At 60.1% G+C, this 55,454-nt stretch carries 54 protein-coding genes and 11 pseudogenes; 34 read left to right on the top strand and 31 right to left on the bottom strand.

The genetic code is table 11. The annotated features are described in order from the left end of the window. Positions 1 to 298 precede the first annotated feature (298 nt). Both MTR72_RS34925 and MTR72_RS34920 read left to right on the top strand, forming a co-directional pair. The gene (locus tag MTR72_RS34925) at positions 299 to 478 is read left to right on the top strand and encodes a hypothetical protein (protein ID WP_035687439.1); all 180 of its coding nucleotides are present in this window, start codon (positions 299 to 301) and stop codon (positions 476 to 478) included. Between the two features lie 168 nt (positions 479 to 646). Further along, positions 647 to 892: a hypothetical protein gene (locus MTR72_RS34920; protein WP_280966461.1), complete on the top strand. Its 246-nt coding sequence runs from the start codon at positions 647 to 649 to the stop codon at positions 890 to 892. 2,127 nt (positions 893 to 3,019) lie between these two features. On the opposite strand, the gene MTR72_RS34915 is transcribed toward MTR72_RS34920, so the two are convergent. The 5 genes from MTR72_RS34915 to MTR72_RS34895 all read right to left on the bottom strand — a co-directional run bounded on the left by MTR72_RS34915 (position 3,020) and on the right by MTR72_RS34895 (position 6,462). After that, positions 3,020 to 3,613: a hypothetical protein gene (locus MTR72_RS34915; protein WP_280966462.1), complete on the bottom strand. Its 594-nt coding sequence runs from the start codon at positions 3,611 to 3,613 to the stop codon at positions 3,020 to 3,022. 489 nt (positions 3,614 to 4,102) lie between these two features. Beyond that, positions 4,103 to 4,450, bottom strand: a complete 348-nt coding sequence (locus MTR72_RS34910) for a P27 family phage terminase small subunit (RefSeq protein ID WP_280966463.1) — start codon at positions 4,448 to 4,450, stop codon at positions 4,103 to 4,105. A 460-nt stretch (positions 4,451 to 4,910) separates the two neighbouring features. Beyond that, entirely contained in the window at positions 4,911 to 5,375 is a 465-nt protein-coding gene (locus tag MTR72_RS34905) for a hypothetical protein (RefSeq protein WP_280966464.1), read from the bottom strand. A gap of 217 nt (positions 5,376 to 5,592) precedes the next feature. Next, positions 5,593 to 5,976: a hypothetical protein gene (locus MTR72_RS34900; protein ID WP_280966465.1), complete on the bottom strand. Its 384-nt coding sequence runs from the start codon at positions 5,974 to 5,976 to the stop codon at positions 5,593 to 5,595. A gap of 231 nt (positions 5,977 to 6,207) precedes the next feature. Then, entirely contained in the window at positions 6,208 to 6,462 is a 255-nt protein-coding gene (locus tag MTR72_RS34895; RefSeq protein ID WP_280966466.1) for a hypothetical protein, read from the bottom strand. Between the two features lie 1,782 nt (positions 6,463 to 8,244). Here MTR72_RS34895 and MTR72_RS34890 point away from each other — a divergent pair. Continuing rightward, positions 8,245 to 8,502: a hypothetical protein gene (locus tag MTR72_RS34890; RefSeq protein ID WP_280966468.1), complete on the top strand. Its 258-nt coding sequence runs from the start codon at positions 8,245 to 8,247 to the stop codon at positions 8,500 to 8,502. A 22-nt stretch (positions 8,503 to 8,524) separates the two neighbouring features. On the opposite strand, the gene MTR72_RS34885 is transcribed toward MTR72_RS34890, so the two are convergent. Then, positions 8,525 to 8,731, bottom strand: a complete 207-nt coding sequence (locus tag MTR72_RS34885; protein WP_280966469.1) for a cold-shock protein — start codon at positions 8,729 to 8,731, stop codon at positions 8,525 to 8,527. A 378-nt stretch (positions 8,732 to 9,109) separates the two neighbouring features. Continuing rightward, positions 9,110 to 9,439: a thermonuclease family protein gene (locus MTR72_RS40605; protein ID WP_445819669.1), complete on the bottom strand. Its 330-nt coding sequence runs from the start codon at positions 9,437 to 9,439 to the stop codon at positions 9,110 to 9,112. 1,118 nt (positions 9,440 to 10,557) lie between these two features. Here MTR72_RS40605 and MTR72_RS34880 point away from each other — a divergent pair. Next, positions 10,558 to 10,818: a hypothetical protein gene (locus tag MTR72_RS34880; RefSeq protein WP_341511986.1), complete on the top strand. Its 261-nt coding sequence runs from the start codon at positions 10,558 to 10,560 to the stop codon at positions 10,816 to 10,818. 1,418 nt (positions 10,819 to 12,236) lie between these two features. Here the strand turns inward: MTR72_RS34880 and MTR72_RS34875 are convergent. Continuing rightward, a complete protein-coding gene (locus tag MTR72_RS34875; protein WP_280966470.1) occupies positions 12,237 to 12,377 on the bottom strand; it encodes a hypothetical protein in 141 nt (46 codons plus the stop codon). Positions 12,378 to 12,581: 204 nt separating this feature from the next. Between MTR72_RS34875 and MTR72_RS34870 the strand changes: the two genes are divergently transcribed. The 5 genes from MTR72_RS34870 to MTR72_RS34850 all read left to right on the top strand — a co-directional run bounded on the left by MTR72_RS34870 (position 12,582) and on the right by MTR72_RS34850 (position 15,964). Beyond that, complete coding sequence (locus tag MTR72_RS34870; RefSeq protein WP_280966471.1) at positions 12,582 to 13,019, top strand: recombinase family protein; 438 nt, start codon at positions 12,582 to 12,584, stop codon at positions 13,017 to 13,019. Further along, positions 12,976 to 13,173, top strand: a complete 198-nt coding sequence (locus MTR72_RS34865) for a hypothetical protein (RefSeq protein WP_445819668.1) — start codon at positions 12,976 to 12,978, stop codon at positions 13,171 to 13,173. Before MTR72_RS34870 ends, MTR72_RS34865 begins: the two co-directional genes overlap by 44 nt. Before the next feature lie 941 nt (positions 13,174 to 14,114). Beyond that, positions 14,115 to 14,327: a hypothetical protein gene (locus MTR72_RS34860; protein ID WP_280966473.1), complete on the top strand. Its 213-nt coding sequence runs from the start codon at positions 14,115 to 14,117 to the stop codon at positions 14,325 to 14,327. Between the two features lie 300 nt (positions 14,328 to 14,627). Beyond that, positions 14,628 to 15,083, top strand: a complete 456-nt coding sequence (locus tag MTR72_RS34855) for a hypothetical protein (RefSeq protein WP_280966474.1) — start codon at positions 14,628 to 14,630, stop codon at positions 15,081 to 15,083. Between the two features lie 707 nt (positions 15,084 to 15,790). Then, positions 15,791 to 15,964, top strand: a complete 174-nt coding sequence (locus MTR72_RS34850; protein ID WP_280966475.1) for a hypothetical protein — start codon at positions 15,791 to 15,793, stop codon at positions 15,962 to 15,964. A gap of 679 nt (positions 15,965 to 16,643) precedes the next feature. Here MTR72_RS34850 and MTR72_RS34845 read toward each other — a convergent pair. From MTR72_RS34845 to MTR72_RS34830, 4 genes and pseudogenes are all read right to left on the bottom strand, one after another. Beyond that, a complete protein-coding gene (locus tag MTR72_RS34845; RefSeq protein WP_341511984.1) occupies positions 16,644 to 16,796 on the bottom strand; it encodes a hypothetical protein in 153 nt (50 codons plus the stop codon). Positions 16,797 to 17,281: 485 nt separating this feature from the next. Then, positions 17,282 to 18,153: pseudogene (locus MTR72_RS34840) on the bottom strand (glycosyltransferase family 4 protein); the annotation flags it as partial. Positions 18,154 to 18,294: 141 nt separating this feature from the next. After that, the gene (locus MTR72_RS34835) at positions 18,295 to 18,504 is read right to left on the bottom strand and encodes a hypothetical protein (RefSeq protein WP_280966477.1); all 210 of its coding nucleotides are present in this window, start codon (positions 18,502 to 18,504) and stop codon (positions 18,295 to 18,297) included. Positions 18,505 to 19,009: 505 nt separating this feature from the next. After that, positions 19,010 to 19,228, bottom strand: a complete 219-nt coding sequence (locus tag MTR72_RS34830) for a hypothetical protein (protein ID WP_280966478.1) — start codon at positions 19,226 to 19,228, stop codon at positions 19,010 to 19,012. A 364-nt stretch (positions 19,229 to 19,592) separates the two neighbouring features. Between MTR72_RS34830 and MTR72_RS34825 the strand changes: the two genes are divergently transcribed. The 5 genes and pseudogenes from MTR72_RS34825 (at position 19,593) to MTR72_RS34805 (ending at position 22,652) form a co-directional block, all read left to right on the top strand. Beyond that, entirely contained in the window at positions 19,593 to 20,051 is a 459-nt protein-coding gene (locus MTR72_RS34825; protein ID WP_280966479.1) for an Hsp20 family protein, read from the top strand. Between the two features lie 78 nt (positions 20,052 to 20,129). Continuing rightward, positions 20,130 to 20,621, top strand: coding sequence for an Hsp20/alpha crystallin family protein (locus MTR72_RS34820; RefSeq protein ID WP_280966480.1), 492 nt, complete (start codon positions 20,130 to 20,132; stop codon positions 20,619 to 20,621). Positions 20,622 to 20,773: 152 nt separating this feature from the next. Further along, positions 20,774 to 21,022: pseudogene (locus tag MTR72_RS34815) on the top strand (GyrI-like domain-containing protein); the annotation flags it as partial. Between the two features lie 740 nt (positions 21,023 to 21,762). Next, positions 21,763 to 22,512 (top strand): annotated as a pseudogene (locus MTR72_RS34810) (Mu transposase domain-containing protein); the annotation flags it as partial. Further along, positions 22,512 to 22,652 (top strand): hypothetical protein, encoded by a 141-nt coding sequence (locus tag MTR72_RS34805; protein ID WP_280966481.1) that lies wholly within the window; start codon positions 22,512 to 22,514, stop codon positions 22,650 to 22,652. The pseudogene MTR72_RS34810 and the gene MTR72_RS34805, both read left to right, overlap by 1 nt. 592 nt (positions 22,653 to 23,244) lie before the next feature. Here MTR72_RS34805 and MTR72_RS34800 read toward each other — a convergent pair. After that, on the bottom strand, positions 23,245 to 23,679 hold the full coding sequence (locus MTR72_RS34800) for a hypothetical protein (RefSeq protein WP_280966482.1): 435 nt from the start codon (positions 23,677 to 23,679) through the stop codon (positions 23,245 to 23,247). 419 nt (positions 23,680 to 24,098) lie between these two features. On the opposite strand from MTR72_RS34800, the gene MTR72_RS34795 reads away from it, so the two are divergent. Continuing rightward, positions 24,099 to 24,479, top strand: coding sequence for a PRC-barrel domain-containing protein (locus tag MTR72_RS34795; protein WP_280966483.1), 381 nt, complete (start codon positions 24,099 to 24,101; stop codon positions 24,477 to 24,479). A gap of 272 nt (positions 24,480 to 24,751) precedes the next feature. On the opposite strand, the gene MTR72_RS34790 is transcribed toward MTR72_RS34795, so the two are convergent. Continuing rightward, positions 24,752 to 25,039: a hypothetical protein gene (locus MTR72_RS34790; RefSeq protein ID WP_280966484.1), complete on the bottom strand. Its 288-nt coding sequence runs from the start codon at positions 25,037 to 25,039 to the stop codon at positions 24,752 to 24,754. A 218-nt stretch (positions 25,040 to 25,257) separates the two neighbouring features. Between MTR72_RS34790 and MTR72_RS34785 the strand changes: the two genes are divergently transcribed. The 3 genes from MTR72_RS34785 (at position 25,258) to MTR72_RS34775 (ending at position 27,209) form a co-directional block, all read left to right on the top strand. Continuing rightward, complete coding sequence (locus MTR72_RS34785) at positions 25,258 to 25,524, top strand: hypothetical protein (RefSeq protein ID WP_280966485.1); 267 nt, start codon at positions 25,258 to 25,260, stop codon at positions 25,522 to 25,524. Positions 25,525 to 26,375: 851 nt separating this feature from the next. Then, positions 26,376 to 26,528, top strand: a complete 153-nt coding sequence (locus MTR72_RS34780) for a hypothetical protein (RefSeq protein WP_280966486.1) — start codon at positions 26,376 to 26,378, stop codon at positions 26,526 to 26,528. Between the two features lie 423 nt (positions 26,529 to 26,951). Next, positions 26,952 to 27,209, top strand: a complete 258-nt coding sequence (locus MTR72_RS34775) for a hypothetical protein (protein WP_280966487.1) — start codon at positions 26,952 to 26,954, stop codon at positions 27,207 to 27,209. A 714-nt stretch (positions 27,210 to 27,923) separates the two neighbouring features. On the opposite strand, the gene MTR72_RS34770 is transcribed toward MTR72_RS34775, so the two are convergent. Beyond that, positions 27,924 to 28,178: a hypothetical protein gene (locus tag MTR72_RS34770; RefSeq protein ID WP_280971403.1), complete on the bottom strand. Its 255-nt coding sequence runs from the start codon at positions 28,176 to 28,178 to the stop codon at positions 27,924 to 27,926. A gap of 638 nt (positions 28,179 to 28,816) precedes the next feature. Between MTR72_RS34770 and MTR72_RS34760 the strand changes: the two genes are divergently transcribed. Continuing rightward, positions 28,817 to 29,086: a hypothetical protein gene (locus MTR72_RS34760; RefSeq protein WP_280966489.1), complete on the top strand. Its 270-nt coding sequence runs from the start codon at positions 28,817 to 28,819 to the stop codon at positions 29,084 to 29,086. On the opposite strand, the gene MTR72_RS34755 is transcribed toward MTR72_RS34760, so the two are convergent. The 4 genes and pseudogenes from MTR72_RS34755 to MTR72_RS34735 all read right to left on the bottom strand — a co-directional run. Then, complete coding sequence (locus MTR72_RS34755; protein WP_280985386.1) at positions 29,083 to 29,253, bottom strand: hypothetical protein; 171 nt, start codon at positions 29,251 to 29,253, stop codon at positions 29,083 to 29,085. The genes MTR72_RS34760 and MTR72_RS34755 overlap by 4 nt on opposite strands. A gap of 99 nt (positions 29,254 to 29,352) precedes the next feature. After that, positions 29,353 to 30,120, bottom strand: coding sequence for an SDR family NAD(P)-dependent oxidoreductase (locus tag MTR72_RS34750; protein WP_280966490.1), 768 nt, complete (start codon positions 30,118 to 30,120; stop codon positions 29,353 to 29,355). A 182-nt stretch (positions 30,121 to 30,302) separates the two neighbouring features. Beyond that, on the bottom strand, positions 30,303 to 30,503 hold the full coding sequence (locus MTR72_RS34740; RefSeq protein WP_280966491.1) for a DUF2905 domain-containing protein: 201 nt from the start codon (positions 30,501 to 30,503) through the stop codon (positions 30,303 to 30,305). A 43-nt stretch (positions 30,504 to 30,546) separates the two neighbouring features. Next, positions 30,547 to 30,813, bottom strand: a pseudogene (locus tag MTR72_RS34735) (Ku protein); the annotation flags it as partial. A gap of 149 nt (positions 30,814 to 30,962) precedes the next feature. Between MTR72_RS34735 and MTR72_RS34730 the strand changes: the two are divergent. The 8 genes and pseudogenes from MTR72_RS34730 to MTR72_RS34695 all read left to right on the top strand — a co-directional run. Continuing rightward, positions 30,963 to 31,173 (top strand): annotated as a pseudogene (locus MTR72_RS34730) (ATP-binding protein); the annotation flags it as partial. Positions 31,174 to 31,985: 812 nt separating this feature from the next. Next, entirely contained in the window at positions 31,986 to 32,141 is a 156-nt protein-coding gene (locus MTR72_RS34725) for a hypothetical protein (RefSeq protein ID WP_280966492.1), read from the top strand. Then, the gene (locus MTR72_RS34720) at positions 32,122 to 32,511 is read left to right on the top strand and encodes a recombinase family protein (RefSeq protein ID WP_341511983.1); all 390 of its coding nucleotides are present in this window, start codon (positions 32,122 to 32,124) and stop codon (positions 32,509 to 32,511) included. Before MTR72_RS34725 ends, MTR72_RS34720 begins: the two co-directional genes overlap by 20 nt. A 228-nt stretch (positions 32,512 to 32,739) precedes the next feature. Beyond that, positions 32,740 to 33,114: an HNH endonuclease gene (locus MTR72_RS34715; protein ID WP_280966493.1), complete on the top strand. Its 375-nt coding sequence runs from the start codon at positions 32,740 to 32,742 to the stop codon at positions 33,112 to 33,114. Positions 33,115 to 33,986: 872 nt separating this feature from the next. Continuing rightward, positions 33,987 to 34,346 carry a recombinase family protein gene (locus MTR72_RS34710; RefSeq protein ID WP_341511997.1) on the top strand — a complete coding sequence of 120 codons (360 nt, stop codon included), beginning with the start codon at positions 33,987 to 33,989 and terminating at the stop codon, positions 34,344 to 34,346. Positions 34,347 to 34,651: 305 nt separating this feature from the next. Next, the gene (locus tag MTR72_RS34705) at positions 34,652 to 34,894 is read left to right on the top strand and encodes a hypothetical protein (protein ID WP_280966494.1); all 243 of its coding nucleotides are present in this window, start codon (positions 34,652 to 34,654) and stop codon (positions 34,892 to 34,894) included. Between the two features lie 282 nt (positions 34,895 to 35,176). Continuing rightward, positions 35,177 to 35,323 carry a hypothetical protein gene (locus MTR72_RS34700; RefSeq protein ID WP_280966495.1) on the top strand — a complete coding sequence of 49 codons (147 nt, stop codon included), beginning with the start codon at positions 35,177 to 35,179 and terminating at the stop codon, positions 35,321 to 35,323. Positions 35,324 to 35,908: 585 nt separating this feature from the next. Next, complete coding sequence (locus tag MTR72_RS34695; protein WP_280966496.1) at positions 35,909 to 36,547, top strand: recombinase family protein; 639 nt, start codon at positions 35,909 to 35,911, stop codon at positions 36,545 to 36,547. A 106-nt stretch (positions 36,548 to 36,653) separates the two neighbouring features. Here the strand turns inward: MTR72_RS34695 and MTR72_RS34690 are convergent, their stop codons facing one another. From MTR72_RS34690 to MTR72_RS34675, 4 genes are all read right to left on the bottom strand, one after another. Beyond that, the gene (locus tag MTR72_RS34690; protein WP_280966497.1) at positions 36,654 to 37,337 is read right to left on the bottom strand and encodes a helix-turn-helix domain-containing protein; all 684 of its coding nucleotides are present in this window, start codon (positions 37,335 to 37,337) and stop codon (positions 36,654 to 36,656) included. Positions 37,338 to 37,582: 245 nt separating this feature from the next. Then, positions 37,583 to 38,017, bottom strand: coding sequence for a response regulator (locus MTR72_RS34685; protein WP_341511982.1), 435 nt, complete (start codon positions 38,015 to 38,017; stop codon positions 37,583 to 37,585). Positions 38,018 to 38,307: 290 nt separating this feature from the next. Next, positions 38,308 to 40,113, bottom strand: a complete 1,806-nt coding sequence (locus MTR72_RS34680; RefSeq protein ID WP_445819667.1) for an arylsulfatase — start codon at positions 40,111 to 40,113, stop codon at positions 38,308 to 38,310. Continuing rightward, on the bottom strand, positions 40,083 to 41,006 hold the full coding sequence (locus MTR72_RS34675) for a formylglycine-generating enzyme family protein (protein WP_341511995.1): 924 nt from the start codon (positions 41,004 to 41,006) through the stop codon (positions 40,083 to 40,085). Before MTR72_RS34675 ends, MTR72_RS34680 begins: the two co-directional genes overlap by 31 nt. A 545-nt stretch (positions 41,007 to 41,551) precedes the next feature. Between MTR72_RS34675 and MTR72_RS34670 the strand changes: the two genes are divergently transcribed. Beyond that, positions 41,552 to 42,331 (top strand): MBL fold metallo-hydrolase, encoded by a 780-nt coding sequence (locus tag MTR72_RS34670; RefSeq protein ID WP_280971114.1) that lies wholly within the window; start codon positions 41,552 to 41,554, stop codon positions 42,329 to 42,331. A gap of 276 nt (positions 42,332 to 42,607) precedes the next feature. Here the strand turns inward: MTR72_RS34670 and MTR72_RS34665 are convergent, their stop codons facing one another. Further along, positions 42,608 to 43,750, bottom strand: a complete 1,143-nt coding sequence (locus MTR72_RS34665; RefSeq protein ID WP_341511981.1) for an MBL fold metallo-hydrolase — start codon at positions 43,748 to 43,750, stop codon at positions 42,608 to 42,610. Between the two features lie 480 nt (positions 43,751 to 44,230). Then, a complete protein-coding gene (locus MTR72_RS34660) occupies positions 44,231 to 45,466 on the bottom strand; it encodes a YeeE/YedE family protein (protein WP_280971115.1) in 1,236 nt (411 codons plus the stop codon). Positions 45,467 to 46,296: 830 nt separating this feature from the next. Here MTR72_RS34660 and MTR72_RS34655 point away from each other — a divergent pair. The 6 genes and pseudogenes from MTR72_RS34655 to MTR72_RS34630 all read left to right on the top strand — a co-directional run bounded on the left by MTR72_RS34655 (position 46,297) and on the right by MTR72_RS34630 (position 52,124). After that, positions 46,297 to 46,699: pseudogene (locus MTR72_RS34655) on the top strand (hypothetical protein). 61 nt (positions 46,700 to 46,760) lie between these two features. Then, positions 46,761 to 47,111 (top strand): hypothetical protein, encoded by a 351-nt coding sequence (locus tag MTR72_RS34650; RefSeq protein ID WP_280966501.1) that lies wholly within the window; start codon positions 46,761 to 46,763, stop codon positions 47,109 to 47,111. Positions 47,112 to 47,175: 64 nt separating this feature from the next. Continuing rightward, positions 47,176 to 47,838, top strand: a complete 663-nt coding sequence (locus MTR72_RS34645) for an SOS response-associated peptidase (protein WP_280966502.1) — start codon at positions 47,176 to 47,178, stop codon at positions 47,836 to 47,838. 2,298 nt (positions 47,839 to 50,136) lie between these two features. Further along, the gene (locus MTR72_RS34640) at positions 50,137 to 50,313 is read left to right on the top strand and encodes a hypothetical protein (RefSeq protein WP_280966504.1); all 177 of its coding nucleotides are present in this window, start codon (positions 50,137 to 50,139) and stop codon (positions 50,311 to 50,313) included. A 39-nt stretch (positions 50,314 to 50,352) separates the two neighbouring features. Further along, positions 50,353 to 50,598: pseudogene (locus MTR72_RS34635) on the top strand (DNA ligase); the annotation flags it as partial. 1,355 nt (positions 50,599 to 51,953) lie between these two features. Further along, positions 51,954 to 52,124 (top strand): hypothetical protein, encoded by a 171-nt coding sequence (locus tag MTR72_RS34630; protein ID WP_280966505.1) that lies wholly within the window; start codon positions 51,954 to 51,956, stop codon positions 52,122 to 52,124. 71 nt (positions 52,125 to 52,195) lie between these two features. Here the strand turns inward: MTR72_RS34630 and MTR72_RS34625 are convergent, their stop codons facing one another. The 6 genes and pseudogenes from MTR72_RS34625 to MTR72_RS34600 form a co-directional block, all read right to left on the bottom strand. Continuing rightward, on the bottom strand, positions 52,196 to 52,357 hold the full coding sequence (locus MTR72_RS34625) for a DUF2934 domain-containing protein (RefSeq protein ID WP_271581586.1): 162 nt from the start codon (positions 52,355 to 52,357) through the stop codon (positions 52,196 to 52,198). Between the two features lie 397 nt (positions 52,358 to 52,754). Continuing rightward, entirely contained in the window at positions 52,755 to 53,198 is a 444-nt protein-coding gene (locus MTR72_RS34620; protein ID WP_280966506.1) for a hypothetical protein, read from the bottom strand. 481 nt (positions 53,199 to 53,679) lie between these two features. After that, positions 53,680 to 54,465 (bottom strand): annotated as a pseudogene (locus MTR72_RS34615) (SDR family oxidoreductase). An 87-nt stretch (positions 54,466 to 54,552) separates the two neighbouring features. Next, positions 54,553 to 54,933: pseudogene (locus MTR72_RS34610) on the bottom strand (hypothetical protein); the annotation flags it as partial. Between the two features lie 13 nt (positions 54,934 to 54,946). After that, a pseudogene (locus MTR72_RS34605) lies at positions 54,947 to 55,167 on the bottom strand (hypothetical protein). A gap of 101 nt (positions 55,168 to 55,268) precedes the next feature. Then, positions 55,269 to 55,454, bottom strand: a pseudogene (locus MTR72_RS34600) (ROK family protein); the annotation flags it as partial.

Genomic DNA, 55,454 nt, shown 5'->3' with positions numbered 1-55,454 from the left:
GGAGCGGGAGACTCCGCGTTCATTGGCTGCCTTCTGTAGATACTCAACTTCCAAAGGAATGACGATGTTCTTGATGGCCACAATGTGTCCCTAATGCTCCTTGTTTGCTCTCGTTTCTTGACCAGCAAAATTGGTGAGAATTGGAAAGCACTATGACAACTCTGCAGGATGCTCCATTGAAAACGGTATCAACACCAGCAAAGAATACCTCGGATCATCGTGGCGCCCTTCGAGCGAGGCGAGAACGCATTCGCATCATCACTTTAACCCCGCGCGTGATCACGTTGGAGAACATCAAGTGGCAAAGAAGACGAAGAGCAAGCGCAAAGAGTACACCAAAGACGACGTCAAGCTGCTCAAGGCACATTCCAAAGCCCGCACACCAGTGGCAAAGCTTTCGAAGCTGATGAAGCGATCCGAGGGCTCGTTGAGGCAGAAGGCGCGCAGCCTTGGAATCGGTTTAGGACACCAGCGCTAAGCTGGGATCTTCGACCCGTAGTGTCCTAATTTCCCTCTGCGAGTGTCCAACAAAACGGCCCCGCCGCCGCAGGGCGGTCGTCCCCCTCACCCGGCTTCTCGACCTGCTCCGATCGGCGCGATCGGAACCTGCAGCGAGCGAAAAAATTGAATCCTCAAGGAGGTTCCGATGACACAGAAAAATCGGACGCCGCGTCCGTCGAGCGCAATGGACGCCGTTACTAGTTCCGGCGCCGGACACGTTCCCGCTCACCCGCACGACTCCGGAAGTCAGGCAAACGAAACCGTGGACGGACTCGACGCCAGCACCGAGTCGCTGCGGCGCGCCACCGAAGATACGCATTCCGGGAGTGGCTCCAGCGATATCGAAAAAACGCCAGTATTTGACCGGGCCGGCGCTGCGCAGAAAATCTGAGCGAGACTGCCTCCATGCACTGGCGCAAAAGTGCCGAGCAGAACGAACGGCAAAAGAGATCTTTCTATCTCGTGGTCCTGGCGTTTACCGCCTTAATCGCCGTTTCGACTGTCTTGTTGGTTCTGCATTTTCCCGCGTGACCGTGTAGCTGCGCGGAAGACGTGCGGCTATCCGACGGTCGAGCCGCGCTTCGTCTGTCAGGCTTGCGGCAGGCGGAGCCGCCGATGTTCGGCGCCGGCATCAAGTATTTGGCGCCGGCATAAAGCTGGCGATCGAGCGCGGTTGGCTCGATCTGCAAAAGGGTGGGAATATGTGAAGATGCACAGACTGCGCGGCAAACTAGGAAAGTACATATAGGAACGATGGCGGCGCCCCTGCGTCAGGCCAGACGGTATTTCGCGGCACCACTCGGCGCTCCAGCTCTTTGCGCCGCAATTTGAACTGCCGGAGAGCTGAAGCCGCCTCGGACCGTTGGGACTGGACCGGAGGTTGGTATGCGTCGCTCGCCATCGATCGCGCCGCAAGATGCGGCCGGATTCCTTGTTCGGCAAGGAAGCACGGGCTGGATGGTTTACGACCGAGAACGCACGGGCCCAGCAGTGATTGGGATCGACTTGGCGGCCAATCTGACAAAGGAGCAAGCCGAAACAAGTGCAACGCGTGTTGACGTCACCGGGCGCAGGCCGAGCTAATTCCCAAAAGGCGTAAGGATGATCCGCGGCACGGGCGTCGGCATCCGATATTTCCCCGTTGCAGCAACGAGAGAAGCCGTTCTGTCTTGCTGACGCTGCCCCTGGTTCTTGCGCATTAGGGCCTCAACATGGGCCGCCCTTAGCCAGGGGCACACTACCAACGCCCAACATTATGCCGTCTAACGGCGCCTGCGCTCAGCCCGTGCATCGTAATAGATGATCGCCGCGAATGTGGCGCCTACAGCCAAGACGCCGATGCAGCCCGTAATCAACAAACCCACCACCATAGCTGGATCAGTATTTCTACGGCGTCAGGTGTGGGCAATTCACGAATGATTAGCGCGCGCAACAAGACAGCTTTCACGCTGCGCAGTCGCAGCGAAGAAACGGCCCCAGCACAACCCTAAATGCCGGGGCCGTTGGAGGTTTGCTTGGCGGTAATGGGAATCGCCAGAGCGTCCTAAGTCTAGGACGGTTTGACAATCTGGTTCTGTCCACTTTCAGACAGAGCCGGAAGGCGGCGGGACCATCGCAACCGTTCCGATCAGGGAACGTCAAAAGACCGTCCCTAATTCTGCTCACATGCAGCGGCCCCGCCTCGCGGGGGACGCGCGGTAGGGCCGCCTGCTTCCCGGACAGGATGGGGCTGGCTGAGTCCGGTCGGCCTGCTAACCCTATCCCCGTCAACCGGGAAAAGGTTATTAAATTCTGAATGTCCTAATTCGGATTCTCGGGTGTGCTAATCAGGACCATTAACGAAAAGGCCCCAGCGGAGCTTGCAAACGCTAGGGCCTCATTCCGTGCCGTCGCGGTTAACTTAGGATCGCCCCAGCAAACTTGTTTGCCTCGCTGATGTTAACCGTGGCGCTACCGCAACAGTGAGCATGTTCCGTTCTGGAACATCCTTTCGCGACTCAAACTGCACGGCAAGTTCTGGAATCATCCCAATCAACCGGGGCTGGAAGTGTTCATTTCGTAAACACTCAATTTTCCCGGGAAAATAAGGGCCGCAGGATTTGTGGTAGTGGTCCTGCGGCCCCTTTTCAACGTCGTTAAAGTTCGCCGCTATACGTGCTTGCTCTGGCGGCGCGGTGATCCATCCGCCAGATCGCCCGATGCGAGCGCCTCCGTAGGCGACCGGTGCGCTGTCCGATCCCTCGTAATTCCAGACGATCAATCCGAACGGCGCCGGATCATCCAGTAGCGGCTCGCTTGGTTCACCATGCCCACCGGTGCGGAATGGTGATGCCGGAATCGTCCGCTTCGAGCCGCGCGCGGATGGCCGCTAGGGCTTGGCCTTATATTGGTGCTCATTCGTTTCCGTCCTACGAGCCTATGACGCCGACAGAACTCAAGCGATGCGACTGCAGTCGCATCGCTATATCCGGTGGCGATTCCGATCTCTGAAAACGACCCATTGCAGCGAGAACCGTCGCTAAAGCTCTGCGGTAACCGGAAAGAGAGTACTGGAATACTCACCATCATTGACCAAGGCGAGGGCGGCCCCGTTCGAACCCATGCCGCTCACGTTGGATACGGAAGTCTCGTCTGATGAAGCATCCTTGCAATAGTTTGTCGCGCCCGACAGGGAAGCAAAAGGAAGCGTAGAGGCATCGTTAAAATGCGCCGCGATGATGAGGTTCTTGGTATGATCGGGTGCAAAGCTGACGGCATCCGTGATCAGGGTGAGCGAGCCGCTTGCGAGCGAAAAGGAATTGGATCCGACGACCGTAAGTCGGACCTGCCCTCCGTCGAAGTCGTAAGGATCGCCCGACGCGGCCTGGTGGCCGATGAAACAACTATCGATGGACCAGCCATTGTTGAGCGCTGGCGCCGATTTCAGCGTCACTCGGACTTGCGTTCCCGAGGTCGACAACAGCGAGCTGTTCAGCACCTGCTGCAGATTGCTCCCATTCCATCCGCCGGAGGCACTCGAAATCGCCTGCGAAAATGTCGTGGTCCAGGTGGCGCCGCCACCAGTCGCCGAATTACCAAGTGCGCCTATACAGCCTGCGATGCCAGCTAGCATTGCTGTCGCTTCTTATTATCGCCCATGATATACCCAGCCAAGGTCGCGAGCCGAGTTTGCACCAGCGCCGCGTCGCGCGCGGCAGTCGGATCTAATTCTCCGGCCTGCCGGACCAGGAGTCGGCCGCGGCCGAAAGCACCCAGATAGGTCCCCGCCCTGCCGGAGCATGATTACCGCGCTCATAGTGCTTGACACTCAGACCGATCAGCCGGCGCCAATGGTGTCCCGTTCATCGCACCTGCCCTCGCTGCTGCATCGCCGCCAGGATATCCATGCGAATCTCCAGCGCCGCCGGGCGCGATATGGCCCAGCACGTTTCGGGACTGTATGGGGCCGGCCCAGCGAGATCGTCGCGTAGGGGCGAAGCGTGCCAGGGAGGCAGCCCCAAAGAGCGTCGGAGCGCGTACTCGTCGCCTGCATCAAACGCCGCGAACACCTCTGGCGTAAGCGCGAACGCGCGACGCTTCGAAACTCGGCGTTTTACCGGCATCAAAGACCCCGCCTGTTCGACCGCAGGGCTGGCGGTGCAGACCTCAGGCTGGATGCCGGCTCCGTGTCGAGATCGAGTTCACGAACCAGCCGCGCGAAACCAATACGGCTGTCCCGTTCGATCGCGACCGTCGGGTGCGGGCGCACCCCACCTTCACGGCCTTCAACGACTAGACCGTCGCGCAAAAGCAGCTCACGAGCCTCCTGGAGACGGTCCCAGGCCTCGCAAGCCGCCTGTAAAAGCCTCAGATGGTGCGGTTCGAGCGCATAGTCACGGACCACCGACCGCCACCAAATGCGGGTTTGTTCGGTCAAATGTGCCGGCGCTTTAGGTGTTTTCGCCCTCATTTGGCGCTTTCATTCCTTAGTTGGCGAGTTTTTGATCGGGGGCAGCACGATTGCGCGTTTTTGGCCCTGGCCGGTCCCGGCGTCCCGGCCCTTAACCTTTTCGAGGCCCCCTCCCGGGCAGGGCGCCCGCGACATGTAGGAGCGGATGTGCCCGAGCTTTGACATGGCGGCGAGCTCATGTGGTAAAAGGTTACGCACCTCATCGGGCGACAATCCCGAACGAGCCACCAACTCTGCGAAGACAGCGAACGGACCTATCATCGCCTCACCTAGCCCTGTGACGAATGGCAAGGTCGCGGAGCATTCGACCTTTGATGCCGACCTTGTCGCGCCGCGCGTTGCGATCTCTCAGAACGCGCGCGATCGTATGCGCCGGTGGCACGCCCTTGAATTCCAGCTTCCCTCCGCCGCGCAGTCGGATGACGCAGGTATCTATCGTTCGTGTAAGCATAGCTTGCCCTTACCGGAGTGCTTGGGGAAGTTCGGTCACGTCCATGTCCGGCCTCGACCATTTGCCGGAGGTAAAGCGCCAATCGAGACTGTTGTCCCGCGGGTTGCCTAAGGCGAGTAGCTGAGCCGGTCCGAGGTAGGACCAAGCGATATCCTCAGCATTGAGAGCATCGACAAGCTCGGCGTATGCCAACATTGCCGCGTGCAACTCGAGTAGCTTTAGGCACGTCTCGCGGGCGCGACGGCTGTGTTCCTCGCGGACTTGATTGCAGACGATCACTGACGCGGCGGTGCGCTCATGGCCGAGGCGATCTTCCAGCACCTTCACAGCATCCTTTAACGCGCGCGCATGCTGTTGAAGCTCGCGCAGTCTCTCCGGAGTCGCCTCCGGCGAATTCGGGACCTGATCTCCAACCAATTCGGCAACCTTCGCGCGGCGAAGCTCCCGCGGAGCGCCACGTACCTGGACCTCCACCCCGCGCAATCTCGGCGTCGGTTACGGCCGCGTCGTTGAGCAACCGTTGCCGACGCGCGACCATTTCGGCGTACTTAGGCGAGGCCTCGGCGAGAGTTGGAACGGAGAACTTTTTTGGCTTCGCGGACTTCAAGGCGGCTATCGACATCTGGCGTTCACCCATCGAATTTGATGAGAAGCAATCTAGATGATGCGTCCCGTGACAAAAATTATTATGTCACACCTTTTTCCGGACGGGCCTGATGCCCTGCTTAAGGCGATAGCGGACAATGCGCCGATAGTGTCGGTTCAACTCCCTATCGTTGCTCGAGACACGCAGTACCACGCTCAAGATGACGTCGCGTTCAGACTTCACGTTGCCTTCGGCAAGCCTAATGTCGACTTCACGCGATAGCGATCGGTCGAGCGCTTCGTATTTTGCCTTCCGGCCGGGAGATTGCTGAAAGAAGGCCCGGCACGCGCGCTGATAGGCAGCCCGGACTGCCGGATCCGTGCACTGATCAGCCAAGCGTGCCAACCGGTCAGCTTCGGCAGAGATGTCGACCGCACAGAGCGCATGCGACGGCTCAATTGCAGCGGTCGTTTCGGAGTGGCCATTCATTTGCGCAGCACCCCGCCGGTAAAGCTGGCGAGGACCTGCGCGGCCGCGTCAGCAGCTTCCTCGGGCATGGTCGGCGACAGCCAACGCAAGTCGCCCCCGAGCGAATGCCAGGACACACTGAAGCGGTCCCCGTCCTCGCCTGTTCGATCGCGAATCCTCGTGATGCTGCGATGCCGCCGAGCTGTTGCGGTTGGTGACGATTGCGCGATGGTTTCATGTCGCACCTCGTGGTCATGCTGCGGCTTCCTTGGTGATGCCGTACTCGGCCAAAAGATGATCAGGTACGATGCAGCCTTGTTTCCCTGGCTCCGGACCAAACTGGGTCACATACCGCGTCCATCGGCAGAGCTTCTTGTAGACAGCCAGCACGTCGCGAAATTCGGCTTCTGACGGCTTGGACAGTTGGATTTCAGCTAGGGCGCGGTCAGCTGTGGCGTTGATTCTCGCCTTTTTCGATGGCCCGATCGGTCCGCCGGCGAGCGTCATCGCTGATCCAGAGTCGAGCCCTGGCCTGCCAATCTCGGGAGTACGCCTGCTTACCGGTCACCTGTCGGCAATGGTCGACGAACCGCTCAAGCGATCTATCGACCGCCTCTGGAAGTTCGACCCCATGGAGGCCAAGACCGACCTTTAGGCCGTTGGCAAGGACCGGCTGGACCAACTGATCGCCGGCGATCTGGCCGAAGGTGATGAAGGATTGGCAAAGGCCCTGCGCGCTCGACAAGCTTTCAGTCATGCCGGCGCCGGCGCGACAGGCGCACGCATCGATGATTGGCGACGCGAGCAGCCAGACCTGCCCGGTCGCCCTGAAGCTATCCGCAGGCTCGTTGAGGCAGGGCTAAAAGCCAAGAAATGACTTGTGGGGCCTACAGAAGCCGCGGAGTTGAAAGGAGGACAGGATGGCCGCTATTTCAGTTCTGATTGATTATCGTGGTTGTCGGGGGAATCTGTTTTTGGGCGATCGACAGATTTGCGCTGGACGGTCGGCTAGCAAATTTGCTGAAGCTCCTGGTCGTGCTCGTCTGCTTGGGCGCGATCGTGCAACGGCTATTGGCGTTGACCTATTAGCAAATGAGCCATGTGCTCGACATGTAGTTCGGACCTAGAACTAGAATGCCTGTCAGAAGGGCCCGCAACTTCTCCTCGCACCTGCGCGGCATCGTACTCGTCCGCCGGTCGGCGCTTCGCTCCGGCTTCAATCTCCAATGCGTCGGCCTGCGCGCGATAGGGCCGCGGCGATAAAGGTTTCTGCACGAAGCCTGGAGATCGGCTTAGCGTCGCCAGCCAGACTGGCACGCGCAAACAAAACGGGCCGCCCGTGTGAGCGGCCAAGTCCTCAGGGGAGGAAATACCTTAGAGAGTCCCCTCGGCCGCTCCCGCAAAGCGATGTCGCGATGGGGCTTCCGCCCGGTCGTAATCTCTATAATCGATTTGGCGAGCTGGTTGGGGGCGCTTGGGGATTCGTGTTTTCGCGCCCCGTTTTTGCGTACTCGTGCTCAGCAATCCATTTAACTGCGTCGTCCTCCGTATTAAAACCCTTGATTACTTCCGTTTCGCCATCTGGCCACAGAATATCTACCCCCCAGCCAAGCCCAGGATTTTTGCGCACTCCGAAGGTTGGGCGCTGTTCTAACATCGTTTGAGTATGCGCCTATGGCACCTGGCTTCAAGCCAGCTATCCTGCCACAATCAAACTGATCCACTACCCACGAGAGGAACCGATAATTTGCGAAGCACGCAGGTTGTCACTTCAATAGCGGCATGCCCAGCCCTTTCCGACGCCACACGCCTACCCATGCCGACGGCCGCCCGGTCAAGATCACGCTTGGCCAGATGCGCGCCATGGGCGTTCGCGGCGTTCTCGTCTACTGCGCCGACTGTACGTGCGGCCACCACGTTGCGCTGAGCGCCGATCGATGGTCTGAAGACGTGCGGCTATCGGACCTTGAGTCGCGGTTCATCTGCCAGGCTTGCGGCCGGCGGGGGGCCGATATCCGGCCTGACTTCAATTGGAATATGCCGACAGTGGCAGCTATGGGATACCGGTGAAACTCACGACCGGTCAACAACGAAAGGCCCCAGCGCAGGCTGGGGGGCGCTGGGACCTCATTCCGGTACCGGTCCAATCGCGGTTAAGACCAGTGCACGTAGGATCGCCCGCAAAAGTTATAGAGTGGTTGACGCTGCGCGTGAGCGACTGAGCGCAGCGCTTGTGTAAGCCGGCAGGCTGCGTCATCTAACATCGAATTATAAATTTCGATTCGAGCGATGAAGCTTACTAGCCAACGTCCCTTTGCCACTCCTGAAGCCGCAGCGCGCAAGCTGGTCGAGTTGGCCGCGAGCATCGCGGCCGTTCAGGACGGTCGTATCCACATCGAGAAAATCAACGCGCCGTTCCTGTACAGCCTCAAGGCCACCGGGCCAGACTTCGGCGCCGGCATAAAGCACGCGGTCGAGAGCGGCTGGCTCGAGTTGCACGAGTCCGGCACTTATGTCCGGCTCTTGAAGGCAGAGCCAGCAAACTGATGATGGATTGCGGGTGCGCCCGTCAGCCAATCCGCAGATTTTCCGCGGACATCTTGCCCGAGCGCCCCGCCTTCAGCTCGTAGCTAATCCGCGCGCCCTCGGCCAAGTCCGTGTACCCGGCTTTCTCGACGGCGCTGACATGCACGAAGACGTCTGAGCTGCCGTCATCAGGCTGAATAAAGCCATAGCCTTTGGTCGCGTTAAACCACTTCACTGTACCGATCGCCAACGCAGTGCCTCCGAATCAAAAAATGACTTTCACGAAGTGGGAGCGTAGCCTGATCATGGACGTCTGACTGTACGATTTCCGATATTGGAGCGAGCGGCCAGTATATCGCCGTCTCAATCCGCGCTCTTCGCCTGGATGGTCAGTGTCTGGATGGTCAATGCTCGGTCTGCGTACCCGCGCGGTAGAAGATGTTAGCGCCACATCGTGGGTAAGTTCAGGGCCTTGTGACCTACCGCTTTCAACGCGTCTATAGAGAGTTGCCCCTGTGCCGCAGCTTCGAGGATCTTCGACGCAACGCGCGTTCTGGCGCCGATCTCATTGACAGGAATATTCTCGCAAACTTCCTCGAGCACCGCCCCCGCCAGCGAACTCTATCCCTCAACACCAGCGCTGCCGCGGCGGACAGCGCGTGCCGCTGCAGACATACGGCCGCGCCAAGCCCTCGCCGATTAGTATCTGCCCGACGTCACGGCCGCCGACGGTAAGCGAGCCGCACAACCGGCCGTAATTGCAGCGCGATGTACCCTCTTCGCCTGGCCGGCACGCGCAGGCAACCCGCTGGAGGCGAACTTCGCCGCCAGCAACAAGCTCACGCAGCCTGCTAGTCGCCTTCTCAGCCCGTCGGCTCTCGTCCTCACAGCGGGCCCTATTGCCACTCTCCGGCGCATCGAAGCCAACGAGCCGATAGACTTGTCCCTGGTGTCTCACTGTGTCGCCGTCAACGGCAAAGATCGCGATCGGCGAGCTGGGCGAGGTCCAGAAATGCGCCACCCCGAGCAGGATCGCCGCTACCACGACGGCAACGGAGGCCCAGCGCAAACGTTCGGCTTGGCTCGGAATGGGACCACGGACATGCGCGGACAATCATATACCGGGCCCGACCCGAAGTATGCCTCGTTTTAAGCTCCTGATCCCCGAACCAGGAGTGCCACCCGTAAATTTCCCAATGTCGCGCGCCTCGGAACAGCAGGAAGATTTCAAAAATATGAAATCATCGAAGCGGAAGGAACGGACCGACATCGAACGCAAAAAGCTTTCGGCGATGATACGCCCCAGAACACCGCATGGGCGTCGGACGTACTCAGAATGATCGATGCAGAAAAGGAAGCGAGAGCGGCACATAGCGGGAAGAGCGTTCGCATCGTCATTCTCCGGCTTGGAAGTTGCTTACAGTATGACCATCATCCCGATTGGCCTTATCCCGATTGGCCTTCGAGCGCAGACCGGCGAAAGTTTTGAGTTTCGCGCCAACGGCCGCGGCCTCAAAATGCAAGCGAATAGCAGAACTTCTGCGCCAGCTCGGGATCGACGTACCCGCTCCCATCGATCCATTCGTGTGGGCAATAGCCGAGCGACAAAGGATCGATGAAGATCCCGTCTCGAACGATTGCTTCGCGAGTGCCCATCAGACTGTGGCGACTCTGTCGCGGCTACCCGAGTCAAAACGCAAAGCGTCGAAAACTGCAGTATCATTGGTCACGGCAAACTCCGGCCCGTCTCAAATGAACGATCTGCAATGAATGCAGCGTGTCGCGTCGGCGCTCGAGAGCAAGCAATATCGTTTTTGCAATTGCTCACGCTGGTAGCACCGACACTGATCACCTCAAGAGGATCACGGGAGCCGATTACCTCACACGGCGGGTGCTGATAACGTCAGCTCGTTGTTTCCGAACCAGTGCTGTCGCGAACATTTGAGCCAGAGATTTACGCGAGCTAAATCTCAAGGCGCTGTATCGCGGCCGTCAAGGAGGACGGCATGCAAGAACATCTGGGCGATGGAGGGCTGGGAGGTTATCTCGGTCATTACTTGGGACATGGTGCTCGCCATGAGTGACGACGATCTGCGGTCCCTGCCCCTCCACATGCGCAAGACGAACCTGGAGCGGCTCCTAGCCCGCCGACCGGACAGCATCACCGTGGCGCCGTTTGAACGCGGGGAGATCGGCCCCGATCTATTCCGCGCGGCCTGCCGGATGAGCCTAGAAGTTTGGTGTCCAAGCATCGCGACCGGCCTTACCGTGGTGGCCGGCAGAAGCACTGGATCGATGAAGAACCGGAGCCATCCCGCGATGGGGCGCGAGCTGTAGAAACCTAAATCGGCCGCAACACCCCACCCATCGAGTGATCGCATACTCGAAGGACGGCGCCGGCCGTGAGGAGCTAGCGCTCAAAATTGATCTGGGTCAGGATTTTGTGTTGCCTCTTCGTCAGCGGCGATCTCCAGGGGAATAAGCTAGGGCCGTTCAAGTGAGGGGCCGCTATGCCCAGGGAAATCGCGATAGCGCTTTGGTCCTTAGCTACTCGCCGGTCTAATTGGGGCTCAGCAAGCATTTTCCTACCAGGCGGATGTTAGCGCGAAAGCTGCCATAGTTGTCGATCCGGTTGCCAATCGGGCGGTCAAGGTGACAGGCTGCCTGCTATGCGAGCGCTGCCTAACGCTCAAAATGGATTACCCGTGCCAAAATTGCGCTTCGACGCGAATTGCAAGCCGCCGATTGACGTCGTGGGGACGTTTCGCCGACGCGAGATTGAACCAGGGCATAGCCCGAGCAGAGCAGCATTCCCCTCTGTCCGCTATGCTGTGACCTGCCGGCCCGCCGCGGCCGGGTGAATTGGGGGTTTGTTCGTTTCAGCGTTTCACCGGATGTCCGGCCGCTGACCATGAGATGTCGCGCAACGGGATTTCATTGCGAGGCCCGCAGCCGGGCGGTGTCACAAACCTGTGGCATGGCCATTGCAAAGTTGCAACCAACTGGGATTTCAGCGCTCAGTTTGAGAATAAAACGCTGCCGGGACATGTATTTCGAGCCCGGCAGCGTCCTATTTCGAGATTAGTGGGACAGCCGCCCGCCGATGCGTCGCCTGGCGAGACGAGTTGGCTCGAGCGTCAAACTGATCGAAAATGCTCCTCGTCTATGAAGTCGTCACCACATTGGCGCCTGCGGCTCGAAGCCGGAAAACCGTCCATAACGACCGTACCTGCCGAAGCTGCACAATGTTCATGTCTCGTTTGACATCCGTTCGTATCGTTGAGCCGGAATTGCATAGTTATCCCCGCGCCTGTTCATCTACCGTTCCTATCAGAACACGCGACTTCACCGTTAAATCGGGACATCCAGTGATAAGAATTGCATAGTTTTCCCGGTCGAAAGGCTGCCCCGCCGGCCCTACACGCATCCGCGCCTTCGGATTTTTTTCCTAGCGCATCAGCAGGGCAGCGACGGCGGCCACGAAGCCGACCACCAGAAGGCTGCCGGTCGTGAGCGCGATGAAGTCGATCGATGGGCTGTGATCAAAGTGGTGAAGGCGCATTGTCGCCTCCTTGCATATTGCCCCGCATCAGGCCCCGCCGCCTTGGGGTAGAGAGGGGGTCCGCGGCGACGGGACCCCGCGGCCAGGGGATGAGGCCGCACATAGGCAACGGTCGCGATGGGTGATCCGTTCCGGCCCGCCGAACACACCCGCGCCTGCAGGAAAATTTTCCCTGGTCTACTGGGTGACGCGCTCAACCGCCGCCCGCGCGACTGTCGTACAACGTCGACGATACGAAGGTCGACCCGGCGTAGTGGTGGTGATGGTGCCGCGCCAGCGCGGCGCTGCTACTGACCGCGAACGCTGTCGCGAGGACGATTGCGAAAAATCTCATTCTGAAATCTCCGCCTTTCGGTTGGGGCCCGCGCTGAAGGAATCCAACGGTCGCGACGACCTGTCGTTCCTGATCGCGCGGCCCATACGGAAAAACACTCCGTAGTCGGTGACGAAAAACCCCGATTTCGCAAGGATCGCCACCTCCTTGAAATTAGCATACGTATAGATAGGCGTATGCTGATCGCCAGCATAGGAGGCCACCATGAAGCGAGTTGGCATCTACTTGCGTGTTTCCACCAAGAACGGCCAGAACACCGAGAGCCAGCGTCGCGAGCTGGAGGCCGTCGCCGCCCGCTCCGGTTGGCAGGTCGTCGACATCTATGAGGATGCTGGTATCAGCGGCGCCAAGGGTCGCGACAAGCGGCCGGCATTCGATCGGCTCCTCAAAGCCGCGACGAGGCGCGAGATCGATATGATCGCGGCCTGGAGCGTCGACCGGCTCGGCCGTAGCGTGCAGCATCTTGTCGGCTTCCTGAATGAGCTGCAGGCGCTAGGCTGTGATCTCTACTTGCATCAGCAAGCGATCGACACGACCACGCCGAGCGGCCGCGCCAATGTTCCAGATGTGCGGCGTCTTCGCCGAGTTCGAGCGCTCCATGATCCGAGAGTGCGTCAATGCCGGGCTTGCGCAGGCAGGTGAGGAGAACACGAGGCTCGGCCGGCCTCCAGTCAAGCCGCAGATCGAGGCGCGCATCCGCGCCCTCCGCGCCAAGGGCATGGGCATCTTGAAGATCGGGAAGACCCTCGGTGTCGGAACCTCGACCGTGCAGAGAGTTCTCAAGCCGGGCGCCTGAATCGATTGACGGCTCCTATCACTGGGTGTTCCATCCAAGCCTTGGCCGCGAGTGGCAGCCATGGTAAAGAACATCGTAGCCGGAGGAGTCGTAGCGGCTTTGATTATCATGGCCTTGATTGGCTACGCCCAAAAGCACCATGAATGTTGGAACGGGCACGTGGTCAAAAATTGGCGGCACGCGCACGTGCTCATAACCCGTGAGCCATGCGGGTCCGTCAGCCCTTCAATTTAGGAACCATTTTCCGCTGATCTCTGTGCAGTCGCGAGCGCGCGTTGCCCCCGCGTTGCCGCGCCTCGGCCTATGACGGTTGTCCGAGCTCGCGATCGTCTGGCGTCAACCGCCTAGCCAAGCGCGGCCGTATGTCCTCGGCGCGGCGACGGGGTCGCTGTCTGGCGATCAGCACTGCGAAGGCGATGATCGCGATGCCGTCAACTGCGAGTGCGTAGCTCTCGTATGGCAACGGCCGTCCCCTGTGCCGCCCAGCAGCCGCAGGCTAGTCGATTCCACCGTCTCTCCTCGGTTCGGTTTGTGACACTGAGCGGCCCGTCTCGCAGGGCTCCTCCCGCGCCTGGCGGTAGCAGCGACAATAGGGACGTTTGAATATTCGGGAAAAAGTGGCAAGTTGCTGTGCCCAAGAATCGGGCAATCTCCAGAGAAGGCTCCAGTCGCTCAGCCCCGGGACTGGGGCCTTTTCCATTTGCGCGCCATGTTGCGCCTAACCGGTGCAACTTATTGATATTAATTAAGTATTTTCACGAGGCAAGTCATTTTGAAATCAGCACCGATACGGTGGACATATCAGGAACATACCCTGCCGATGGACACCCGATGGCCGAGCTATCCAGGATCGATGGACGCACGAAACTGGCGAGGCGTCTCAAGGCCGATGCTGCGCGTCGCCAAGAGATCGCCGCTGGGTTGCTTGCCGATCTCCATCGATGCGCGATCGGATCTGCGCCACCAATACGGCCGCGCTGGTGTTTCTGGCGGAGCAGGCCGAGGCGCGCGGCGAGGACAGCGCCGAACTGCGGCGCCAGGTCAACCAGGCCTTCAGGCCGAGCGCGCGGCCGGCGCCGGCAACGCCGCAGAAGCCCAGTGGTGACGACTTCCTGGCAGAGATGCGCGCACTCGCCACGCCAGAGGCCTCATGAGCGCTCCGCCTTCACGTAGACTCGGGGCTCTGGCCGACGTCCTCATGCTTCACAGCTATCATACCCGCCAACGTGACGGCGCCGTCATCATGATCCCGGCTCAATCGGCGAGGTCCGGCCTCACCGCGGCGAACTGCTAGTCATCCTCCGGCAACGCTCCAGCGCGGCCCTGGTCCGTTAACTTCTCGGCCTCGCTGTTTTGGACGTCGCCGGGAACGGCGACTTGAAGCTCAAGAGGATGCCGAATCCGACTGAGGCACCGCTGCTTCGCGACTTGCTCGGGCTTCACGCGAGGCGGACATGACCCAGCCCGACCCGATCGCCTTCATCAACGCGGTGCTGCGCGATCCTGCGCCCGGTGATCCGGCGACCAGCCGACACTTTGAGCTGCTGCCTGCTGAAATCGCTTTCCTCGAGCACGCCTTCAACCTCGATGAGACCGGCCGCGCGATCTATCCGGAATTGACCTACAGCGCGCCGAAGAAAAGCGGCAAGACCGCATTCGCCGCCATCCTGACGTTGACGGCAACACTCCTCTACGGCGGCCGCAACGCCGAGGCGATCTGCTGTGCCAATGACCTAGAGCAGTCGCAGTCGCGCGTGTTCTCGGCGATCGAGAACATCGTGCAGGAATGGGCGTTCAGTTTCGGAAGTGGCCGCCGAGGGCGTATGTACCGGCCGGAATCAAACAGAACAAGCCCGCGGAAAGTGAGACGACTATGCCGAACGACAAACAAACCTACTCCGAACAGCTAGACGAGATTTGGAAAATCCATTTCGAACAGCACTTCAAGAATGCGAATCTCCTTCTAGTGGGCCATGCTGGGGCATTAGTCGCCTGCTTCACCGAGAGAACATGCTGCCGTTCCTCAGACTCACGGAATCGGCGCAGTTATCGCGATCGCATGCGCGGGTCTTCTGGCGGCGATCTTGGGCTATGCCTGCCTCTCAGTCTTCTATCTCCCCTCGTCGGCAAGACCGCACCTTAAGAGCGAATTCGAGAACCACGCGCCTAAGTTCATCAACGCGGCGTTTGCAATGCAAATCCTTGCACTCGGTGCTCTAGTGCTGACAGTCGTGATTGTCGGCGTACGACTCGCTCGACTTTAGTCCGCGACTAAACGCGAACAATAACAAAAGCAGCCCGACTGGATGCCGGGGCCGCTATTTGTTCTTTGTGCTTGCCTTGTTCCTACAGGCATTTGGGCAGTGGCTTAGGTTAACCCCTAGTGGCCTAAACGGAGTGGCCTAATTTGACCCGTTGGAGTAGCGCCGCCCTTTCGCCGCGATCTGTTCGCTACGCCCAACTCTGTTCATAGACCTTTGTAGGTAACAAAGGCGTCGTGTGTTCTCGGTTTGTCTTATCCTGTGGTTGGCCGGTACTGGTTATTGGAGACGTGAGGGCATGCACGGCGCCGCGCGGTGCTTTAAATTGATACAATGTCCTGTCGGAGCATCTTGCAATGCTCACCCCTTCACAGTGCCTAGCACTCGCCGACGAATACAAATCCATGGCGCAACAGGCTGAAGTTTCCAAGGAACGCGCGGCGATGCTGATGAATATTGCCAGAAGTCTTGTCGGTCTGGCGACCCAGCTTGATAAGCTCGCAGCCCACATCAGGGATAATGGGAAGTAAGGCCGCCTTGTTGGCGGCTCTTTCACACCAAGTTCTTGAAGTTCATCTGCCGCGATCTTTTTCAATCTGGTTAGCGGTAGCTAGCTTGCATCCGCCCGAGAACTCCTCAATCTCCCGTCCCAAGGTTTGCCATCCCGAGCCGCCAAAAGGGTAGTTCTGTTCGCTTTGGAACGAATGTACATCTTTGCGCTTAGCCCTCTCGTTGAGAGGCTTGAGCAAATGACTGCGCATCACCAGGAAAAGCTGCCAGCGCAGCAGACACAGGACCAACAGCCGCGCTGCCCCGCCTGTGCCGCCTTCCCCCGCCTAACCCAATCCGTACTCGATACCCGGAAGGGCAAGACTGTTCGCCTCTATCAATGCCAGTGTGGCGAACTCATGTGGGACGATTAAGGCCTCCTCGGTTGGCGGCCTTCTTATGTCTGCGGGGCAGCGGCCCCGCCAACGCCGTTACACATGGCGAGGCCGCCTGCGCTCCGGACCGGGGCTGGGGAGCTTGAGCCCGGAGGCCGTCAGACTCTACGCCGCCCGACTGAGAATGATGATTGCCCGAAAGAGGCACTCAATTCGGCGTATCCCAATCTGCCCCACCGGCTGAACCATTGCCTAGATCGTCAGACTAACTTTACCGGGATTTGCATTCCTTCTCGGGGCTGGTAAGCCGCCGCCTGCGCTTCATTTAAGCGGGCGGCGTTTTTACGTCGACGCTGAGGAAGTCGCCAAACCAATTTGCCCACTGCCGCGCTTTGATTTCGCCCAGCCGTTCAACGCCACTCGTTCTCGGGTGCCGTCCCGGATGGCGGCCGAAGCTGCTCGGGTCGTCTTCGATCACTCGCAGATCCTCTAGAACAACCTCTCGCGATTGACGCGGATCGATGCCAGATGTGGATTTTAGCGTACCCAACAACTGCCGCCGAAGTTCTCGCATATCTTCCAGCGCTCGCCGGTTTTTCAGACGCACATACAAGACCAAGACGGAAGCCGAATCCGCCGTCAAGACCACCAAGGTCTGCACCGAACAGTAAGGATTTCGTCCGGGCCGATGCCGACCCTGAGGAAAGAGTGACGACTGACGACTTGAGGAGGAGGACTAACGGTGCCCGTATTGCTGTTGTGGGTCGTTCCCGCGGTGATCGTCATCGGCGGCGTCGGCTATTGATTAGTTCACATGCATTGAGCGAATAAAAGCTCGCTCTGAAACGGCTCGTCCGATTGCTCGGACGGGCCGTTTCTATTTGCCGCGCCCAGTTCTCCCGAATCCTTTCACGTTACCGACGGTTGCAGATCCTGCTCGCGCTCGGTGCCCACGGCGATCAGCACGGCGCTGACGGCCTTCTCCTCGCTGTCAACGATGAAACCGGTTACCCCGTCGTCGATCACCTCCGGCACAGAGCCCGAGCCGCCATGGCCTCAATCAGCAACAGACCGAACGGCTCCGGCCAGTCGATCGGGAACAGTAGGGCTGCTGCCTGCGCGAGGAAGGGCTGCTTCCTCGCCTCGTCGACCTCACCGACGAGCTGCACTCCCTCGCCGTCGATGTGAGGCTCCAGGCGCTTTTTGAAGTAAGCGGTCTCGGCGCGCGGGATGCGCAGCGGCTTTCCCGCGCCGCGCGCGATGCGGATGGCATCTTCCGGACCTTTCTCCGCCGCAAGGCGCCCGAGAAAGGTCAGGTATGATCCTTGTCCGTACGACGGCCGAACAGGTCGACGGGCAGCCTGTGCTGGATCGTGCCGCACCAATTCGCGTCAGGAAGCGGCAGGCGCTGGTGGCCGGAAATCGATACGAAGCTGGCGTCAGGAAATTGCCGAACCACGCTGGGCAGTCCCCGCAGATCGAGCCGCCCGTGTATGGTCGTGAGAAAGGGCACGCCTAACCGGCCGAGCAGCGGGAGATGCAGCCAGTCGATGTGCGCGTGGATCACGTCGAACTCCTTCGCCCGTTTGGAAATCGCCTCCAGCAGCAGCGCGCAAGCCGCATTCGGATCGGTGCGTTTCCGTTCGAGGCGCAGCGCGTGAGGCCACACCGGATGAAGCTTGCCGCGCGTCCGGGAATCCCCGCTCGCAAAGAGGGTGACGTCATGCCCCAGCTCGACGAGTTCTCGACCAGCCAGGCGACCACCCGCTCCGTGCCGCCGTAAAGCCTGGGAGGGGGACGCTTTCGGCCAAGGGAGCGAGTTGGGCGATGCGCATCGGAGCCTACCCGCTAAGCCCCTAAAACCGATCGAAGAACCAGCACGATCGCTCCGGAAAGGAGATACGAAACGGCAAGCAGCGTCCAATCCGGCCGCGCGCTTTCGGCCGCGATCCGTCCGACCAACCCTTCCATCCGCCTCAACATTCGTCCTCGGAAAGTCGCGCGAGATAAGCTAGTCCAAAGCTCGCCAGCTCTTCGACATCACCTTCACGCGCCTGCCATCTCCCGTGCAGATGGCGCTCGAGCAGGCAACGACGGCTGTCCGCTGCATCGACACCATCATGGGTCGCCCGGTACACGGACCAAGCGGTGTCTACGGCCTTTTTTAGCGAGACTTCATCGGCCACTTCTCGAGCTCCGGTCACCGAAACATCGTCTGCCGGCAACTCCTTTTCAGGTGAAAGTTTCCAGTGCTTCTCGAAGACGCCGAGCGCTTGGGTAGCGCATCCGCTCGACAGGACGGACCCGCCGCGGCCTCAGCGGCCATAGAGGCTCTACGGCGCTTGTGGCCCGGGCGGCGCGGCGACGTTGCGGAGCTGGGCGATGGCGGTGTCGAGCAGCATCGGCGCGAGGGGCTTTGCAGAAGGATACTGCCGGGGACGCTGCTCCGGGGGACAGACGCCACCATGGGAAGTGAACGAGGCGGCAAGCGGCAGCGAAGCGCCGAGCAGCCCGTGCCCGGCCTTACGCCGCGAACCGATCCGAGAAGCCGCCCGTCCAGCAGCCGCTGCTCTCGCTCGATGCGGCTTTCGATAGAGTTCGCGCTCAGGTTCGGTTTTGCGCTCGCGAGAAGGAGCCGGTAGTGTCCGATGACTTTCTCGCTGCCACGGATGAGCAGCTCGCGAACGTCGCTCATGGCTTCGCCTCCAAGCTGGCGGGATCGGCTTTCGGAAGGGGGAATGCGACCGGAAAGGTTTCGCTGGCGAGTGCCTGGAGCGCTGTCTGCTCCTCGGCGAGGCGTCTTTCGATAAACTGACGTTCCAGCTCCGACAGCTTCGTTCGAAGCAGCCGTCGATAGCGGTGGATGTTGTTGCGGTGCGCACGAATGCGGGCCAGATCTTCGTCGAGCATCGTCGCCACTCCTGACGGTCGTCACGGTCCTTTTGGATGTTGAAAAACTGGGAAAGAGAACTTCCCGGCGAAAAAAAATATTCGTGGGCGATCCTCTGTCAAGACGCCTCTCGCCGCATCTCCGAATCCATCGGAAAGGCGGCGCTGGGGGGACGACGAGCGGTGCTGGGATCGTTGCAAAATTTTTTGCGACCGCCCTCTTGAACCGGCTTCCCTTTTTTCTAACTCATTTTTCGCCGCGAGAGCGGTGTGCCGGGCGCCTTCGCGGGTCCGGCCCGGGCGCCGGGATCGGTGTCTTCGGACCCTTCTGAAACCCCACTCCTGCGCTCCTTCGTATCCATCTTGCTCTTTGGAGAACTTGGTTATGAGGACCACGTTTGACTTCGCGCCCCTGTGGCGCTCCACCATCGGCTTCGACCACCTGGCCGATCTCGTCGACAGCACGCTGCGCCAGGCGAGCGAAGACCATTATCCCCCGTACAACATCGAACGCACCAGCGAGGACCATTACCGGATCTCGCTCGCCGTCGCCGGCTTCGGCGCCGACGACATCGCCGTGACGGCCGAGCAGAACGCGCTCACCATCGAGGGCAGGAAGCCCGAGAAAGCCGCCGGCGAGTTCCTGTACCAGGGCATCGCCGCGCGTCCGTTCCGGCGCGTGTTCAACCTCGCCGACTACGTCCAGGTGAAGGAGGCGGCCTTCCGCGACGGACTGTTGATCATCGATCTCGTCCGCGAGGTGCCGGAGGCCATGAAGCCGCGCCGGATCCAGATCGGAGGCGGCGCCTCGGCCTCGGCACAGATCGAGCAGAAGGCGGCCTGACGCTTGGTCGAGCTTCTGAGCGGGAACGCGGCGCGCGCGAGCGCGGCCGCGTTCCCTTCCGCATGCAGGAGAACAACCATGGCAATTCGAGATCTCATTCCCCGGTCGCGCAATCAGGACCTGGCGCCGACGCGCGGCAACTACGATCCGTTCATGACGCTTCATCGCGAGATGAACCGCCTGTTCGACCACGTCTTCCGCGGCTTCGGCGGCACAGGCCTGTCGCCGTTCACGGAAGGGCAATTCGGCTGGCCCAAGATCGAGCTCAGCGAGACCGACAAGATGCTGACGATCTCGGCCGAACTTCCCGGTTTGACGGAGAAGGACGTCGAGATCGAAATCGCGAATGGGGTCCTGACCATCTGCGGCGAGAAGAAGAGCGAGCGCAACGACGAAGGCAAATACTTCACCGAGCGCTACTACGGCTCGTTCCAGCGGCAGATCGCGCTCGAAGACGTCGAGGAGGACAAGGCCGAGGCGTCGTTCAACAACGGCGTCCTGACGATCTCGCTGCCGAAAGCTGAAAAGCCGCGAGCGGGCGTCAAACGCATCGCGATCAATAAGCAGTAAAGACCATCACGGGCGGCGGTCGCCGCCGCCCGAACCCACGGCAAATCGTCCCGAGGAAAGGAGCGTAAAGGGAGGAAATCGATGACCAATGCCAACACGATACCGGCGATCTCAATCCCCTCTTCCATCCGGCCGCGCACTATGCGTCTGGCTTGGACCTTTGTGTCGGGACGACCAAACGATCGAGGCGAACGGCGAAGAGATCAAAGCCGACGAGATCCCTGGCTGACGCTGCGCGGTGCTGCGCGTCGTTGGCAGCACCGACAATCTGGAGCCCGCCGCGCTCTACCTCTATCACGATGAGGAAGCACGCGACTTCCCGATCTATTGCCGCGGCTGAGCTTCTTCCCGAGGTGCCGGAGCATGAGACCGCCGCGGAACTGTTTTTGCCGCTGAAATAGCGCCCTCTGACGGCGGCCTGTCCCTTCCGATCGCAAACAGGCCCGCTACCCCAATCTCGGTCTTTATGGGTTTACGGCCTAACTAATTAGGACAGGACCTATTACGCTCGAACCCTATAGGATTCGGGTTGTTTAATCAGCCCGCCATGGAGGACTCCCAAGGAAACTGACACCCAGCGAATACTAGCAGATGCGCGCCGAAGAATTCCGTGCCAAGGCGGATAATGCGAGCGTCGCCAGACCAAGTAGAGCCTGCGCAAGGTGGCAGAGGCTTACGATGATCTCGCGCGCCGCGCTAAGCAGGTCCCGTCGAAGACCTAGACGAGCGCCGAAGGACCGAGGCTCGCCCCCGTCATTTGGAACTTCTAAACGAGTGCTTCATTTCTTCCGTATGCGCCACGCGACAGTTCGCAAATAGACGCCCGAGCAAATCGAGCTCTTACAGAGCTTGGTTCACAAAGGTGTTTCGCCGTACCGCACGTCCGTGATGCTCAAGCGCTCGATAGATTCAGTTCGGCACAAAGCACGCGAGGTGGTGTACCTTTTCCCTTGGAGCGAGTTCTTCGCGCGAAGCGACGGGCCCAAGAGGCGAATGCTAAGGACGACCATCGCTTCGACAACCCTAACAGCTGACCAACCTATCGAGCGGCCCGTGACGAGCGCCCGAGTGAGGCGGCTCCGGCCTGTGGGGCGGGGAGCTGGGTTGAAGGCCGGGGCCCGCTTGTGGATGCTTGGCCCTGGCAAGGCCGAGTGGTTGCGAGCTTGCTCAAAGCCTGTTCGCCGGGCTCGAGAGTGCATTCACGACCTTCGGCGGCGTGCCGGAGGAAGTGCTGACGGACAATCCACGTGCGTTCGTCGTGCGCCATGACGCGGTGAGCCGGTCGGTTCAGCGACAAGCTGATCGCGTTTGCGAAGCATTGGGGCTTCCGTCCTCGCGCCTGCGCGCCGAATCGGGCGCGCACGAAGGGCAAGACGGAGAATGGCGTCGGCTACGTGAAGAAGAACGCGATCGCGGGGCATTCCTTCGCCAGCTGGGAGGTATTTGAGGCGCATCTCGCCGAGTGGGAGCGTGAGGTGGCAAACGTGCGTATCCACGGCACGACCGGCGAGGCGCCGATCGCCCGCTTTGCGCGTGACGAAGCACACCGGTTGAGACCGCTCGGCGGGCAACCGTCGTTCGGCAACGATTGTGCCTCGAGATCGACACGAACAGCTACTCGGTGCCGTGGCGGCTGATCGGCGAGCGCGTGGCGGTGACGGTTGCGGCCGGCGAGGTGCGCATCCGCCACGGCATGCGCGAGGTTGCAGTCCACAAGCAATCGGAAGGTCGCCGGCTGCGGATCGTCGATTCCGCCCACCTCGACGGCGTTGCAGGTCGCAATGGCACGGTCTGCCGACCGGCAACCGCGACACCGACAGTGCCGGCGCCACTGCCCTCGTTGTTGCGTCCTCTTGCCGAATACGAAGCAGCGATCGGAGGGAGCTTCTGATGGCGCGCACAAAGAAGGCTACCGAAGCACCAATCGATCGGCTCGACGCCATGCTGGCGCGATTGCAGCTCTCTGGCATCCGCGACCAGCTCGAGCAACCTGCTCGACGAGGCGGCGCGCGCAAACCTGTCGGCGCGTGAGACGCTGATCCTGCTGTGCGAGCGCGAGATAGCCATAAACCCCGGGGACGTGACGCATCGAAGCTAATATCTTCTTTGCTCCTAAACCCAAAGCCGACCGGCGAAGCGTCGCCCGAGATGCTCAAGGCAGAGGATCAGGAGCGCGACTCGATACGGTTTGCGAGAAACTCGGCGTCTTCGCCAACGCCCAAAGAAACGACGATTTTACCTTGTGCATCCCAGCCAGGCCGAGAAAGTAGAGTCCCGGCCCGCTTGTCGCGCCGCAATTTCTGAAGCGGCGCGCCACGCGCATCGAAGACACTGCAGCTCGTCCGACTGAAATCGTAACTTTCGCCTAACGCCCAGATCACCGTGCCGATCCCGGTATCAGGCAGGTCGAGCGCTTCGATCTCGTGCTGTTCCAGCCTCCCTCGTCGTGCTTCCTCGGACTCTCCGTCGGGCGGGGCGCTGGCACCGGTATACGGGTCGAGCGAGGATACCCGTGGCGGAACGTTTCATCGCCGGCTTCGAGATTCCTATTGAGGCCGGTCGCGAGTCTCAGACGTTCAGCTAGCGCTCGATATGCGCCCCTCGAAACCATTGACCGCCGCACTTACTCGCAGTCCTGCTCGGCCGCCGTCACCTTTTGCTCAGACGGTGCGGGCTCGGCCGCACCGGCCGTCGCCTTCTTTGATTGTTCAGTGGGTGCGGGACGGGTCTGCTCGACCGTGCCTGCCGTCCTATCCGGTTGCTGCGTGGAGGGTGCGGGCTGGGCCGCCGTTGATTGCTCGGCAGCGGTGGGCTGGCTCTGCATCTGCCGCTGCGCGTCTTCCGACGACGTTGCGGTATGCTCCGAGGCTTTGCTCATCGAAGATGTCGGCGGATGCTCCTTGGAATCAGTTGCTGTGGAACCAGTAGTTTGTCCGGTATAGCCCGGGACCTTTCCTGACCCTGCATCGCGGCTCGCCGTGTTGCAGGGACCGGCATACACGGAGGTGGCGCTGAAGGCGAGCACCGCGCCCAAGATCACAAGTCTGTTCGTAATCATAGCCCTTCTCCTCAGATGGACTCTGGACGATTGAACAAAAGTAGGGGCCTTCCGTTCCTGACGCGCGCGAGCAGCGCCAACATTCACGAGTGGCTGAGTTCACGGGCTTAAAATCGTCCACCTAAAATAAGGCGGCTTCAGTTGGCGGCCTATTCCTCTTGATCATCGTCTTTGCCCGTTCGCCTTCTACCAGAAGGCGAACATATCTCGACCAACGGAGTCTCAAGGACAACTTCGGCTAGCTGGTTGAATGGATTGTGACCTTGGCGCAGGTTCTTCGCCATACCGGACGTTGTCGGAAGCGATGTCGGCAACGATAGGCTTATGGTTGGCGCCACGACATGTTTTCCGAAGCCAGGAACGCCCGCGTAGCGGCCGAGTTAAGCTGACAAAATCCACTTGTGAGGGGAGACGAAGCCATGGCCCGTGCAACAGCCCATCCGGATCATCAATGCATCTCAAGCGAAGACATTCAAGGAACCGAGGTTTATGGAGCAGATGGAAAGAACATCGGTGAGATTGATCACCTCATCATCGACAAAGTGTCAGGTCGCGTGGCTTATGCCGTTATGAGCTTTGGCGGATTTGTTGGGTTGGGCCACAGCCACTACCCCATTCCCTGGGGGGCTCTGACCTATGATACGTCGCTTCGCGGTTTTCGAACCAATATCACCGAGCAACAGCTGAGGGACGCGCCTGAGTTCAGTGATGACTCGTGGCAGGATCGAGACTGGGAAACGCGCACCCACCAGTACTATGGCACGCCTACGTACTGGGAGGCGCGACCAGGTGGACTATAAAGCGAGGCACCGCATCTGAGAATCTTAGTCGTGAGTGCTAACTGATTCATTGAAGAACTGATCTACCAGCTTCACAGAGATCGGTGCGAGGCGGCCGCTGCCCAGTGCAGCAAAAACCCTTTCTAATCGTCGCCTTCAACACCAGCGATAGCGCTGGTCGCGATGTCAGCGACAAGATCGCAGAGACGCTGCATCAGCTCTGCGGATCGCGATGAGGTGCCGCTCTCGCTGAAGGAAATCCTGCTTCGCCGCGGTCTGAGACACGTCAAACCTCACTGCGGCCACTCCTTGTAAAGCGTCACGCCCCTCATGATCAGCGAGCCGATGCGCGCCGGTTTAGCCGAGCGCACGCTTGCCAAGCGTTTTTCACAAAAAGAACTTACGGAGGATGCGACCATGCGGCTGTCGTGGTTGCGGCTGCCGAGGCTGCCGAGGTTGCGGCTGCGCTGGCTGCCGAGGTTGCGGTTGCGGCGGCGGCAATACCTCCGGCTTCGGCGGCGGCCAAGCGTCCCAATCTGGCGGCCAGCCTCAATGATTTTGCCGATCGGCCGGCGCTTCAAGCCCACCCAACGAGCGCCATGGCAGTAGTCTTCCGGACAGGGACAGGGGCCCGCCCGCCTGCATATGCGGCGACGCGGGAATGGCTTGCCCCATTTGCAATCAGATCGATCCCGGCGATCCTGTCGACGTCTCCCGGAGATGCCGGAGCGGTTTCTTCCCGACGTGAAGCGCAGGGAATGAGCACCGTCCCCAGCCCGAATCGCGATGGGGCTCGCTCATGAAGCTCACAGCCGAACGTCCATTTGCCAACCCGGAAGCCGCAGCGCGCAAACTGGTCGAGATCGCCACCGGCATCGAGGCCGTCCAGGACGGCCGCATTCACATCGAGAAAATCAACGCGCCATTCCTGTACACTCTCAAGGCCAGCGGGCCGGAGTTCGGCGCCGGCATCAAGTACGCCCTCGAAAAAGGCTGGCTCGAGATGCACGAGAGCGGGACCTACGTGCGGCTGCTGGCGCCGGGCCAAAATTTGCTCACTGAGTAGATAAATCGGCCCCAGCCGGTGGGACTGGGGCCTAGTGGGCGACACGTCTTGCGAAAGGATGGGCCGCAAGACTGATCGTTGAACTGGCTGCGGGAGCCCTCGTTCCTAACCAAACGACCCCACGTCGGGCAAGAAACTGTACAATGCGGCATGGACCGCGCCATGCTGGGGCATCACCTGGCCATCGCTGAGCGTCACGCTGTGCAAAGCAGGCAGCTTCTTGGCCGGCAAGAGGAGCTGGTAGCTCAGCTAGACCGAGACGGCCGTGACACCATGGAGGCCCCGAAAGGTGCTCGCCACGTCAAACCCAACTTTTGCAGGAACAGGACGTTGAGCGCCTCTCAAACGATTTGGGAGAACCAGAACCACGACTGAGATGCCTCTGATATTGACGACGATCGGTTTCGTCGTAATCGGATCAATCGTGGCCTCGAAATCAAGGCCGCGCACGAGAGCAGGCGCCTCGAAAGGTAAGCCGCTCTTCAATTGGGGGATTCCTTCATCGATTTCGATGGCCCGCAAAAACAACCCCGGCCTTTGAGGGGAGTCGGACCGGAAAGGCCGGGGCCCGCTGGAGGAAGCTTGGTCCTCGGGCTAGCAAGGGCCAAGCGAAAACAGGCTACTCAACTCATCGCGTTGTTCTGTTCGCTTCAGCACTGTTCCGGACAGGAACTTCAGTAGATTCGTAAAATCCCGTTCGAGTGCCTATCTTTTGGGCCCATGCGTAAGACGTACGAGCTCTGCCTCGCGACCTCCGGCAAGCAGGTCCCCAACGGGCCGGACTGGATCCATGAATCGTTGAACGCAATTGGCCCCACCTTGCTCGCGAAGCTACCGCCGGAAGAACTCTGATGACGCGGGAGCAGCCAGCAGCGGATTCGACGGGCAAATACAATATGAGCGGCGGCGCAAATGGGAAAAGCCGCAGCGTGGTTCCAGCCCCCACTGCGGCCATCCCGGACAAATTAGAAATTGGTGCTCAAATCTCGCCGGTGTTCTTTTAGTAGAACACCCCTTTCCGAAAATGGAGTCCGGACAACTACCGGAGTGCGAGCTTCTACCATTGAACTTAAGAGCGAACGTGGCACGGCTAGCGCTTCTAGCCCCAATGCTCCCGGCTGCCAATCCCATTGCGGATCAGAGCGCTGGGGGTTGCTGCGCCCGCCAGCGTGAACCGGCGTGTCACAAACCCGTGGCATGACCCTTGCTAAATCCAACTGGGATTTCAGAGCTCAGTTTGAGAAGAAAACGCTGCCGGGACATGTATTTCGAGCCCGGCAGCGTTCTATTTCGAGACATGTAGAACAGCCAGCGGTGAACCGACGGGCCTTCCTCATCGATGGTTGTGATGTCCGAACGCTACGCAGGTAAATGCGCCCGGCCTGCACCCGTGGCACTTTCTGACGAGCAAGAGTGTGGAGGGTGATATGGCCCTGCACTTTACTCGCATGGATACTCCGCTGGATGAGCTTGAAATCTGGATGGCAAGCAGCAGCGGGTTTTCGTTTGTGATTAGCAATGAAAGCCGCACTGGTCCCGGGCTCCACGGGCAGCCTGGCTTCATTGCTTCATGGCGGCCGATCCACCTGAACAAGCCGGCAATCAAAATCGCTGGATCCCCGTTCAATACCTTCACCGAAGCCGAGAATGCCTGCGAGGCTTTCCTGAGACATCTGACGCGGTAACGAAGGGTGCTGGCGCACTTCGACGGTGCCGCCCCTCGGAGCAGCCTGGTGGATGGGCCTTGAGCCTCGTTTCCAAGCATCGCGATTTGCCGTGGTGGTCGGCAAAGCACTGGATCAAGTAAACCGGACTCATCCCGCAATAGGTGCGAGCTATGACGGTCGGCGGCTCGGGCACACTGCCCCCGTCGAAACGTGTGCCGAGCCTAGCCAGTCTTTCGCTGGTCGAACCAACCGGCTGTTGTCGGACTGAGGCAAATATCCGGTTTTGAAAATTGCTTGGCTGCAACACTTGCGGAATTTCAAAAGCACTATGGCGAGCAGCATCGGCTTGAACGAATGGCGCCATGCATCGGCCGCCAACAGGCCCGAATCACGATTGCAAATTCAGCGGGTCGGGACTTCGATCGATTTCCAGCGCTCGTGCGAACGAAGCTCCGTCGCCCGCTCCATCGCTATTCAGCCCCCAGCCCCAGCGATGGAGCGGGTCTCATCACACCACACACTTTGGCCTAGCCGCACCACCGCTGCCGCGGCGGACAGCGCGTGCAGCTAGAGATGTAAGCGCGCGAACCCCTCGCCCGATCAGGATTTGACCGACGTCACGGCCGCCGACAGCAAGCGAGTCGCATAGTCTGCCGTAGTTGCAACGAGAGGCGCCCTCTTCACCGCTTGAATACGCAGGCGGCCCGCTGCAGCGGGATTCGCCGGCGGCGATTAGTGGCGCGTGATTTGTCGCAGGTTCAGCGCGGTGCCGCTCGTCCGAACATCAGTATCTGTCGCTGTATCGAAGCCTACGAGCCGGTAGATCCGTCCCTGATGTCGCACCGTGTCGCCATCAATGGCGAAGATTGCGATCGGCGAGCTGGGCGAGATCCAGAAATGCGCGACCCCGAGCACGATCGCCGCTGCCGCTATGGCAGCGGACGCCCGCAAGGGCTTCGGATTGGCTTGCAACGGGACCACGGCCATGCGGACAAGCATACACCGGGCGCGACCGAAGTATGCCTCCTTTTAAAGACCCACGACTGGGTTTCCTGCCTTTAGGGACTGAACCAGGATGGCCAGCCGTAAATTTCGCAATATCGCCCGCCTCCGACAGCTTGAAAGATTTTAGCATGAAATCATCGAAGTCGAAGGAATGAACATCGAACGCAACAAGTTTTCGGCGATGATACGCCGGCGGTTCGGTGCTGCGGAAATTGCCTCAGCTCTTCACCGGCATACTGGCTCAGTAAGACGGATGGCGCGAGAAATGGGATTCATCTTGAAGAAATGACGCCAAATGCTTCCCCAGCCGTTTGCAGACCTGCGATCCGAACGCAGAGGTCAAGCGCGTCCACCCGAAGGCGATGCCGAGGAGCACGATGTCTAGATGCGCGCGCCCTGGGATGAGGCCGAGGCGCTGCAGCGCCCGCTTCCGGATGGCACGCTCAAGATCGTCGCAACCGGCGAAAAGGAAGGCCCCGCGCTCGCCGCCTAAGGCTGTGCACAGGCCCGCGGAACAGGTGGACAAGCCGGAGCTACGGCAATTCTGAATCCCTGGTCTGTGTTAGCAGCCCGGAACGGGCGCGGTCGGCAAGGAATCGTCCCCGGTCAGGAGCGATCTCATGCTGATGTTCAGGGAAAGCCGGCCCGCAATGCGGACGCTGCGAGGCTGGGCGATCTCCGTGCTCCAGGAAGCTGGCGCCATTCGCGAGTGCGATGAGCACGGCTGGATGCAGGACCGGGCTGACCCGCATGCCCGGGAGCGCGCCTTCGCCATCGCCCGTCGGGATCCGCCGGCTGGCATCTCCGCCGATGAAGCTGTCGCCGAGATTCGCGACGTTCTCGACTCGATTGGCGACACCTGCCCAGAGTGCCCGCCGGATTCCGGCTAGGCCATCTCTTCGGTGCCGACACCTGATATTGAGGACTGCCGCATGCGAGCGATTTCCTGCCACGCTGTCGCCACGCCAATCCAGCGTTGCCGCTCGGCTCCATCGGCTTCGGAGGCGGTTTTCATCGCCGCAATTGCTTCGCGCCCGGGGTCGTACTCGATGTCCATCGGACAGAAATATAGCCGCAGATCGTAAACGATCCGGCGTCGATGCGACCGTAGGAATCCGGGGACGGCGACGCGCTGACGCTGGCCGCGGCCGAGTCCTCAAGGAAGTGCCACACCCGTCAGTTCGCCCAACCTGACGATGAGCCGGTCCTGGAATTTCGGATCGGCGGTCTCACTCACCGGCTGCTCTTGCCGGAGGTGGTGCCAGTAGCGGCCGCTGACCATCGCGGCCGGCTCCTCGCTTACGGCCAGCCAGGTCTGGGTCCGCTGTCCGGTATCGAGATCCACCGGCGCTCCTGGGCCGCCCATCTTCGTGCGCGCCCAGCCGGAATCGACCGCGTTGCTCAAGACTTGAGGCCAGCGTCGCGCCAGCGCGAATGCGAGAGCGACTACGTGCAGCTTGCTTTCAGCGTAGGCCTTTGCTGGACCCCAGCTCCGCTTCTTCCAGTCAAGATCGTCCAGCGAACCTTCGCCGCTGCGATGCAGGCCGCTGCTGAGATACACCAGCCGATCGGGACGTTGGATCAGCGCCGCCAGGATATACGGCGCAAGCGCGTTTATCGCCAGGACGCCGGCGTGACCTTCCGGTGTCGAGCCGCGGCTCCCTTCCGTGTAGATGCCCGCGTTGTGGATGATCGCATCCGTGCGACCGATTGCGTTGACCTGATCCGCGATGCTTCGGACATCGGCCGCGCTGCGGAGATCGCCGACCGCGACTCCTGAGGCACGCGAGGCGAGCTCGCCGATGCTCGCGGCGCGATCCGCCGATCGGGCATGCAGCACCACTCGATGACCGTCGCCAATAAGAGACTGGGCCGCCGCGCGGCCGAGCCCGTCGGTGCTGCCGGTGATGAAGATGAACGCCATTTGATTCTCCTTCCCTACCCCAGCGACTTGGAATTCAGCCGCTCTTGGCGGACGATCTGGCGTCACGCACCGTGTTCGGGGAAGTGCCGCCTCGGGTCGAATATGAGACCACGCCCAAAGCGCGGGGGCCCGGTTCCGTGTTGAGACGTGTCACTGGCGCCGGGCGCAATTAAGGACGCGCCCTATCGGTTTGCTAGCCACAGGATCACGCTTAGCACCACCGAGATGATGAGCGAGGTCGTCAGCGGAAGGTAGAAGGCAAAATTCGGCCGTTCGACGTAAATATCGCCGGGTAGCCGGCCAAGCCCGAACTTGCCAAGGTCAGGCCAAAGCAGCCCAGTGGCGACCAGCACAAGCCCGAAGATGATGAGCGTGCGCGACATCTCGCATCTCCATCGGCCCTGCGGCCTGCGCCTTCAACACGCCCTAAGCCGACTTCCGCTGCGATCTGGCTGCCGGCTTTTTCGCCGCTGCTTCCTTCGGCTTCTTGCCCTCGATCGGCGTCAGCATCTCCTTCTGGCCGCTCGACGCCTTGCGCGGCTTCTTGGTGGGCTTGGCCACCTTCGCCGGCGCGGCCTCCTTGCCGACGGATCGGCGGAGCGCCTCCATCAGATCGACGACATTGGTCGCGGCGGGCCGCTCCTTCGGTGTGATCGGCTTGCCGGCGCGCTTCCCGTTGATGAGATCGATCATCTTCCGGTTGGAGCAGGCTCAATCCGGTCTCGATCTGCGCGAGCAGCCGTTCGATTTCCTCGCGCTCGTTGGGCCCGGGATCACTCTCAAGTTGCGCCACGAGCCGTTTCTTCCACGCCAGCAACTTCGCGATGGTCGAATTGGGCGCCGTGTTCGCCGATCCCGTGGTCGCCACCGCGATCCTCGACCGGCTCTTGCACCACAGCCACGTGCTGACGATCCGCGGCGACAGTTACCGGCTCCGCGCCAAGCGCAAGAGCGGCCTCATCCGGCCGCCGCCCGCCGGTGACGGCCCTCCGGTCGGCTCCGCCTCCCTCCGGCCCGTCACCGGCGGAAACAACCTTTCAACCGAGATCATAACCCAGATGGTGGGGGCAGTTCTTCATGACGCAAAGGGGGCAGTTCCGGATGGCGTTTGACACGCGGAGGCCACACCGCCGCCGCCCCGTCCAGGGGACGGGATGACGGCGGCGGCGGGCGCGGCCTCGCCATGATGGCCGCGCGCTCAGGTCAACTCCGTCGAGACGGGAGGTTTCCGAGGACGCGCGCGCCCATCCGCCCGTCAGATTTTTTCGATGGTCGCCTCAGCGGACTAGCACTGCGACGGCGACCATAAGTCCAAGCACAAGAATGGTGCCAGCCACGACGGCAACTAAATCGATCGTCGGGTTATGGAGGTGAAGGCGCATTGTCGCCTCCTACATATTGCCCCGACTCTCAGGCCCCGCCGCCTGGGGGTAGAGAGGGAGATCCGCGCGGCGACGGGACCCTGCGCGGCCAGGGGATGAGACCGCGCATTATCAACCGTCGCGACGGGCGGTCCGTTCCACCGCTGGCCGCAGGGGACCATCGATAGCAGACGGCCCTCGTTGCGATTTGTGAAGTAATTCACAAACGGCGAGAAAAGCCCGCCAGCCCGGCGTGTTCCAGGCCTGTGGCATGCCCCTTGCTAAATCGAAGCCAACTGGGATTTCAGCGCTCAGTTTGAGAATGAAACGCTGCCGGGACATGTATTTTGAGCCCGGCAGCGTCCTGTTTCGAGACTAGTGGGACAGCTCCTCAACTCCCGTCCCTTTTTTCCCGCAATGGGTTTTCACCGGTCGTTGTTTCGATTCGGCGTCTGTTATCCAGCGCCTAACGGAAAAGCCGCACGATGGAGAGTGGAGATACCGATGGACGACGCCGTGTTTGAAGCCATTAAGAGCAAGCTGGATGCCGAAATCGACGGCTTTCCGGAGACGCCCATAGTCGGAATCAAGCTGGGCTGGGATCGCGGCGCTCGACTATGCGCGCGAGGGCGACACCCTCGTGGTCACGAAGCTGGATAGGCTCGCAAGAAGCGCGCGGCACCTCTCAGAGCTGGTGGATGCACCGGAAACCAAGCGCGTCGGCCTCCGCATCTTGAACTTTGGCGGCGACGCCGTGGATACCCGAAGTGCCACGGGAAGGCTGATGCTGAACATGTTCGCTGCCATGGCACAGTTCGAGCGCGAGATCATGCTTGAACGACAGCGCGAGGGCATCGCCAAGGCAAAGGCGGACGGCAAGTACAAGGGGCGGAAGCCCACGGCGCGAGCGAAGGCAGAAGATGCTGTGCGCCTCTTTCGAGATGGCAAGAAGGTCGTGCACGTAGCCAAGGAAGTAGGCATTGGGCGAGGCAGTGTCTACCGCGCCCTTGAAGCTGAGGGTCTCGCATGACCAACTGCGCCGGGGCTGGCGCCGGCGCGTGTTTCGACCAGGATTCCGCTACATAGGGCCACGGTTTTTCGGGCGAGACATTGCCAAGTTTCGATCAGCGGTCCTGCGCGTTCGCAGATCACGTTTGGTCTGCCCGATCAGGCCGCGCTTAAGCCGCCGGAGAACGCGGTTGAGCGCCGTTATGCCCTTCGTGCCGTCAAGCAACGGCTTCACCAAGCATCATTCCGCATGGCCGTCATCACTGCCTACAACGGTCGTTGCGCATTGTCTGGACTGCCCGAACCTCTTCTTCTCGATACCGCACACATCGTAGCCGACAAGGACGAGCGCTACGGGCAACCCGTCGTTTCCAATGGCATCCCGCTGTCCAAAACCCATCACGCGGCGTTCGACGCGCATTTGATCGGCATCGATCCGGATTATCGCCTACACGTATCTGATCGCCTGCTGGCGCAGAACGATGGCCATCGAAGCCCTGAAGCGGCTCCACAATTCACTTGCCAAGTCGCGCCAAAGACCTCCCCGAAAGTCGGTAGTCTGGAGGCCCGCATGAGACCTAGGGGCGTCTCCTCGCCCGCAGTCTCAATGACCAAGCTGCCGTAGGGCGACCTCGGAGATTGCGTTCGGATCGGTAACGTCAGTCGTCCCGATCTGAATGATCTTCCGCGCGACCATGTCGCAAATCGGATCGTTCCGATCCACCAAGCTGAGCTTGCGCAGGGTGCGTTCAAAGGCCTTTAAGAGGATTTGCTGCTGCTCAGCGGTACCGGCCCCGGCAGTAGGGTCCCAGAAATCCTACTTCCTCTTTTTGGGAACCGGGAACAGGGCATCGAGGCCAACTCGCCGCATCAGTCATCCCAGATGCGTTCGCCGCACTGGCACTGATACAGCCTCACGCTCCGTCCTGTTCTTGGGTCGAGCAACTGGTGAGCAAGGCGCGGGAACGCTGCGCATACCGGACAGCGGGGCCGCGTGTCCTGCGTCTGTTGTTGCTGGGGCAACTCGTCTTCCTTCTCGGTCACTTGCCCTCCCCATGCAGGGCAATAAGGCGCAGCAACTCCGACAGAGCGCACTTGTTCCTACGAGAAGAGAGTGGGTTGCCAGCGGTGATGCAATGACTGGCGCCCCCTGCCGACCACTACCAATGGCTCTGGATCATCTCCAGAGGCCGTAACCGGCGTTGAATGAGAGGTATCGCAGTGCGTCCATTCGGAGCAAGACGGGCCTAATATGGGGTCGCAGTCAGGCAGGTTGGACGCTTCTCCGTGGGTGCCCAATTCCCCCTTGGGGCGCATCGCGCTTCGCGATTGATCAAGTTGTGTATCGACCGATCCGGATGCAGGTCCGGCGATACGACATGGAGCTTGAGCGCTTGAAGGCTGCGGGCTGTGACATCGTTAGGCAGAAGAAGGCGTCTGGCCGGAGCCGAGGGCCGAACGACCATCCTCGACTTCATCAGGCCCGGTGACACGTTGGTGGTCGTGAAGCTCGACCGGCTTGGCCGATCCACTCGCGATGCCCTGAACCTCGTCCACGAATTGGATCAGAAGGGAGTATCGCTCCGCATTCTTGAGCCCGAGGTCAGCACAGCGGGGCCGCTTAGGCGCATGGTGGTTACTGTGCTGGGCATGGTCGCTGAGATGGAGTTGGGCTTCATCAAAGAGCGGCAGGCGGCTGGCAAGGCCAAGGCCAACGGTGTTTATAAGGGCAGGCCGATCAGCGTCGATCACCTCCAGATCAAGACGCTACGCTCGCAGGGTCTCGGCGCGACCGCTATCGCCAAACGGTTGGGATGCTCGCGAGGCGCGATCTACAAGGCGCTCACCGCCAGTTAGTAGCGAACGAAATGCCCACGTTTGCGGGCAACGGCTTGAGCGACCTCATAGACCCCTATGCAAACCGCCGACTACAAGCGAGGGCCAATGCTTGAGCGTCTCTAGCGCGAACGTGAGCTTGACGCGCATCACGGGTCCCGATTGGTCTCGAACTTCTATCGCCATGTTGTGGAAAGCAGCGTCAGCGGGCGCAGAACCTGCATCCCGAGCCATATCAGCGAGTGCCTTGCTTGCTTCGACCTGGACAAGCGCAATTGCCGAGCAGCTATTGAGCCGGGTAAACTTGCCTTGTAGGGACAGGACACATGCCAACGTCGGCTCGCGAGTATATTGATTTCTGGATTGAGAACAGCGTTCACGCTGCGGAGCAGTATGGGACACCGGGCGCTTCGCAGGACGTAGGCGTATTGGTCGAACGCCTCGTCGAAGGTGCGAAGGGTCAAGGCATTACGCAGGACGCTATGGAGGAAGAAGTGGGCGACCTAACGGAGTTCATCAGAACCAAGCTGGCGACCGCAAACCAGATTGAACGTGATCGCCGCAAATGAGCTTCGATATCCCTCGAAAATTGCTCCAAACGGAGCCGCTGCCGGATGGCAGGCAAGGCAGTGATTCTGCGGAGGCGCAAAGCACGACGACCACATGCGTTCACCCAGCGAATAAGCTTGGTTACGGCTTGAGAGTGAATGGCTGAAATTGGCAGAGGAAGCGACATCGCGATCCCCATGAGGCTGTTCCCCTTTTCCAGCCTTTCGTTGAGCGTCACCATTGGCAGCGCGAGTTCCCCGTGGCGGGGGCGAGCCACACCTTGGCCAGCCGTAGATTTGTGAATGGCCGATGAACAAAACATGGCGGGCGGTGTTCTTCGATTCATGGATGACCGCAACATAGCGAAACGAATGGAGCAGGCCCTTGTGACAATTGCGCTTAGCATGGCGACAGTCGTTGTCTGCATGGGCCTGCTGGTGTTGTGGTAAAGGGCCAACGAACCGCCAGACACTGGCAGAGCAGTAGTGGCCTATATCCAATGTGCTTGGAACCAGTTCTCTCCTCGGAACTTGCTCCAATCCACCGGACGCCTTGCCGCTGATTGTCGTCCGGTGCAGAATGGCGGCCCTGACCTTGCCCCCGTGGTCGGGGCCGTTTCGGCGCGGATATTGAACGCCGGGAGACGGCGCAGACGCTGCAACCTACTTTTTCTGCCTTTCAAACTTTTCGATTGTCTCAGCGAGACGGGCCAGTTGGTCGTAATGCTTTGCGACTTTGCGGAGCGTGTCTCTGGTCTGATTGTTCACGCAATTCTCCGCTTTGGAGCGGAACTGCTCGGCTCGTTTCCGCCAGTATTGCGGCGGGTACATACGCTCAATTCCCCATTGCCGCCCTCACTGTGCCGAGTTCCCTTTGCGCCTAACATTAGGTCAGCAATACGGCTGCCAGTGATTCGGTTCCTTTTGGGTGTCCTCTAATCGGACCACACCATAGGTGGTCTGATAAATCAGATTGACAATTCAAAACAGACCAATCGCAATCAGACCATTCAAATCGGACTGATGGGGTTCAAGATGTTCGTTAGAGCCTACCTTCGCGCTTCCACGGATGAGCAGGACGCCAGCCGCGCCAAAGACCAACTCAAGGCGTTTGCGGCGGAGCGCGGTCTGTCGATTGCCTGCTGGTATGTCGAGAATGAAAGCGGTGCTTCTCTCTCCCGCCCCGAATTGTTTCGGCTGCTGGCCGATGCCTCACCTGGAGACGTTCTCTTGGTGGAACAGGTTGACCGGCTGTCGCGCCTCACCGCTGCCGACTGGGAACGGCTCAAGGCTGAAATGACTGCTCGGAAGGTGCGTGTCGTTGCCTTGGACTTGCCCACGTCATGGATGATGACCACGGGCAACGGCGATGAGTTCACCGGGCGGCTGTTCGATGCGATCAACAACATGCTCCTCGACATGCTGGCTGCTGTCGCTCGCAAGGACTATGAGGACCGCCGACGCCGTCAAGCCCAAGGACAGGCAAAGGCCAAGGCGGAAGGCAAGTACAAAGGACGCCCTGAGGATACGGAGCGCAATGCACGTATCGCTCACTTGCTGGCGTCCGGGCAGTCATGGAATGAGGTAATGGAGATGGTGGGGTGCAGCCGCACCAGCGTGGCAAGGGCAGCTAAGAGGCTGGCCGATACGAACGCAGCGGGACGGCTGCCATGATGCCCCTCCCATACGGCGATATTGACGGGAATGGCTATCGCCGACGCGGTTCAGGACTTCTGGAGGAGCTACGTCGCTCGCCTGACTCGCGCAGACCTCAACCGAGCTAACTTTGCAGGTCAAAGGCAAGCAGTTGCTTCCGGTCGAGCAGCCGGACCTCCCGTTGCGTGTTGCCAACGAAGTCGAGCGCTCCAGCCCGACGCAATCGCGCCAATGCGCGAGATACCGTTTCGAGCGTCAGACCGAGGTAGTCGGCAATGTCTCGCCGTGACATGGGGAGTGTCATGTTGCCAGCGCCGGCAAGCCGATCATCCATTTCGAGCAGAAACGCAGCAACCCTCTCGATTGCATCTTTTCGGCCCAGAAGAAGCATGTGATTTTCAGCGTGCTGGAGGCTTTTCGTGGTCATGCTGAGCAGGTTGCGGGTCACGACTGCATCGTTCTCGGCCACGGTTTCGAGGCTTTGGCGCTTGATCAGCCGAACCGTGGTTTCGACGACCGCTTCCGCCGTGAAGCGGTGCGTGCTGCCATTTTCCAGACCAAAAAAGTCGCCGACGAGGTGAAAGGCACCAATCTGACGGCGGCCATCCGCCAGAATTTTGTAAGTTTGCACGGCACCTTTCTTGACCTGATAAACGTATTCGGCAGGTTGTTTCTCTCCGTAAATCTCATTGTGTTCCTTGTACGTAAATTCGATTAGGCTGACGAGCGGATTGGTATCGCTGGTCATGCCGATGTCCTGGAGTGAATTAGGCTGGGACGCCTGCCCCTTCGTGATGCGCAGAAACATGAGCCAACCCTTCAACAATTGAACGGTCGAACAATCGTGCGCGGAGTGACAAATTCAGTTTCTACACGGACAGGATGTAAAGAGGCACCGTAAGCACCAGCTGTCCGTAAGGACATTGTACTGAGGGACAATGCGGGCAACAGGCTTTGGCCATGCAGCTTCGCTTCTCAATACGAGCGACGGCCTGCCGGCTCAGCCGCGCGGCTGCTCGCCGAGCGGACACCGCCGCTCACATACCGACTGGATCAATTCACCGGGCATTCAAGGAATTGTCGGCTTGTTGAGCAGTGTTGAGACAGCGGTGACGGCTTGCGTTGGGGCGAATGGCTTCTTGAGCAGAACGCTTTCTGGCACCCTTGTGATCTCCATTCGTGGGCAGCAGCGCCCATCATGCAAACGACGGCAAGCGCGGGAAGCATCTGCCTCGCTCGCTTCGCAAGCTCCCAACCAGTCATGCGGCCGTGCAAATCGATGTCGGTAACGAGCGCTTTGTAGTCGCCACCTCCGTCGAGCAGCGTCAGCCCTTCCTCGGCGCTTGAGACAACCGCTGTTGCAAAGCCACCCTCCTTGAGAGCGTCCTCGATCGTTTCCTGTATTAGGCTTTCGTCTTCCGCGACCAGCACGGTTGGCAATTCCACGACTTCACCAAACCCATTCGACTTGCCAGCCGCGCCAGCCATGGCCGATCGCCAGCCGCGCGGGAACCGGCTCGCCTCGTTCGCTTATCTGTTGATGCGCTTTAAACGTTTCATCGCTGCTACGTGACAACGCACGTTGCGCTTTGTCGAGCTGGATCGGAGCGGGCCAAGCGACGTGGGGCAGTGCGCGCTTGATGTCTGTTATACCCCTGACAGCGGCGCGAGAGCGGACGTTGTGGGAGGTCCGAGTCGGGCCAATTCCGGACGTTGTTGAGAAAGTGCGCCGGCTCGCGAAGAGGTGCGGGCCGGCGCACTTGGGACCTCGGCGATTGTTACTGGGTACGACCCTGGTTGAGGATCCTGTTCAAGGCGCCGCGAACCTGTTCGGGGTCCAAGCCCTCCTTCAGCATCTTCCTCGTCTTGAGGTCGTCCATCATACCCTCCATGACGTTCGCCGGGTTGAAGCTCGGCGGGAACGAGCGAGGCGGGAAGTCCTTAAACGTCGTCACGAACTGGAAGACTTCGTCCATCATCCCGTAAGCACCGCCGACGTGATTAAGCTGCCAATCCCAGAAGGTGTTGGACGTGATGTCCGCACGCTCAAACGGGTCCTGCATCAGGTTGAAGATTTTTTGCAATCGGAGCGTTGTGAAGGGCTCGGCCCACAGACCCATTGTGCCTTGCATGCGCTGCTCGGAGAAAACGTACTTTAGATCGTCCAGCCGCATGGCCACAAGCAAGCCGTCGTCGTCGGAGTAGAAGAACTTGTTGCGGGCGCTTTTCGTCCCGTTATTGTTCGCCGCGCTGCCGCTCACGTTCCGTAAGAATGCGGATTGATCGTAGCCGTCGAGGTGGACCTTGTAGTTCACGCCATTGGCCGTGTAGCCCGCCTTGAGCTTGTTGACGATGTCCGGCTCGCCGGCGATTGAACACAGCGTGGGAATCCAGTCGTTGTGACTCATCAGCTCGTTTGTGACGGTGCCGGGCCGGATTACGCCCGGCCATCGCACTAGACACGGCACGCGGAAGGCGCCCTCCCAGTTGGTGTTCTTCTCGCTGCGGAACCAGGTCATGGCACCGTCCGGCCAGGTGTTCATGTGCGGCCCGTTGTCGCTCGAGTAGACGACGATGGTGTTGCCTGCGACGCCCATGTCATCGAGCGCCTTGAGCAAGCTGCCCACCGTATCGTCATGCTCCTGCATGCCGTCGATGTATTCGCTGTCGCCGTGCTTGTAACGGCCGCGATGTTCGGCGCGCACGTGCGTGCGCAGATGCATGCGAGTGGAGTTGAACCAGACGAAGAACGGCTTGCCCGCCGTCTGCTGCCGCTTCATGAAATCGATGGCCGCGGCCGAGGTCTCGTCGTCGATTGTCTCCATTCGCTTCTTGGTGAGTGCGCCGGTGTCCTCGATGGTCTGCTTGCCGATCTTGCCGAAACGCGGATCGACCGTTGGGTCGTCTACCTCAGTCGCCTTGCACCTTAACACACCGCGCGGGCCGAACTTGGCGCGATAGGCGGGGTCTTTCGGGTAGTCGGGCAGTTCCGGCTCTTCCTCGGCGTTGAGGTGGTAGAGGTTGCCAAAGAACTCATCGAAGCCGTTCACGGTCGGCAGCGACGGGTTGCGATCACCGACGTGGTTCTTGCCGAACTGACCCGTGGCATAGCCGAGGTTCTTGAGCAGACCGCCAATGGAGGGATCCAGTTGACTCATGCCCATCGGTGCGCCGGGGAAGCCTACCTTGCTGAGTCCGGTTCGAATGATGTGCTGGCCGGTAAGGAACGCCGAGCGCCCCGCCGTGCATGACTGCTCGCCGTAGTAGTGCTGGAACTTGATGCCCTCGCGAGCGATGCGGTCGATATTTGGAGTCTCGTAGCCCATCAGGCCATTGGAGTATGCGCTGATGTTGGCGATGCCGATGTCGTCGCCCCAGATCACAAGGATGTTTGGCTTGCGCCCAGAAGGTGCGGGTTGCTGCGCTTGCGCCTGCGCCATCCTGACCGGCGAACTTGCGGCGAGGGCGGATGCCGCCGCCAATGTGGTGCTGCCGAGCAAAATGCTGCGCCGATTGAGGGTGGTCGGCTCGCCTCGGTCCTTTTTCTTTATCGTCATGTTTCTCTTCCTTTTCTCACGACACATCGGAAGCCGACGTGGCTCGTTGACGTATCAACCGGCTCGGCATGGCGTGCAGCCGGGCGGTAGCGGCGGCAATAATTCGGCGCGCACAAGTGCGAGCCGCCTTTGAGCACCTTGCGCGGGATCCTGATTTTCGGTTGGTGAGGGTCGTAGCTCGCCGTCTCTGGCCCGCCGCGCGGATTTTCCGGGATGCAGCACGCCTTCGAAGCGTCGGCTTCGTGCCCGGTCGACCACCAATCGGTGGTCCATTCCCAGACATTGCCGATCATGTCGTGGACGCCATAGCCATTGGGCGGAAATGCCGTCACTGGCGAGGTGCGCTCATAGCCATCGAGGGCAAGATTTTCGTGCGGGAACATGCCTTGCCAGGTGTTCGCCAACGCCCATCCGCCCGGGGCAAGCTCGTCGCCCCACGCGAACTCGGCCTGCTCCAGTCCGCCGCGGGCAGCAAATTCCCATTCCGCTTCCGTTGGCAATTCCTTGCCGGCCCACGTCGCGTAGGCCTGCGCGTCGCGATAGGCGACGTGGACGACCGGATGATCGTCAAGCCCGCTGATAGAGCTGCGCGGACCGTACGGACGACGCCAATTGGCGCCGAATTTGAAACTCCACCACTGGGCCCAGTCGCGCGTGTCTACCGCATGCTTGGGTGGCGTGAACACCAGTGAGCCGGCCTTGAGCATATGGGACAGCGCGCCCGGGTAATCGTTCGGGTCGGGCGCAATCTCGGCGAAGGTGACGTAAGCGGTGGCATTGACGAACTTGCGGAACTCGCGATTGGTCACTGGCGTGCGATCAATCCAGAAGCCGTCGACGCTGACGCGGTGAACAGGCGCTTCTTCTGGATAATGCTGATCCGAGCCCATGCGGAATGTGCCGCCGGCAATCCAGATCATGTTCGAAAGGACCGGCTCCAGGCCCGCTGCCCCGGGTCGCGTCGTCGCTATCTTACCCCTATTCATCGAACCGTCACCAAGACCGAGCGACGAGTGGTCATCATCACGCATTCCTCAATCATTGCGCAGCGCATGCAGCCGCTCGCCGAGGGTGTGACCCGCGGCGAGGCTTTCATTCCGAAGCTTACCTAGAGTTGCGGGCGCGCGTCTATGCCAATCCGGCAGGTTGCGTGAGGGCAGGAGGTCCGAGCACTCCTGGCAATCCTAAAGTCTGGCCTCTGATGGGTGTCGCTGTCGACTTCCGGGGTGGGTCATTCTCGACTGAGCCAGCCAGTCCTGCCCGCCATCCAATGTCCGTTTTGACCTGAAAGCGACCTAGTTGTGCACGCACGAGAAATGACTGCTGTGCCAAGAGCGGGCGTCAAACAATTGCCCCGAAACAAGCGCAAGCCGCCCTGAAGGATGCAAAGGGCACTAAGCTGGTGCTACTCGGCACCGCCGCTGGTCCAGTGCCGGGCCGCTCGCGAGAAATGACTTCACACGTGATGCTGAGCAACGGCACGGCCTATGTGCTCGATTGCGGGATGGGTGTTACCAACCAGTTTGCCCGTACTGGGATTCCCTTTCACGCGCTGAAATCGATCTTCATCACGCACCATCACCCCGATCATAACATTGAATACGGTCCGCTGCTGATCGTCGGCTGGATACAGGGATTGCCGCTCGACGTGCGCGCTTTTGGTCCCTCACCACTGAAGCAAATGACCGAGGATTTCATGCGCGCCTATAAGCAAACCGTCGATTTTTGGGCTGAGGATTTTCGGATAAAGCCGCTGACGTCAGTCAACGTCCAGGAGGTCTCCGCCGCTGGTCCGGTAACCCAGGATGACAACGTCAAGGTGTCGGCCATCCTTGTGGAGCACCCGCCAGTGAAGCCAGCGCTGGGCTATCGCTTCGACTTCACGGACCGCTCGATTGCATTTTCCGGCGATACAGCACCACTCGAAGCCGTGGCGAAAATGGCGAAAGGCGCCGACGTACTGGTTCACGAAACTATGTACGTGCCAGCCGTCGAGACAGCCATAAGGGCACGGATTGCTCAGGGTTGGCCGGTGACGTTCGACGCATTCATGGCGCATATGAAGGCGGACCACACACCCTCTGAAGATGTCGGCCGCATTGCCCAGGACGCAGGTGTCAAAACACTCGTGCTATCGCACCTTACGCCGGCCAGCGACAGCATCGACGATGAGACCTGGCGTGCCCCAGTGGCGAAGTACTTCAAGGGCGAGATCATTGTCGGCAAGGACCTGATAGTGGTGTAACGCGGTGAAGGCAGCATGTCGCCTTCAGGTCAAAATGCGAAGAACTCAGCGTGAGCAAATCTAGTCGGCTATGCCCCACCAAGCTGACTTCAAGTAGGGGCATCGCCACTTCGCTGACAGGCCAAATCCGGACATTATTAGCACGACGGTTAGCGCCGTCGGCGCCGCACTACTCGTTCGGCATGGCTATGCGATTTAGACCCTCTAGCGTCTGCTACAGCCAGCAATTGCACCCCGTTCGCGGCCGTGAGCGCGAGTTTGCGTGTGTCCTTCTTGCTAAGCAGCGAAGATGAAGCGCGTGCCTGTGTAGGAGCGCAGGAGCTTGTTCGGCATCTCGGTCTTCGCCATCTCGTAGAACGGCTCACCAGTGCAGTGCAGTGGAATGACGTAGTCGATGTCGATACCCTTCAGCGTTGTGATCGTGTCGCGCACATAGTCCTCCTTGTAGGGCGCGAGGTGGAAGCCGCCGATCACCGCATGAATCTTGTTGATGCCCGAAGCTGCTTGGGCTTGTTTGATCGCGTTGATTACCCCGCGATGGCTGCAAGAGGTCAATACGATTAACCCGCGGCCTCTTAGATTGAACGCCGTGGCGATCTCGTGCCGGAACTGGTCCGGGATGACATCCTTCGTCCGTTCGTCCTCCGGAAGCTTGTCGGCATAGCATCCAATGCCGTGGTCCAAGCCGATCTTCATGGCACTAGGGGACAGCAGCTTCTCAAAACTCGTCTGGCCGATGTGTCCTGTGGTGAAGCCGTGATCGGCGACCAGTGCCGGTCCTTCCGCATAGGTCACCGCAACATTGGCGTCCTCCAGTTCTTTGCGATCCAAGGCTCCGAAGTCGCCGCGCACCGGCGGAGCCGTCCATTCGCGGGAGCAGAATGCCTCCTCGCCGCCGATGTAAATCGGTAGCTTGGCTTTGAGTTTGCCGTTGTTTTGTTTCAGGAAGCCGGCGAGACCGCCAAAATGATCGTAGTGACCGTGGCTCAAGACAAGGGCATCAAGCGCGGCTGGATCGATGCCTACGAGATTGGCGTTGTTGACCAGCGCGTCCGATGTGAAGCCGAAATCGACCAAGACACGTCGTGTTTCGGCGCCGCGCCGCGACTCGACGTGCATCGACAGGCCGAACTCACTGATCAACGTTTTACCCGGCGGCTTGCCACCGCCGATGCCCCAGCCGAAGTGTTCAATCTCAACATCGGAAACCTTCCGGCTCGGCGCGACAGCAAATTGGTAGCTGTCGACGACCACGCGCACTGCCACACGATCGATCTCCGGAACTTTGCCGGCGACCGATTCTGCGCGTACCGGCTTTCCGCTGCCGATCAGCGTCGCCACGACGACGCCGAATAAGGCAGCACCGCCGCCGCATACCACATCGCGTCGATGAATTGCGTTGCACTGACAAATTAACATGATCAATCCTCCCTTTACGTGACCTTTGCTGCCGCAAGGCATCACGCGGAAAAGCACTCCAGGGCGGAGGCGTTGGGGTGCCGAACACACCAGCGTCTGGCAGCCCGCACACCGAGGATTAGACGCATCCTATCCCGCGCGGGATAGCGTGGCGAGTCACATTGGCCCGGTCCGGGTCAGACTCGGAATAACTAGCAATGAGCACAACAAGTCTGCTTTACCCGGCAGGCGGACAACAGCGGTTAACTCAAGGAGGTCCGTCCCGGGCCGCGCCGCTGGACGAGTTCGGATTGGTTCGCGAGCGTCGCCTCCGAACTCCTCAGACCCGCGTCACGCGGATTTTTGCCTGATCAGCGAGCGCCGGTGCGGTGTCTTCAAGGCACGACTGGGCGCAGCAGACGCGCGGGTTGCCAAAACGCCGGTTAATTGCGCCGATACAGACGGTGATCGTCCGGCGCCTCAATGGATTGCTCTCGCTGCCTATCCACTTCGTTCAACAGCCAACCCGAACAGCGGACGCAATCGTGTCCCGAAAATGCTACCGACAAATGCTGCGGCTAACCACAGCCAGCCGTGTAGGCTTCCGGAGGCGATGCCGCTGAAGTAAGCGCCGATATTGCAGCCGTACGCGAGGCGCGCGCCATAGCCGAGCAGTAGACCACCGATAACAGCGGCCAGGAGTGAACGAGCCGGGATACGCCAAGTGGGCGCGAACTTGCCGGCGATGCCCGCCGCCGTGAGCGCGCCCAAGACAATCCCGAAGTCCATCACCGACGTCACATCGCGGAATATGCTCTGATGCAGCGCCGCCGATCGGGCTGGGTTCTGCCAATAACCCCACGAGGCGACGTCGGCTCCCGCCAGCTCGAATATTTTGGAGCCCCATAGCGCAAATGCGGAAGTGACTCCCCAAGGCCTTCCAGCGAGATAGAGAGTCGCGAAGTTGCCCAACGCCAGCGCAACAGCACCTGCGACGAGTGGCCATGGACCGTGTAGGGCGCGTCGCCAACCACGACGCTTTGGGACACCGCCGACCAGCAGCGTGCCGTGCCGGCGCTTTTCGATCACCATGGTAGCGGTCCAGATCCCGCCAAAAGCCGCCAGGCTGATCGCGAGCGCCGGTCCCCAGCCAAGCGTCTCGATGAGCGAAATGGAGCCGATGTTTGGCTGCTCCGACCACCAGGGCAAGTGCATCGCGCCGACGGCGGAGCCAATGATAAAGAAGAAAAGCGTGACGAACATCCGCGTGTTGCCGCCGCCCGCCGAGTAAAGCGTTCCGGATGCGCAACCGCCGCCGAGCTGCATTCCTATACCGAATAGGAAAGCCCCGACGAGCACCGATACCCCGAGAGCACCATATTCGCCATGGACACTCTGTCCGAAGAGCGATCCGTGCGCGAGCGCTGGAAAGAACAGCACGACTGCGACGGCGAGCATAAGCATCTGGGCGCGCAGTCCCGCGCCCCGTCCATCGGCGATGAAGACACGCCACGCCGAGGTAAATCCGAACAGCGCGTGATAGAGAACAAGTCCGAGGAACCCACCCAACACAAACAGTGCCCCCAGACGCCAAGAGTACGCCTCTGCAAGAGCAATAGCGCCCGACGCCAGAGCCGCCAGCCCGACCATCACCACGATCCTGTTGGCAGAATTCGGCTCTAACGTTTGTGAGTGATGGGGTGCAAGCAGCCTTGCGTCGACAGAAAGGTCGGTCATCAGAATTCCGAGATGGGATGAAAGGGTTGCGACTGGAAATGTAGAAATCGTCCTGCTGGCCGCAATCGGGCACGACGAGAAAAGCACCTTCTTCCCTCGAAGTGGCTGCGCACGAAACGTGCGTTCTTTGCCGGCCGCCAAATGTAAAATGGCGAGCGATGGATGGGCGTCTTGATAGGATAATACGAGACAAGCCCCTGAGATCAGTTCCGCTTCCTTCTGCTCGCGCAATGCCGGCTTTGCCGAGCTAAGCGATCAAACCATCAAGTCGGACCACTTCAAAATTGCCCTGCCTCAACAGGAAGGCCCCAGCCGGTCAGCCCCAGGGTGGCGCCTTGCTCTTTGTACTCGCGGAGGGGAACTGGGATACTTGCAGGCGCTGCCAAGCCTGCGGGTCGGCGGATGGATGGTTCTTCGGCGGTCGTTTCATGCCGCCGACGCTCGCTGTTGCCCCACGCGCTGGGCTTCTGTCCGAGCAAGGTCCTGCCACGCCAGAGCAACACGCAACCACTTCAAACGATCGACCGCGCTGGTCGCGGCTGCGGCTTGGCGCATCGCCTCCTCGGCTTCGGTTCGCGGGTCAACACCTTGGCGCATCCCCCATCCTGTAGCCAGTACAGCTTAATAGCCAAACAACGAAGCAGTCCGGGAAACTACGACTCGTCACCACCGACGCATAATTGACCAACACCATGTGGTCCGCCGCGCAAGCGGCCGGGTTTACCCAGCGTGATGCGCATCCGCAAAGAGCCTAGCTTGACGAAGCACTGGTTGCTCGGCTCCACCAAACTACAAGGTTTAGCGGCTTGTCTTGGACCTTGGCGCGACACATGTTTGAACTATGGGCACCAAGCGAGGGGATTTACTGCGCGTCCGTGCGCGCGTCAGCCGAGTGCGCGGCAGACGCGCGCAAACAGGTCGATCGGCTCGGCTGTGAAGCCTGGAACAAGCGTGTGCTGGCCTTCAAGAGACCAGCCCAGCCCTCGCCGACGCTCGGCGATGCACTCAATGCCGGTTACGGCCTCTGCTGCGACACCAATCAAACCGTCGCGCTCGACATCGTGCGCCGACCGAAAGCGACGCCAATCCATGAGCTGGAGCGCTATATGCGCTGAAAGGACTGCTCGCAGGTGCGCGGCTATCCGTACAAAGCGATCCCATCTCGTCGCCCTACGGCGAACCAAGAGTCCGGCGAGCGATCCGCCATCAACGTGGTGGCCGAGGGAGCGGTAGCCCATGCGGAACTATCGGACGTGCAACTCATTGAGCGGTTATTCATTTCGAGAACCGCCCTATGAACCACATAGCTGTTATCTTGATCTTACTCATTGGCGGCTCTTCGCTCGCCTTGGCCCAGACTGCGGGTGGATCGAGTAGCGGCTCGGCGGCGAGCGGAACTTCAGCGACCGGATCCACAGGTTATGAGGACGGCACCCTATCGACCGGGCACACCATAAGCGGCACTGCGGGCTCCTCCAGTCCGAACGGAGGCAACGCGCTCGGCCACGCAGCGACCGGCGGCGACGTGGATGCTTCCTCGGTTACCCAGGCTCCAACCTCGCATGACAACGCGGTGGATACGCCCGCCGCTGAACGCGCCATGAAGAACTTGGGCAATACCGATATTGGCATTCTCAAGAAGTAAGACCATTCTGCAAGTCGGGCTCGGTCTTGGCGTTTGCGGCTATTCTCGGTAGTCTCCGCGCCTAATGTGCAACCTCTATTCAGTTACGACGAACCAGGAGGCGATCCGCGCCCTCTTTCGCGTCATCAATCGCTATATCGGCAACCTGCCGCCGATGCCGGGAGTCTTCCCGGACTATCCCGCACCGGTGATCCGAAATGCCGGCGACGAGCGCGAGATGGTGCCGATGCGTTGGGGTATGCCACCGCCGCCAAAGACCAGCGGCCCGCCGGTTACCAACACCCGAAACACTTCCTCGCCTCATTGGCGGGGATGGCTGAAGCCGGAGAACCGTTGCCTGGTGCCCTTCAACAGCTTCGCCGAGTTCGCGCCCGAGCCGAACCCCGAGACGAAGAGGAAGGACGTGGTCTGGTTCGCGCTGAACAACCATCGGCCGCTCTGCGCCTTTGCCGGCATCTGGACCGAGTTCGAAGGCGACCGCGGCACCAAGTCCAAGCCGATCCCAGGGCCGCATCTGGTTTACGGCTTTCTGACGACGTCGCCGAACGCGGTAGTCGAACCTATCCATCCGAAAGCCATGCCGGTGATCCTGATGACCGACGAAGAGCGTGACGTCTGGATGCGTGCGCCATGGGACGAAGCGAAAGCCCTGCAGCGCCCGCTGCCGGACGATGCACTCAAGATCGTCGCACGAGGCGCCGACAAGGAAGATAAAGCTGCTGCCTGACGAGATCGGCAGCGTCCTATTTCGACTGAGACAGCCGAAAACGTCAATCGACGTGCCGTGCCCAGCGATTAATTGGCCGTCCGGAATTGACGCAGGTAATGCGTCCGGCCTGCACGCGTGGCACTTTCTGACGAGCAAGAGTGTGGAGGGTGATATGGCCCTGCACTTTACTCGCTTGGATACTCCGCGGGAGCTTGAAATCTGGATGGCGAGCAGCAGCGGGTTTTCGTTTGTGATTAGAAATGAAAGTCGCACTGGTCCCGGGCTCCACGGGCAGCCTGGCTTCATTGCCTCATGGCGGCCCATCCACCTGAACAAGCCGGCGATCAAAATTGCTGGATCTCCGTTCGATACCTTCGTCGAAGCTGAGAATGCGTGTGAGGCTTTCCTGAGACATCTGACTCAGTAAAAGGATGGCCGCGCTACCCCGCTGAGTGCGGCTCATGTTTCAGTGCACTAAGTCACGCGAGGCGATCTACGGCGCGTGCGAACGCTCAGGCGCCCGCGAGGCTACCGTCGGCCATGAAGTGTTGCTATACGGCCAGCGATGCCGCCCCCTGTTGGGACCCCCACACGGCCCAATCCAAATTGTTCTGGCGTCCCGTGGCAATGTCACTGGCTGCACCAATCAATCCGGCAGCGGTATAGAAGATCAGATAGATGTTCGTCGTGGCTTTTGCGCACCCACAAGACGCAGTGGTTCAGTGCGGCTCGGAGCTACCACAGATCGACAATTTGCGAGATGATCGTATTGCCGCTTTGATAGAGGATGCCTCGCTCTGTCCGACGTCATACGGCCGCCAACGCCAACGGCCGCCCGGTCAAGATCACCTTCGGCCAGATGCGCAGCATGGGCGTGCGCGGCATCCTCGTCTATTGCGCCGACTATCGATGCGGCCATAGCGTTGCCTTGAGCGCCAATCGATGGTCCGACGACGTGCGACTATCGGACCTTGAGTCGCGGTTCATCTGTCAGGCTTGCGGTAGACGAGGGCCGAAGTCCGGCCGGACTTCGATTGGAACACGCCGACAGTGCCAGCTATGGGTTACCGATGAAACTCACGACCGAACATCCCTTCGCTAACCCGGAAGCCGCGGCCCGCAAGTTGATCGAGCTGACTGCCGGTATCGAGCCGGCTCAAGACGCATCGACATCGAGAAAATCAATGCTCCTTGTCTCTACACGCTCAAGGCAAGTGGTGAGGAGTTCGGCGCCGGCATCAAGCATGCCGTCGAACGCGGCTGGCTCGAGCTGCATTAAAGCGGAACATACGTGCGACTGATCAAAGCCGAGAGAAACGGCCTCAGCATAACCCTATTGCCGGGGGTCATTGGAGGTCGCTTGGCGGTAATGGGCGCGCCAAGCGGGCCAATGTCCAGATCAAGGCACTACGACGGTCATGTTTACTTTTGCACAGACCAGCGTTTTCTCCCTGCCGTTTAAGGCCCCGGAGCTTCGAGCATATCGAAGAACCGAGAATGCAATGTGATAGGGTACTTAGAGCCGTCGAGTAAGACCCTGAACTGGCTGGCAGTCGCACCGCGCCCGACAATAATGCCTCGCTTACCGGATAGCCTGGGGCCGGCGGCGTCTACGACCACTATCCGACTTCCATTTATGAGTTCAGTCTTGGCGATCAACAGATCGGGCAACTTGGGCAAAACGCGACTGGTGCGGGTCATGACGGAAATTAGTTATCGGAAACAATGCTAAGACTTTGAACGCAGCGTTCTGTTCGGTTGAGCACACTTGTATTGATGCTGCTGCGCGGAGCAATTGATGATTTGGGGCTTCCAATGAAAAGGCCCCAGCCGGGGGAAGCTGGGGCCTCTTGTGACAGTCCGGCAAGGCACCCATTAAGCACTTGCAAGACCGAACGCCAACTCACCCGAAAGACCGTTCCTAAAGCGAAAGGTCACCGGTCTCAAGCGGGGAACCTCATTGCAACCACGTCTTAGAGGAGACCCAAGACTTGCGCTTGAACGCTGGGATCGAATGAACGTTCCTATTGTGGAGTTAGTCCCCAGCTCCTGGGCAACTGGAAGAAGCTGGGGCTGTGATATGTGTCGGCCTTTTGTGGAAGGTCGTCGGGAAAACCTGGCATCGCCACGTTTGTTCCTCCGGAATTCGGATCGCCAGCGCTGCGTTATGGGCGCGCCCCGCTTGGGGAGCTCATCTCGCGACAGACTAGTTATGGCTGATAACAATGCTAGTATTGACCTAAACGTGCAACTTGGCTCCCCGCCCATTTAGTCAATTAGGCTCCCCGCCCCTTTAGTAATGAGTTCGGGGGTCCAATGTCTGCTTTCCAAGCCAAGCTGGAGCGTTTTGAAAGCCTCGCAGCCGAATGCGAATTGATCGCCAATCGATCAGGTGGAAGTGAGCGGGAGCTATACCAGCGGCTGGCCAAGCGCTACCGGGATCTGGCGTTGGACATGCGGGCGTTAATCGCAACATTCGACGTGGCCGCGTAGGCTCTTTGCAATGGGCTACGCCGCTGTCGGCTCAAGCGCCGCTCCCTGCCTCTCTACATGCGTAAAACCAACCTGGAGCTGCTACTCGCACGCCGGCCGGACGGGATCACCGTGGCGCCATTTGAACGCGGCGAGATTGGTCCCGATCTATTCCGGGCCGCCTGCCGGATGGGCCTTGAGGGTCTGCTTTCCAAACATCGCGATCGGCCGTACCGTGGTGGTCGGCAGGAGCACTGGATCAAGGTGAAGGACCGGAGCCATCCCGCGATGGCGCGTGAGCTGTGACTTCTAAGGCAAAGCCAAAGGTGGCAGATAGGCATTTGCCAGATTTTTGCGAGCCCGAAACTCCGATCAAAGCTTGCGCTTCATCTTGACCTCGACACCCTTTGGCATCTCCGGCCCGTCATCCGGATTGCCCAGCTCCGATTGCAGACCGGGCACGGCTCACCAGGTGCGCCGCAGGGACAGGAGCGGGTTTGGCTCCCCCGGAAGAGCCGGTCCGGGTGTGCCTCGCAAACCCACCGACTGTTATCGCATCGGGCGCAGAATTTCATCACTTAGACCATTACGGGTAGCGGCAAGACGAGCTGCACCGCGAAGGGCCGCGTCGCATTGGCTTCGATGAACGCTTGCAGTGCCGGTGAAATGTCCAGCCGCTGCTCGCCGACGCGCTGCCCAAGCTCGTCTGCGATGTCGGAGGTCGTATCGCGCGACCAACCCTCGATCGGATTACGGATCGCGACGACTGCGGACGAATGCGTTCTCGTTCTGGTGAGCGGCGGTCCTGGCGAATTCAGAAATCCCCTCCATAGACTGTCGTTTATGCTTCGGAAGCTTCGCCCATTGACGAATGATCTTCCGGCGGGCTTCGCGTTGCTTTTCTCTTACGTCAGGCATCGGGACGCCCCTTGAACAGGATTTATTCCGGTCGATCTAGTATTGTTTGGGGTCACTAGAACTTCAACGTCCAATCAAGAACTCTTACCCCCCTCTGATCGTGCAGCGCTATGCACGCGAGCGAGCCTCATATTGGCTTTGCAGGCCCGCCGCCCTAGAATTGCGGCGATCGCAGGACGGGCGAAATGCAGTATGTTTGCGACGCGCCGAACCTTTTGACCCGGAATGGACATTAGGTCGCAGCCGCTACTTGGGAGGCTCGACGGTGGTCTTTGTCGATCCTTCCGGCGCCGGCTGCATCCGTGGGGGGCTTTGCCCTTGGGGACTTTCGGGAGGCGCACCACCTGAACCGGTGTCGATAGGCCCTGTCCAACCCTGCGGCTGCAACTGACCTTTGTCTTCGGGCGCCGAACGCCCGCTCGGCGCGCCAAGGTCGTCCGCCGGCTTGGCAGGTTGTGCAATCGCCAGTCCACTGGACAGCACAAGACATATCGATGCTCTTCGGACGCGCACTGACACCTCCGTTGACCCTTGAACGAAGAACTTCCCGCCGATCCTGCCGTTCCTGTTCAACGGAACCGAATTGCGGATTCCTTCGTTCAAGAACGACTTACAGGAGGAATTAAATGGCAAGAGCATCATGGAAGCGACCCGGCTCGCCGATCGGCAAGAAGGGCCCGCGCAGGGCAAATCCCTCATACAAGCATCGTACGCGTGACCCATGGTCGAGCGCAGATGTGAAAATGCTCAAGCAGCTCGCGAAAGGCAACACGCCGACCGGAGTCATGAGCGTCAAACTTCAACGTCCCGTCGCGGCTATCCGCAGCAAGGCGCAGCGCGAAGGGATTTCCCTGAAGCCCATCAACCGTGCACCCTACAATCGGCGCGCAACGAAGAGGCGTTCGCGTCGCTAAGACGCTCATTGGGTCTTGGGTCCAAACTACTTGCGGATGGCTTTCACAAACCCAGCAGATGCGCAGATTATCTAGAGGTTATCGGGGGTGCGCACCGGCGAAGATTTGTTTTGATTCCGCAACTCTTGTTGGGCCAATTCCCAAAATTCCTTGTCGCGGCCTTCAGGCCGCCCGGCCTTTTCCCAGAGCTGATGGGCGTAGGTTCGTATCTCATCCTCGTTCGGTTCAGCCATATGCTCTTGCCTTCTGGCCTCCCTGTTGGTGCAGGCCAAATGCCGGATGCACTTCATTGGTTCCAGTGGCTGCGGTCGGCTCTCAGATGGGATTGATGACTGGTACTACGTTTCGTACGCGAAGTAGGACGGAAAGACTCGAGATACATCGGTTGGGCGTTTCGCCGACGCCAAACCACAGCCCCCCATGGCGGACCCTTGCGACCCGCTCACGTTATCAACAGTGCACGTAGCGCTGCAGCAAACCTCGGCCATGTAGAGTCATGTCATAGGTCGTGTCGCTTCCTCTACAGCCTGGGTCGTGGTCGCCATTCCGCCGGCGTAGGCCGCTCCAGCGCCCAGAAGAAGAGCGCAGAAGCTTGCAAACATCGCATATGCGAAATGCTTCCGGGCTGCATCAATCTGAGCGGGCGTTGCAGCTCTCGTCGTCGCCGACGATTTCCCACTCCGTGGTATTCGACCAATACGCGACGCGCGTGCTGGCGGAATATGACGGGCCGACGAGGTTGCTGGCGATGCTGGTCGCCGAAGCCGGCAACATCGCCGCCGCACCGACCACCACGACGGTTGCGACCGCCCAGGCGGCCATCGCATGCCCGGCCCGACCGAGTCCTGTCTGATCCGGCGAATTGGCTGCCGCTACGGCGCCACCCAGAAATGCGGCGATGATCCCTGAGACCGCCCACCACACGAATGCGGCCCAGCCTGCACCGGCGGGGGCCGATGAAGCAGTGGGCATGTCGATCGCGAGCAAACCGATGCCGAACCCAGCATGGTCAGCAGGATCTGGACAACCAACGAAGTGAACATGCCGGCTAAAACGGCTGACCATGTCAGCCAAAAAACACATTGGGAACGGTGCGTGTAGCCATGGCGAACTCCTCCAGTAGCTTGTGTTCCGGTTCCAACGCGCGGTTAAATTCGTCCGTTCCTGTTGCGGGAAGTCCGGGTAGGCATAGGGACTTGGTTTTGCGAGAAACAACAACAGGAGGAACGGGCCATGACACTTGCCAGAGGCGCTTTATTGTGGCTGCTGGGTATTCCTCTTACGGTGATCCTGCTGCTTGCATGTTCTGGCGTTAGCCAGCAAATGATCGGAGACGATGCCGATGCCGGGTAGGATTTGGTAGCGAGTCGGTATAAACACCGGGAAGCTAGAGCGGATTTCCGTGAGGGGGTGCTGGTATCAATGACTGGGTTCGTTGCCCGCGACCGGCAAACCCGAGAAGAATAAACAAGCAAGACGAGAATCGCAGCCATCAGCAATGGTGTGCGCGGCGGGCGCTACGTCACACCAAACTTCCGTCTCGTCGCTCTCGCGATCAGATGAAAGGTTTCCCACCTGTTACAGCAAGCGTTGCACCCGACGTATAGCTCGACAGTGGATCGGCCAGCATAGGCGGTTGCGAGCTCAGCCGGCTGCCCGGCTCGTTTCATCGGCACCTGCTTGCCGAAGTTCTTTACCGTGTCCAATGGCATGGTTGACGGGATCAGCGGCGTCCAGATCGGGCCCGGTGCGACGGCGTTGACGCGTATGCCCTTTTCGGCAAGCATCTGGGCAAGACCGCCCGTGAAGTTCTGGATCGCACCCTTGGTAGTCGCATAGGCCAGTAGGATGGGGTTTGGCGTGTCGGCATTCACGGAAGCGGTGTTGATGATGGCGGATCCCGACTTCATATGCGCGACGGCCGCCTTGGCGAGATAGAACATCGCATGGATGTTGACCTCGAACGTGCTCTACCATTCGTCATCACTGATATCCGCGATATCCTTGAACGTGGCCTGATGGGCCGCATTGTTGACGAGGATATCGATCCCGCCGAGCTCATCGATGGCACGTTGAATGATGGCGCGGCAGTAATCTGGCTTTCGCAGGTCTCCGGGAAACAGGACAGCTTTGCGGCCTTCCTGCTCGACGAGAGCCTTCACCTCCTCGGCATCTTGATGTTCGTCGAGACAAGAAATGAGCACGTCGGCCCCTCGCGGGCATATGCAATTGCCACCGCTCGTCCGATGCCGCTGTCTCCTCCGGTAATGACGGCCTTTTTGCCTGCAAGACGGCCCGATCCCTTGTAGCTTTCCTCGCCATGGTCTGGACATGGCTTCATCGCCGACGTCGAGCCGGGCATCCGTTGCTGTTGGCTGGGATAAGGCGGGCGCGGATAATCGTACGATCGTCGGTTAAACGGCAGCCGCGGCGGAAACTCGTTGGCCACCGCGAGCACGGCATTCTCGTTGGTTTCCAGAGCAATCTTCTGCGCGAGCATCACGTCGCCGGATACCAGGCGCGCTGAAGGCGCAAAGCACCAACCCACCCTCGGCGTTCCGGCCCCGTCGAGCTCGTGGACGTTCGGAGCCGTCCCATCGTTGATGCGGTACCGCTTGGCAGTATCGCAACCGACCACATCGAAGTACCGATGTTCATCGAACTGCGCGAGTTGGGCCGGTGACAGCCACGCGCGCAGCAGGTGGCGGCCGCGGGCCTCTGGCGAGTTTTCTAAGATGATGCTGGCATAGAGCTCGCGGAGCGTTTGCAGCCGCGAACCCGCCCGACGTCGAGCTCCGAACAGAAGCATGGCAAGCGCTCACCTAGCCGCCGACGAGGCGCGGGTAGAATAGCGTCTCTTGGGCTGTCGGGTCGAATGCCCGCACTACGGCAACTTCGCCAGGCCCGTCCGCGTCGCCGCAGTGAATCTCTTGCCGGTCAAGTTCTTGAAGCGCTGCTCCGCCTTGGCCAATGCTTTCAGATCTGCCGCGTCAAATTCGCGCCGCGTGTCCCCGCTATGGTCCAAAACGACCTGCGTAGGCATAGACGCTCCTCCTATACTCCGCAATGATTGAAGCAAACAGGCGGCGAGGCGCGACGTACCTCCACTCTCCGATATTCTTGCTATGTCTGCCTACGTTAGGCTCAGCGTTCGCCCTTACCGTTGCGGTTGGTGAAGCGGGCGTTGCCGAGGCCCGTGCCGATTGTCAGCACGCCCCAACGTTTCACGTCCTTCATGAACGGGACCTCGGACAGGCCCTGCACCACGCCGTCGTTATGCATGACGATAGTCGTGTCGTGTTCCCCGATCTGAGGAATGGCTTCGACCAG

This window comes from Bradyrhizobium sp. ISRA442 (assembly GCF_038085055.1).
Lineage (GTDB): Bacteria > Pseudomonadota > Alphaproteobacteria > Rhizobiales > Xanthobacteraceae > Bradyrhizobium.
This window is presented reverse-complemented; position numbering and strand designations above follow the sequence as displayed.

Bases quoted from the DNA above. Each gene is read 5' to 3' on its own strand.
- MTR72_RS34920 (WP_280966461.1), top strand. From the start codon at position 647: ATGACACAGAAAAATCGGACGCCGCGTCCGTCGAGCGCAATGGACGCC.
- MTR72_RS34915 (WP_280966462.1), bottom strand. From the start codon at position 3,613: ATGCTAGCTGGCATCGCAGGCTGTATAGGCGCACTTGGTAATTCGGCG.
- MTR72_RS34910 (WP_280966463.1), bottom strand. From the start codon at position 4,450: ATGAGGGCGAAAACACCTAAAGCGCCGGCACATTTGACCGAACAAACC.
- MTR72_RS34900 (WP_280966465.1), bottom strand. From the start codon at position 5,976: ATGAATGGCCACTCCGAAACGACCGCTGCAATTGAGCCGTCGCATGCG.
- MTR72_RS34895 (WP_280966466.1), bottom strand. From the start codon at position 6,462: ATGACGCTCGCCGGCGGACCGATCGGGCCATCGAAAAAGGCGAGAATC.
- MTR72_RS34890 (WP_280966468.1), top strand. From the start codon at position 8,245: ATGAAGCTTACTAGCCAACGTCCCTTTGCCACTCCTGAAGCCGCAGCG.
- MTR72_RS34880 (WP_341511986.1), top strand. From the start codon at position 10,558: ATGAGTGACGACGATCTGCGGTCCCTGCCCCTCCACATGCGCAAGACG.
- MTR72_RS34875 (WP_280966470.1), bottom strand. From the start codon at position 12,377: ATGAGATTTTTCGCAATCGTCCTCGCGACAGCGTTCGCGGTCAGTAGC.
- MTR72_RS34870 (WP_280966471.1), top strand. From the start codon at position 12,582: ATGAAGCGAGTTGGCATCTACTTGCGTGTTTCCACCAAGAACGGCCAG.
- MTR72_RS34865 (WP_445819668.1), top strand. From the start codon at position 12,976: ATGATCCGAGAGTGCGTCAATGCCGGGCTTGCGCAGGCAGGTGAGGAG.
- MTR72_RS34860 (WP_280966473.1), top strand. From the start codon at position 14,115: ATGCGCGATCGGATCTGCGCCACCAATACGGCCGCGCTGGTGTTTCTG.
- MTR72_RS34855 (WP_280966474.1), top strand. From the start codon at position 14,628: ATGACCCAGCCCGACCCGATCGCCTTCATCAACGCGGTGCTGCGCGAT.
- MTR72_RS34850 (WP_280966475.1), top strand. From the start codon at position 15,791: ATGCTCACCCCTTCACAGTGCCTAGCACTCGCCGACGAATACAAATCC.
- MTR72_RS34830 (WP_280966478.1), bottom strand. From the start codon at position 19,228: ATGCTCGACGAAGATCTGGCCCGCATTCGTGCGCACCGCAACAACATC.
- MTR72_RS34825 (WP_280966479.1), top strand. From the start codon at position 19,593: ATGAGGACCACGTTTGACTTCGCGCCCCTGTGGCGCTCCACCATCGGC.
- MTR72_RS34820 (WP_280966480.1), top strand. From the start codon at position 20,130: ATGGCAATTCGAGATCTCATTCCCCGGTCGCGCAATCAGGACCTGGCG.
- MTR72_RS34805 (WP_280966481.1), top strand. From the start codon at position 22,512: ATGGCGCGCACAAAGAAGGCTACCGAAGCACCAATCGATCGGCTCGAC.
- MTR72_RS34800 (WP_280966482.1), bottom strand. From the start codon at position 23,679: ATGATTACGAACAGACTTGTGATCTTGGGCGCGGTGCTCGCCTTCAGC.
- MTR72_RS34795 (WP_280966483.1), top strand. From the start codon at position 24,099: ATGGCCCGTGCAACAGCCCATCCGGATCATCAATGCATCTCAAGCGAA.
- MTR72_RS34785 (WP_280966485.1), top strand. From the start codon at position 25,258: ATGAAGCTCACAGCCGAACGTCCATTTGCCAACCCGGAAGCCGCAGCG.
- MTR72_RS34780 (WP_280966486.1), top strand. From the start codon at position 26,376: ATGACGCGGGAGCAGCCAGCAGCGGATTCGACGGGCAAATACAATATG.
- MTR72_RS34775 (WP_280966487.1), top strand. From the start codon at position 26,952: ATGGCCCTGCACTTTACTCGCATGGATACTCCGCTGGATGAGCTTGAA.
- MTR72_RS34770 (WP_280971403.1), bottom strand. From the start codon at position 28,178: ATGGCCGTGGTCCCGTTGCAAGCCAATCCGAAGCCCTTGCGGGCGTCC.
- MTR72_RS34760 (WP_280966489.1), top strand. From the start codon at position 28,817: ATGCTGATGTTCAGGGAAAGCCGGCCCGCAATGCGGACGCTGCGAGGC.
- MTR72_RS34755 (WP_280985386.1), bottom strand. From the start codon at position 29,253: ATGGACATCGAGTACGACCCCGGGCGCGAAGCAATTGCGGCGATGAAA.
- MTR72_RS34750 (WP_280966490.1), bottom strand. From the start codon at position 30,120: ATGGCGTTCATCTTCATCACCGGCAGCACCGACGGGCTCGGCCGCGCG.
- MTR72_RS34740 (WP_280966491.1), bottom strand. From the start codon at position 30,503: ATGTCGCGCACGCTCATCATCTTCGGGCTTGTGCTGGTCGCCACTGGG.
- MTR72_RS34725 (WP_280966492.1), top strand. From the start codon at position 31,986: ATGGACGACGCCGTGTTTGAAGCCATTAAGAGCAAGCTGGATGCCGAA.
- MTR72_RS34715 (WP_280966493.1), top strand. From the start codon at position 32,740: ATGGCCGTCATCACTGCCTACAACGGTCGTTGCGCATTGTCTGGACTG.
- MTR72_RS34705 (WP_280966494.1), top strand. From the start codon at position 34,652: ATGCCAACGTCGGCTCGCGAGTATATTGATTTCTGGATTGAGAACAGC.
- MTR72_RS34700 (WP_280966495.1), top strand. From the start codon at position 35,177: ATGGCCGATGAACAAAACATGGCGGGCGGTGTTCTTCGATTCATGGAT.
- MTR72_RS34695 (WP_280966496.1), top strand. From the start codon at position 35,909: ATGTTCGTTAGAGCCTACCTTCGCGCTTCCACGGATGAGCAGGACGCC.
- MTR72_RS34690 (WP_280966497.1), bottom strand. From the start codon at position 37,337: ATGTTTCTGCGCATCACGAAGGGGCAGGCGTCCCAGCCTAATTCACTC.
- MTR72_RS34685 (WP_341511982.1), bottom strand. From the start codon at position 38,017: ATGGCTGGCGCGGCTGGCAAGTCGAATGGGTTTGGTGAAGTCGTGGAA.
- MTR72_RS34680 (WP_445819667.1), bottom strand. From the start codon at position 40,113: ATGTGTCGTGAGAAAAGGAAGAGAAACATGACGATAAAGAAAAAGGAC.
- MTR72_RS34675 (WP_341511995.1), bottom strand. From the start codon at position 41,006: ATGATCTGGATTGCCGGCGGCACATTCCGCATGGGCTCGGATCAGCAT.
- MTR72_RS34670 (WP_280971114.1), top strand. From the start codon at position 41,552: ATGCTGAGCAACGGCACGGCCTATGTGCTCGATTGCGGGATGGGTGTT.
- MTR72_RS34665 (WP_341511981.1), bottom strand. From the start codon at position 43,750: ATGTTAATTTGTCAGTGCAACGCAATTCATCGACGCGATGTGGTATGC.
- MTR72_RS34660 (WP_280971115.1), bottom strand. From the start codon at position 45,466: ATGACCGACCTTTCTGTCGACGCAAGGCTGCTTGCACCCCATCACTCA.
- MTR72_RS34650 (WP_280966501.1), top strand. From the start codon at position 46,761: ATGAACCACATAGCTGTTATCTTGATCTTACTCATTGGCGGCTCTTCG.
- MTR72_RS34645 (WP_280966502.1), top strand. From the start codon at position 47,176: ATGTGCAACCTCTATTCAGTTACGACGAACCAGGAGGCGATCCGCGCC.
- MTR72_RS34640 (WP_280966504.1), top strand. From the start codon at position 50,137: ATGTCTGCTTTCCAAGCCAAGCTGGAGCGTTTTGAAAGCCTCGCAGCC.
- MTR72_RS34630 (WP_280966505.1), top strand. From the start codon at position 51,954: ATGCTCAAGCAGCTCGCGAAAGGCAACACGCCGACCGGAGTCATGAGC.
- MTR72_RS34625 (WP_271581586.1), bottom strand. From the start codon at position 52,357: ATGGCTGAACCGAACGAGGATGAGATACGAACCTACGCCCATCAGCTC.